Below are 55,947 nucleotides of genomic sequence, written 5' to 3'. Positions count from 1 at the left end.
GCCGAGCCGCCGCGGGAAGGCATCATGCGTGGCCTGCCGCCGCGCGTGCTGCTGGACCGGGCCCTGATGCGCCGTTCGCTACTGGTCCTGGGCGTCACCGAGGCAACGCTGTCGATGGCGACCTTCACCGCCGTCCTGGTGCATGGTGGATGGCGGTGGGGGGAGCAGCCGTCCGCGCACCTGCTCGCCGTGGCATCGGGTTCAGCCTTCGCAGCCATCGCGATCGGACAGATGGCCAACGCCTTCGCCTGCCGGAGCACCACCCGCCCCGTCTGGAGGCTGCGACCGGCGGACAATCCGCTCGTGGTGGCTGCAGTCGTCGCGGAGATCGTGCTGCTGGTCGCGTTCGTGGGCGTCCCATGGCTGGCCGACCTGTTGGGCGGCTCCTGGCCGAGCGGACTCGGCTGGGCCGGCGCTCTGGCGACAGGCGCGGGAGTGGTGCTGGTCGACGGCCTGGTCAAGACGAGGCGGAACGCAACGGCCGCCAGGGACCAACGGCGCGCCGGACCGGGTCCGTCGCCTCTGACCCCCGGCGCCGGTTGCGCGCACGATTCAGGAAAGTACGCCGAGAACTGAGGAGCGCCGTGATGAACACCCTGGTCGTCTACGAGTCGATGTGGGGCAACACCAAGACCGTGGCCGAGGCCGTGGCCGCCGGAATCGGGTCCGACGCCCGAGCCGTCCCCGTGACCGAGGCACCGGTGCCGGTGCCCGGCGGCGTCGACCTCCTCGTGGTCGGCGGGCCGACTCACGCCTTCTCGCTGACTCGCCCCTCGACGCGGCGCGACGCCATCGCGAAGGGAGCGCCAGCGGGTCCCACGGAGCCAGGTGTCCGCGAATGGCTCGCCCAGCTGGAGGCATCAGACCACCTCGACGTGGCGACCTTCGACACGCGTGTCGGATCGGTCCGCCACCTGCCCGGCTCCGCGGCCAAGGCGGCCGGTAAGGAGGTGCGTCGCCACCACCTCGGACGTCTGGTCGCCACCAGCAGCTTCTACGTCGACGACATGGCCGGCCCGCTGCTGCCGGGCGAGGTCGAGCGAGCTCGACTGTGGGGCGAGGAGCTGGCTGACCGCCATCTCGCCCGCACGAGGGGCGCCTGACCGCTGCTTGCCGCCGCCACCGTGCGGGGTGACGATGGCCCTGACAAGGAGGCGAGATGGCCGAGTCCCCCGCGTGCAGTCCGAGCCGGAGATGACCGTGAACCGCTACGGCCGGACGAGCGACGAGCGCTACACCCCCAAGGGACGACTTCGGTCGTCCGTCTACGAGGCCGAGATGGAGCGGCTGCAGGAGCAGCTGGTGCTCCTCCAGTACTGGATCCAGTCCCAGGGCCTGAAGGTCCTCGTGATCTTCGAGGGCCGTGGCTCGGCGGGGAAGGGCGGGGTGATCAAGCGGATCACCGAGCGCACCAGCCCCCGCACCGTGCGCATCGTGGCGCTGCCGAAACCGACCGACCGTGAGAGCACCCAGTGGTACTTCCAGCGCTACGTCGAGCACCTGCCTGCCGCGGGCGAGATGGTCCTGTTCGACCGCAGCTGGTACAACCGCTCCAACGTCGAGTGGGTGATGGGCTTCTGCACCGAGGAGGAGCACCAGGAGTTCCTCCGCAGCTGCCCCGAGTTCGAGCGGATGCTGGTCCGCTCCGGGATCGTCGTCCTCAAGTACTGGTTCTCGGTCAGCGCGGAGGAACAGCAACGGCGCTTCGAGGCGCGCAACGCCGAGCCTGTCAAGCGGTGGAAGCTGTCCGACATGGACCTCGCGGAGCGTGAGCTCTACGTCCGTTACTCGATGGCCAAGGACACCACCTTCCAGTACACCGACATCAAGCAGGCCCCCTGGTACGTCGTTCCGTCCGACGACAAGAGAGCGGCCAGGCTCAACTGCATCAGCCACCTGCTCGCCCAGTTCGACTACGAGGACGTCGCGCCTCCACCCGTGGAGCTCCCGGAGGTGAGGGACATCCCCTACGTCCGCCCCCCGATGCACGAGCAGACGTTCGTTCCGCAGCTGTACTGACCGGCTCGCTTGCCCCCGGGGCATTGGTCCTGCTCGGAAGGGTCTTTCGCACCTGCCGGGGCCCGTAGGCACCGGGGTTGGCTGGGGAGTGAAGGAATCGTCCCCGATGAGGAGTGAGCTAGATGCGTGCAGCAGTCGTCCCGGCGCTCGGTGAGCCGCTGGAGATCCGTGAGGTCCCCGTCCCTGAGCCCGGCCCCGGACAGGTCCTGGTCAAGATCGAGGCCAGCGGCCTCTGTCACACCGACATCCACGCCGCCCGCGGCGACTGGCCGGTCAAGCCCAAGATCCCGCTCATCCCAGGACACGAAGGCGTCGGCAAGGTCGTGTCCGTCGGCGACGACGTGGAACCTGCCCTCATCGGCACCCGCGTCGCGCTGCCGTGGCTGGGCCACGCCTGCGGGAGCTGCCGCTACTGCGTGGGCGGCTGGGAGACCTACTGCACCGCTCCGGCCTACACCGGCTACACCATCGACGGGTCCTACGCCGAGTACGCGGTCGGGTACGCCAGCCACGCGGTACCGGTGCCCGACGGTGTCTCGTCCCTCGACGCCGCGCCCCTGACGTGCGCCGGCGTGACGACGTACAAGGCACTCAAGGTGGCCAAGCCGCAGCCGAACGAGACCGCGATGATCGTCGGGATCGGCGGTCTGGGCCACCTGGCCCTGCAGTACGCCCGCATCTTCGGCACCACCACGGTCGCCGTCGACGTCGAGGACGCGAAGCTCGAGCTCGCCAAGGAGCTCGGCGCCGACCACGTCGTCGACGCCCGTGGTGACCAGGCCGCCGCCCTCGCCGCCATCGGTGGCGTCGACATCGCCGTGGTGACCGTGCCGTCGCCGGCCGCGATGCGGGCAGCCCATGCGGCGCTGAACCCCAACGGCCGCCTGGTCCTTGTCGGACTGCCTGCCGACAACCGCCTCGAGCTGCCGGTCTTCGAGACGGTCCTCAAGGGCATCTCGGTCATCGGGTCGCTGGTCGGCACCCGCAACGACCTCGCCGACTGCTTCGCCCTGCACGCCCAGGGGCACACCCGGGTCATCACCGAGACGCGTCGCCTCGAGGACGTCAACGAGTGCTTCGAGGAGGTCCTCGCCGGACAGGTGCCGGCACGGTTGGTGTTCGACTTCGGCAGCTGAGGCGAGCCGATCCTCGATCTGGTGAAATGAGTCCCATGGCCGACGGCACGATCCGGGTCTACCTCCTCGACGACCACGACGTCGTACGAGAAGGGCTGAGGTTCCTGCTCGAGCAGCAGCGAGACATCGAGGTCGTCGGGGAGTCCCCGAGCGCCGTGGAGGCCATGGCGCGCATCCCGGCGTTGAAGCCCGACGTCGCCGTCCTCGATGCCCGACTTCCCGACGGGTCGGGCATCGAGGTCTGCCGGACGATCCGAGCCGTCGATCCCTCGATCAATGCCCTGATCCTGACGTCCTACGACGACGACGAGGCGCTGTTCGCCGCGATCATGGCGGGCGCCTCCGGCTACGTACTGAAGGAGATCCGCAGCTCGGACCTTGTGTCCGCGGTCCGCCTCGTCGCTCAGGGCAAGTCGCTCATCGACCCGGCGATGACCGCCAAGGTCCTCCAGCGCATCCGAAGCGGCCCCACCACGCCTCCTGAGCTCGCGTCGCTCACGGAACAGGAACGGGTGCTGTTGGGGCACATCGCCGAGGGACTCACCAACCGGCAGATCGCTGAGCAGATGTTCCTCGCCGAGAAGACGGTCAAGAACTACGTCTCCAGCATCCTGGGCAAGCTCGGCCTCGAGCGCCGCACCCAGGCCGCCGTGCTGGCCTCCAAGCTCCTGGGCGAACACCCGGGTTGAGACCACGCCCCTACGAGCCGTGACTTACGGACGCACACGCATCCAAAGGTCCCCGGCACGGGTGTCCGTTCGGCCCTGACCTCGGAGTCGTCGCGGAGGAACGCTCGAAGTGAAGGGAGTGATCATCCATGAGCACCACAACGACACCCGTCGTCTACCCCGTCCACGTCGACGCCGAGCTCGACCCCACACTGAGTCGCGGCCTCTGGCTCGTCAAGTGGATCCTCGCCATTCCGCACTACGTCGTGCTCGCGTTCCTCTGGCTCGCGTTCGCCGTCACCAGCATCGTCGCGTTCTTCAGCATCCTGTTCACCGCGCACTATCCGAGGGCGCTGTTCGACTTCAACGTCGGGGTGATGCGGTGGACCTGGCGCGTGGCCTACTACGCCTACGGCGCCCTGGGCACCGACAGGTATCCCCCGTTCACTCTCGCCGACGTTCCGGACTACCCGGCCCACCTCGAGGTCGACTACCCGGAGCGTCTCTCCCGCGGACTGGTGCTGGTGAAGTGGTGGCTGCTGGCTATCCCTCACTACCTGATCGTGGGCCTGTTCCTCGGAGGCCTTGGCTACGGAGTCCGTGGGGCGGACGAGGAGCCGCTGCTGAGCATCAGCCTCATCGGGGCGCTCGTCCTGGTCGCTGGCATGGTGCTGCTTTTCACCGGGCGCTACCCGCGACCGGTCTTCGACCTCGTCCTCGGTCTCAACCGCTGGGTGCTCCGCGTCGCCGGCTACGTCGCCCTCATGACGGACCGCTATCCGCCATTCAGCCTCGACCAGGGCGGCCACGAGCGTCCCGCCAGTGACGCCGCGCTGCGGAGTGGCGGTCCTCCTGATGCTCCTCAGGGCAGCACCGCGTCGACCGCGACCTCACCGCCGCCTGCGGGTGCCACCGCTCCCCCGCCCTCCTCCGGGACGTCGGGCAGCGGTTGGACCGGCGGCCGGATCGTCATGCTGGTCCTCGGCTCACTCCTTGCGTTCACCGCGCTGGGGATCGCAGGAGGTGGCGCAACGCTGGTCGCCGCTGACCAGATGGCCCGTGACTCGGACGGCTTCTTGACGAGCCCGACGGAACGGCTCGCCACGAGCGGATTCGCGATCACGTCCGAGGACATCCACCTGCGTGTCGACGGAACGCTCGACCTGGTCCCGGACGACGTGATCGGGGACGTGCGACTGTCCGCCGATGCAGCCGCTGGCACCGAGCTCTTCGTCGGCATCGCACCGACCGCCGAGGCGGCCGCCTACCTCGACGACGTCCGGCACGACACCCTGACCGAGGTCCGCGATGGAGACCCGCTCTACCAGTCGACCGCCGGTGCGGCCCCAGCGACGCCGCCGACCGAGCAGGAGTTCTGGGTGGCTGGGGCGACCGGGATGGAGCCGGAGCTGACCTGGCGCCTGCAGGAAGGCGACTGGACCGCAGTCATCATGAATGCCGACGGCTCCGCCGTGGTTGCCGCGGACGTGTCGGCCGGCGCGGAGGTCCCGGCCCTTCAGACCGCGATCGCAGCGCTGTTCCTCACTGCTGGTCTGCTGCTGGTCCTCGGCGCCGTCCTGATCGCCGTACCGATCCGCTCCGCCGGCAGGAGGGCATCCGTCGGAGCCCCGGACCGCTAGGACCACCGACACCCGGTTCGGCGAGCCCGGCCGACGGGACCTTGGTCCCGTCGGCCGGTGACCGGCGGCCCTGCCGGCGCGGCGGCAATCACGCGACTGTGGTGGTGACCCCGACAACCACACCACCGAAGGAGTGATGACGATGAGCGTCATCCAGCGACACCGCCACGAGACGGACACCACCGCCGCAGTTCTCGCGGCGGACACCGAGAGCCCCGACCGGAGCCCCTGGTTCGCCCGGGCCCTGGCCACCTTGCGGATCGCCTTCGGCATCACCTTCCTGTGGGCGTTCCTCGACAAGACCTTCGCCCTCGGCTTCCACACCGGCTACGACCAGGAGGGCAACCTCGACCGGTTCGGAGACGCGGCGTGGATCAACGGCGCCAGCCCCACCGAAGGCTTCCTCACCTTCGGTGTCCCGGCCGACAACCCCTTCAAGGGCTTCTTCAACGGCCTCGCCGGCAGCACCGTCGTCGACTGGCTGTTCATGCTCGGCCTCCTCGGCATCGGCCTCACCCTGCTCCTCGGGGTGGGCATGCGGATCGGCACCGCCGCAGGTGCTGCGATGTACGCCTTCATGTACGCCGCCGTCCTGCCGCTCGAGAACAACCCCGTCGTCGACGACCACCTCGTCGGCATCATCGTGATGGCGGTCCTCGCCCTCGGCGCGGCCGGCACCACCTGGGGGCTGGGTCACTGGTGGAACCGCACCGAGGTGGTCGAGAACCACCCCGTCCTGCGGTGACAACAGCGCCCCCAGTCACAGAAGGAAGGCCCGACGCCAGGGATGGCTCGGGCCTTCCCGCGTCTCCGGGCACAGCAGAGCAGGCGGGCGTCGGGACCTACGTCCTCACGGCCCATGACCGTCGCCCCTGCCGCCTCGGCTTGGGCCGCGCGACGCTGGGAGTGCACAACAGGAGGCAGCGTGAGCACCACCATCGAACGACACCAGCACGCCACGGTCACGCTTGATCGCACCAGGAGAGCACGCTGCTTCGTCGGCGGCTTCTACCTCGTGATGGGCGGCATCAATGCCGGCATCGTGGCAGCGGACCCTCAGACCTACGAGACCTTCGCCAATGGCTCGTTCTGGTCCTTCGTGACCCGGGCCTGGCACGACGTGGTGATGGCCCAGCCCTACTTCTGGTTCCTCGCGTTGGCGGCCGGAGAGATCGTCCTGGGCCTACTGCTCCTTCGCGGAGGCGGTGCGGCTCGGGCCGGTTGGATCGGGGTGATCACGTTCCACGTGCTCCTGATGAGCTTCGGATTCGGCTTCTGGCTGTGGTGCCTCCCCGCACTCGCGTTCCTCGTTCCCGCGGCGCGAGCCGACTGGCCCGCGCTCACGAGACCGGGCGGAGCTGCCGTGCGCCGACCATCCCTGCACCGGACCCGACCCGCACCCATGCCGGACACAGGGACGCGGCGCACCTCAGCGATGCTCTGGTCCACCCTCGTCCTGGCCACGGGCGTGTTGGCATCGTCGCTCTACGGCCTGCTGGCCGAGACGCCGTACCGCTCGCTGCCGGAGGCGACGGTCCTTGGCGCGCGGGCCCAGGACGCCTGCAGCATCGTCGTCGCGGTTCTGCTCGTCGTGCTCGCCGTGCGTCCCACACCCGGGACCACCGCTGGCCTGCTGCGCCTGGGCCTGCTCGGCTACCTGGCCTACAGCTACCTCATCTACGTCTCGGGCGTGCCGATGAACCGGATGTTCCTCGTCTACGTCGTCATCGTGGCCGTGGCCGGCGCCAGCTTCATCGCGGGCGTCGTCGACGTGCTCCAGCGTCCTGCCGCCAGCCGCGCTGCACCGCGACTGTGGTCCGGGACGGGTTGGTTCCTCATCGTCACCGCCGTGGTGTTCGCCGGGCTCTGGCTCTCCGTCCTGCTGCCGGTGGCACTCGGCGGTGGAGCCCCCGAGACGGAGGGTGTCGGCGGGACGCCGTACCCGGTGTTCTGGCTCGACCTCGCGATCGCCCTGCCTGCCATCGCTGCGGTGGGAACGACGCTCGTCCTGCGACGGCCCGTGGGGCCACCGCTGGCGGTGGTGGCGCTCGTCAAGATCATCACCCTCTTCACGGCCCTCTGGGCCGGTCCGGTCGTCGCGCTGGCCACTGACCAGGACGTCCACCTGGGGCCGGACGCCGGTCCCAGCCTCGTGCTCCTGGTCGTCAGCAGCTGGCTCGCGGTGCGGTGGCTGCAGTCCTTCCGCCCTGAGAAGGACCCGGCGGCCGAGGCCTAAAGACCCTGCCGTGACCTGCCTCGGAGGCCGTACCGTCGGTCCATGGACGAGCCGATCACCCGACTGAGCACCCATCAGTGCTGGGACTTCCTGCGCCGCCACGAGCTGGGGCGGTTGGCCTACCACCTGGCCGACGAGGTGCACATCGTCCCGATCAACTACGCCGTCGACCACGACCCGGTCACCGGGCGTCGGTCGTTGCTCTTCCGCAGCGCCGAGGGATCGAAGCTGCTCGGGGTCGTGATGAACGCCGATGTCGCCTTCGAGGTCGACGAGCTCGAGGGCGAGCACGCTACGAGCGTCATCCTGCGTGGGCGCGCTCGCCGGCTGGAGGAGGACGAGGCGCACCGCGCCGAGAACGTCCCCCTCCGCCCCTGGGTGGCGACACCGAAGTGGAACGTGGTGGAGATCGACGTGACCGAGATCAGCGGACGCGGGTTCGACCTGTCGCGCCCGTGGCGCCATCTGATCATCGACGAGTCCTAGCAGGGCGTGTCGGGACGCGGGACCAAGGTCCCTCTCGCGCGGTCAGTTCGGCCGTACCCACCCGGTCACCGCACGGTGAGCATGGAGGCATGAACATCCACGTGCAACCCGGCAGCATCGTCTGCGGCGTCGACGGCTCCGCCGACTCCGCCCGCGCCCTCCACTGGGCCGCAGCGCAAGCTTCACTGGAACGGCGACCGCTCGCAGTCGTGACGGCTGCAGGGCTCGACCGGGTCGGCTCACTGTCCTGGGCCGGCGCCGGCGGGACCCTCGTGGTCCCGACTGACGAGCTCGTCGGACGCGTCACGGCCGTTGCCGAGTCCGCCGCCGCCTCCGTCAGGCTGCAGCGCCCGGAGCTCGAGGTCGTCGCCCATGCGGCTCCTGGGGATGCTCGTGACGTGCTGACCCGGCTGTCCGAAAGCGCACAGCTCGTCGTCCTGGGCTCACGCGGTCGAGGCGCGCTGCGCAGCAGGCTCCTCGGGTCCGTGAGCGCCTCCGTGAGCCGGCACGCCCACTGCCCGGTCGTGGTCTGCCGCCCGGAGCTCGCAGGAAAGGTGCGCCGGGGCGTGCTCGTCGGCGTCGACGGCACCCCGGAAGGGCACCCGGTCCTGGACTTCGCCTTCCGGGCCGCATCGGAGCGCGAGCTCCGTCTCACGGTGCTGCACTCGTTCCGCGACGTCCTGGCCGCAGTCGACGGGCCACACCTCATCGGCCGCACCGAGGAGGGCCTCGACGAGGAGCGCCTCCTCGTGGGCGAGTCCCTCGCCGGGTTCACCGAGAAGTACCCGGACGTCCACGTCACGACGCAGCTCGCCCGAGGCTTCCCCTACCAGTGCCTCGCCGCCGACTCCGAACGCTGGCACCTCATCGTGGTCGGCCGCCACCCGACAGACTCGCTCTCCCGTCTGCTGACCCCCACCGTCGCCACGGCCGTCGTCGAGAAGGCGCGCACCACGGTCGCTGTCGTCCCCGTCCCGGCGCCGACTCGCTGACGTCCAGCTGCGAGCCAAGAGACCGGTCATCTCGGTGGCATTTGGCCCTGTTGGATCAGGTGCGGTTGCCGTGTCCTGAAGGTGGAGACGAACAGGCTCCAGAATCCGACTGGAAAGGAAGTGGTCACCGTGACCACTGCGATCGCGGTCTCGGGACTGGTGAAGGACTTCGGGTCCCGGACGCGGGCCCTCGACCACTTGGACCTGCGGGTCGAGGCGGGCGAGGTGCACGGCTTCCTGGGGCCGAACGGCGCCGGGAAGACAACCACCATCCGCGTCCTGCTCGGGATGCTGCGCGCCGACGGCGGTCACGTCGAACTGCTAGGCGGTGACCCGTGGCGCGACGCGGTGGCGTTGCACCGTCGACTGGCCTACGTGCCTGGTGAGGTGAACCTGTGGCCCAACCTCACGGGTGGTGAGGTGATCGACCTGCTGGGCGAGCTGCGGGGAACCCTCGACGCGTCCCGCCGGGAGGAGCTGGTCGAGCGCTTCCAGCTCGACCCGACCAAGAAGATCCGCGCCTACTCCAAGGGCAACCGGCAGAAGGTCGCCCTGGTGGCGGCGTTCTCCTCCGAGGTGGAGCTCTACCTGCTGGACGAGCCGACCTCCGGTCTCGACCCGCTGATGGAAGCGGTGTTCCAAGACGTCGTCCAAGAACTCCGCGCCGACGGCCGCAGCATCCTGCTCTCCAGCCACATCTTGTCCGAGGTCGAGGCGTTGTGCGACCGCGTCACCATCATCCGGGCGGGTCGGGCGGCCGAGAGCGGCACGTTCGACGACCTGCGCCATCTCACCCGGACGTCGGTGGTGGTCGACACCACGAGGCCGCTGGAGCCGGTGACACGCTGGCCCGGGGTGCACGACGCCCGTGTGCACGGCGGCCACGCGGAGTTCAGCGTCGACCCTGGCGAGCTGAACCGCGTGCTCGGGCACCTGGTCGACCTCGAGGTGCGGTCCATGGTCACCTCGCCGCCCACACTGGAGGAGCTGTTCCTGCGCCACTACGACGAGGACATCGCCGGGCGTGGGGCGGGTGCCGTTGCCGAGGTGGTGAGGGCGCGATGAGCGGCTTCACCGGGACGATGCGGCTGGTCCGCCTGGCCCTGCGGCGCGACCGGATCACCCTGCCCGCCTGGACCCTCGGCATGGCTGCCTTCCTGGCTGCCACCACCGCCATGTTCGAGGACAGCTACACCAAGCATCCCGAGCTTCTGGCGCCGGACACCCAGATCGTCGTCGAGAACCCGGGGATGCGGGTGCTGGGCCTCGTGACAGGCCCGACGGTCGGGGGCTACACGATGCATCGAGACGGACTCACGCTAGCGGTGCTCGCCGCCCTCATGAGTGTCTTCGCCGTCGTTCGCCACACCCGCCAGTCCGAGGAGCTCGGTCGTGAGGAGATGTTGGGCGCCGGCGTCGTCGGTCGCTACGCCTCGATAGGCGCGGCTGTCATCGTCGCGCTCGCGGCGAACCTCGTCCTGGCCGGACTGCTCGGGCTCGGCATGATCGTCGCGGGACAGCCGGTCACGGGATCGCTGGTAGCCGGCATCTCGATCGCGCTGGTGGGGGTGGCGTTCACCGGCGTCGCGGCTGTGACCTCGCAGCTGGCGTCGACCACTCGCGGGGCCACGGGTCTCGCCGCTGCAGCTCTCGGCGCCTCGTTCCTGCTCGCGGCCACGGGCAACATGCTCGGCACTGTCGACTCCGCTGCCCTTCGGGTGACCAGCGCATGGCCGGCCTGGCTCTCGCCGATCGGGTGGAGCCAGCAGATGCGGCCGTTTGCCGACAACCTGTGGTGGCCTGCGGGTCTCTCCGCGCTCGCGCTCGGACTGTTGACCTCGGGGGCGGTCCTCCTCGCCGGCAGGCGCGACGTCGGCAGGGGCATGTGGCCCGAGCGCAGAGGTGCCGCCCGTGCGCGGCCGAGCCTGCTGAGCCCTTCCGGTCTCGTCTGGCGGCTGCAGCGCGGCGCGCTGCTCGGCTGGGCAATCGGGCTGGTCGGCTTCGGCCTGGTCTTCGGTGCGCTCAGCGAACAGATCGGCGGCCTCGAGGGAGCGGCGACTGAGTGGTATGCCGCCTTCGGCGGTGATGCGGACCTGCTCGGGGCCTACTGGGCGTCGATGATGCAGGTGGCCGGTCTGGCTGTGGCCGCCTATGTCGTGACCCTCCTGCTTCGGCTGCACCATGATGAGGCTCAAGGGACGCTGGAGCCTGTGCTCGGAACCGCTGTCTCCCGTCTTCGTTGGCTCTCGGCGTACGCCGTCAACGCCCTCGTCGGCGCCGCGTTGCTGGTCCTGCTCTTCGCGGTGGCCATGGTCATCGCCGGTGGAATGGTCCTGGGAGACACTCCTTCGCTGCTCCGTGACCTCGTCGGCGCTGCGCTCGTCCAGCTCCCTGCTATCGCGGTCCTCGGCGCCGCGGTCCTCGCGCTCGTCATGCTGTTGCCGAGGTGGTCGGTGGGGCTGTCCTGGGTGCTGGTGGTGTTCGCCATCTTCGTGGGTCCGATGTTCGGCCCGTCGCTCGGCCTGCCGTCGTGGCTGATGGACCTCTCACCGTTCTCGCACGTGCCCAACGCACCCGCCGTCTCCATCAGCCCGGGTCCGGTGGTTGCCCTGGTGGCGGTCTGCGCCGCGCTCGCCGGTGTCGCAACCCTGGCCATGCGCCGCAGAGATCTCGCCCTGCCTGCCTGAAAGGTCGGGACCTTCGTCCCATGCACTGGGGACCGCGGTCCCTGCCGGGCAGCGCTATGCACCAGCGAGAGTGGAGGTAGCAAGAAACCACCACCACCCGGAGGAGGGATGACGATGACCGCCATCCAGCACAACCGCCGCGGGACCGACGCGACCGACGCGTCGGGCGCCGCGGGGATCGACCACCACGACCGCGGCCCCTGGTTCGACCGGGCCCTGGCCACCCTGCGGATCGCCTTCGGCATCACCTTCCTGTGGGCCTTCCTCGACAAGACGTTCGCGCTCGGCTTCCACACCGGCTACGACCAGGAGGGCAACCTGGACCGGTTCGGAGACGCCGCGTGGATCAACGGCGGCAGCCCCACTGAGGGCTTCCTGATGTTCGGAGTGCCAGCCGACAACCCCTTCAAGGGCTTCTTCAACGGCATGGCCGACTCCGTGCTCATCGAGTGGGTCTTCATGCTCGGCCTGCTCGGCATCGGCGTCACCCTCCTGCTCGGAGTGGGCATGCGCATCGGCGCCGCGGCCGGCGCCCTGATGTACGCCTTCATGTACGCCGCCGTGCTACCGCTCGAGAACAACCCCGTTGTCGACGACCACCTCGTCGGAGTGGTGGTGATGGCGGTCCTGGCCCTCGGTGCCGCAGGCGCCACGTGGGGGTTCGGCCGCCAGTGGAGCAAGGTGGACGTGGTCAAGAAGTACCCCGTCCTGAAGTGACTCCACGCCCCGTCCGGGAACGGTGGCCCGGACGGACAGGGGCCGCTCAGCAACCACACCGGTTGCGGGGCGGCCCCTTCGTCGTGGTCGAGGCACGTGAGGACGTGTGCCACGATGCCCGGGTGAGGGCAATCGAGCTTCGCGACATCGTCAAGACCTTCGGCGAGGTGCGGGCGCTGGACGGGCTGTACCTCACGGTCGAGCCCGGTGAGGTCCATGGCTTCCTCGGCCCCAACGGTGCCGGCAAGTCCACCGCCATCCGGGTGCTGCTGGGTCTCCTCAAGGCCGACTCCGGCAGCGCGACCATGCTTGGCGGCGACCCGTGGCGCGACGCGGCTGAGCTGCATCGACGCGTCGCTTACGTCCCCGGTGACGTCGCTCTGTGGCCGAACCTCACCGGCGGTGAGGTCATCGACGTGCTCGGCCGGATGCGCGGCGGCCTGGACGAGGGGCGACGCGCCGAGATGCTCGACCGTTTCGAGCTCGATCCGCGCAAGAAGGCGCGGACCTACTCGAAGGGCAACCGGCAGAAGGTGGCCCTCGTCGCCGCCCTGTCGGCGCGGGCCGACCTCTATCTCCTCGACGAGCCCACCTCCGGCCTCGACCCGCTCATGGAGGCGGAGTTCCAGAGGGCCGTGCTCGAGCTGAAGTCCGCGGGTGCCACCGTCCTGCTCAGCTCCCACATCCTGGCCGAGGCCGAGGCGCTGGCCGATCGCATCAGCATCATCCGGGCCGGCCGGGTGGTCCAGAGCGGCACGCTCGCCGAGCTGCGGCACCTGACGCGTACGACCGTCATCGCCGACACGGCGACGCCCGCCACTGGCATCGGTGAGGTCGACGGGGTGCACAACCCCCAGTTCCTCGACGGGCGCGTCACCTTCGACGTCGACTCCGACCACCTGGACGCGGCGGTCCGGGCGCTCGCGGCGTTCGGTGTGCGTTCGCTGGCAGCCCACCCGCCGACGCTCGAGGAGCTCTTCCTGCGTCAGTACGGCGAGGACGTGACCACATGAGCTCACCGCTCACCGGCACTCGTCACCTGCTCCGCCTCGTCCTGCGCCGTGACCGGTTTCGCCTGCCACTCTGGGTCGTCGGCCTCGGCGGGATGATCACGGCCAGCGCGCTGGCGGTCCCGCCGATCTACGACTCGCCGGAGAAGATCGCCGGCTACGCCAGTGCGGTGGGCACCAGCCCCGTCAGCTACCTGATGTCCGGTCGCCAAGCCGCGATCGACACCATCGGGGGCATCGTCGCCAACGAGATCTCGCAGGTCGCCCAGCTGGGCATCTGCCTCATGGTGATGTTCCTCGTGGTCCGGCACACCCGGGCTGAGGAGGAGTCCGGCCGGGCGGAGCTGGTCCGCTCCGCCGTGGTGGGCCGTCACGCGGCCACGCTGGCCGGCCTGCTCTACGGAGTCGGTGCCGCCGTGCTCATCGGAGCGATCACGACCACCTCGATGCTGGCAACCGGGCTGGATGGCGCCGGGAGCGTGACGTACGGGGTCGGGCTCACGCTCCTGGGCCTCTGCTATGTCGCGATCAGCCTCGTCGCGGCACAGCTGTCAGTGTCTGCACGTGGAGCGCTGGGCCTTGCCGGCGCCATGATCGCCATCGGCTACGTCGTCCGGGGCGTGGGAGCGATGCAGGACTCTGCGCTCGTGTGGGCCTCGCCCTTCGGATGGGCACAGAGGATGGATGCCTTCGGGGAGGAGCAGTGGTGGCCTGCACTGCTGCTGGTGACGGTCACCGCGGCACTGCTGGCGCTGGCCGCCTGGCTCACCGTCCACCGCGACTTCGGCGGCGGACTGCTGCAGAGCCGTCCGGGGCAGCCTCGGGCGTCGCGCTTCCTGGGCACGCCCATCGGGCTGACCCTGCGCATGCAGCGCGGACTGCTCATCGGCTGGGCGATCGGCCTGACCGCCCTCGGGCTCCTCTACGGAGCGGTGATCCCCACGATCCCCGACCTGGTCGCCTCGAACCCCGACATCGCCCGGGCCATCGGCGTCTCGGCTGACGCCGAACAAGCCCTCATCGACGCCTTCCTCCGCTACATCTTCGTGTTCATGGCCGTGATCCTGACCGCCTTCGCCGTGACGTCCGTGCTCAGGTTGCACGGCGAGGAGGAGTCCGGTCGCACGGAGGCGATCCTGGCCACGAGGGTCACACGGACCTCGTGGGTACGAGCAGCGGTCGTGGTCACTGGTCTCGGCACGCTGCTGTTGTCCTTGCTCATGGGCCTGGGCCTCGCCGCCGGCTACGGACTCGGCATGGGCGAGTGGGACCGGGTCGCCGAGCAGGTCGGTGGCCAGCTCAGCTACGTGCCTGGCGTCCTGGTGGTGGCCGCTCTCGCCGTGGCGATCGTCGGGCTGTGGCCGCGCCGGTCCGCGTTCGCGTGGATCGCCGTCGCCTTCGTGTTCTTCCAGGTCATGCTGGGCGAGACCCTACGGCTGCCTGACTTGGTGGACGGTGTCTCGCCGTTCTGGCACTTGTCAGAGGTTCCGGTCGAGCCGCTCGAGGCGCTGCCGGCGCTGACTGAGCTAGGGATCGTCACTGTCTTGGTGATGCTTGGACTCTGGGGCTACCGGCGCCGCGACCTCGGCCGGAGCTGATTGCCGCCTCGATGCCAGGATGCGACACTCGGCCTGGTGTCGCTCTACTTCTGGCTGGCGAGCAATCCTGCGTCTGTTGGCTGTGAGCAAAGGAGTGCGGGCAGCCCCGCCACGCTTGTACAAAGGGCCAGGAGTGTGCGCCCCCACCGCTGACGACCGCAATGGGTGGAGTCGTCCGGCTAACAGCAGCTCGCCGTGTGACCCGACCCGTACGCGCGCCCGTAACCGCTGCTTGGGCCATACGGACTCGTCTAGCGGGCCGATCGGCTCTGCCGCCGGAGTGAGTCAGCCGGTGAGATGGAGCTGAAGGCTGAAGTTCCCTCGGCGTGCCTGTCGGCACGAAAGTCAGGAACGGTACGGCCGGGTGACTGCCCGGCCCAAGCCTGTGTCAGGAGCGTCCGCAATGAGCACGCACACCATTCCTCCGGTGTCACCGCAACTGGAACAGTCGTCGCGGGATGCCGTTGCTGCGCGCGTGCTTGATGGAGAAGGGAGCAGAGTTCCCCCGCTCTTGCGTTGGAAGATGCCGGACAATCGCCCGGCCTGGGGCCTAGCCCTACTCGTCACGGTTGGCTACGGGTTGTTCGCCGGCTGGTGGACTCCGCGCGGTCCGCTTTCCGCGTTCGAGGGGCTCTCAGCGATGGGTCTCGGGCTCCTGGCGGGATGCGTCGCCGGTCTCCTCCTCCGGACCCGATGGGCCATGGTGGTGGCTCCACTCACTTTTGCCATAGCTTTCGAGCTGGCCCGGCTGGGCGTCTCGGGACCGACGGTGGACGGCATCCACCTGACCAGCACCTACGGCATCATGGCGTTCGCAGTCGGCCGCGGCGTCCACGCCCTGCTTGCCTTGTTGCCGATGGTGCTGGGAGCCGCCTTGGGTGCGGCCCTTTCGCGGCGTCAGCTGTCGACCGGTCGCCGTTCGCGGGGCTTCCTGAGGGCGCTGGGCCTGTGGCTGCGTCGCAGTGTCGCTGTGGGCACCGGGCTGGTGCTCGTGGCTCTGGCTGCTTTCATCGCTCGACCGGCGACCACTGACCCGATCGTCGACGCCAACGGCCATACGATCGCCGGCAGCATCGCAGAACTGACTCTGGTCGATGTCGGCGGTCGAGACCTCGCGTTGATGATCCGCGGACGCAGCACCCAGAACCCCGTGCTGCTGTTCTTGGCCGGCGGACCCGGCGGCAGCGAGCTCGGCGCGATGCGGCGCCACAGCCAAGCACTCGAGGACGACTTCGTGGTCGTCACGTTCGACCAGCGGGGCACCGGGAAGTCCTACGCCCAGCTCGACCCCACCGACACGATGACCCTGGACGGGGCCGTGGCCGACGCCGTCGCGGTCACCAACTACCTGCGCGACCGGTTCGACAAGGAGAAGATCTACATCGTCGGCCAGTCCTGGGGAACCACCCTCGGAGTTCTGGCGGTGCAGCAGCACCCTGAGCTGTACCGCGCCTACGTCGGCGTCGGCCAGATGGTGAGCCAGGCCGCCACCGACAAGATCATCTACGAGGACACGCTCGCGTGGGCACGCGAGGAGGGCGACACCGACCTCGTCGACACGCTGGAGGCGAACGGCCCTCCGCCGTACACCGACGTCCTGCACTACGAGGCGGCCCTGTCTCACCTGATGGAGGTCCACCCCTACGACCACAGCGCCAACAGCGAAGGCTCGGGAGAGATGAGCGAGAACCTCCTGGTCGAGGAGTACACGCTGCTCGAGCAGGTGCACATCTTGGGTGCGACGCTTGACGTGTTCGAGGCGCTGTACCCGCAGCTGCAGGACATCGACTTCCGCACCCAGGCCACCCGCTTGGAGGTACCGGTGTACCTGGCCCAAGGGCGCCACGAGGCGCCGGGCCGGCAGGTGCTGGCCGAGGAGTGGTTCAAGCAGCTCCGCGCGCCTTCGAAGGACCTGACCTATTTCGACACCTCCGGGCACCGCCCCTTGTGGCAACAGCCCACCGAGTTCCACGACCTGATGGCAGCTGTCCTGGCCGACACCGCACCGATCCGCTGATCTCCACACAGAAAGGGAACACACCATGCTTCCGCTTGAGATCGAACACGTGACGAAACGCTATGGCCATGAGGTGGTCGTCGACGACCTCAGCTTCCCCGTCGCCCCAGGGCGCGTCACCGGCTTCCTCGGACCCAACGGCGCCGGTAAGTCCACCACGATGAAGATCCTGCTGGACCTGGCCTCTGCCGACGCCGGTCATGCCACCATCGCGGGCACCCGCTACCGCGACCTGACGGACCCCGCACGAACCGTCGGGGTGGTGCTCGAGCCCAACGCGTTCCACCCCGGACGCAGCGGTCGCAACCACCTGCAAGTCCTCGCCGACGGCTCCGGAATTCCCCGTACCCGCATCGAGGAGCTGCTCGAGACAGTGCAACTGTCCCACGCCGCGGACCGCCACGTCGGCGGCTACTCCCTCGGGATGCGCCAACGACTTGGCATCGCGGCCGCCCTGCTCGGCGACCCGCCTGTGCTGGTTCTCGACGAACCCGGCAACGGCCTCGACCCCCAGGGCATCCGCTGGCTCCGCGACCTGCTGCGGGCACGTGCCGCCGCAGGCGGCACGGTCTTCGTGTCCAGCCACCTGCTCGCAGAGGTCGAGCACCTGGCCGACGAGGTGGTCGTGATCAGCAAAGGACGGCTCGTCGCTACCGGCGCACTCGCCACCCTGCAGAAGGCCGGCACGTCAGTGCGCACCCCCCAGGGCAGGCGGCTGACCGAGCTGCTCCAAGCGGCCGGCGCCACCGTCCACAACGGGCCCGAGGGCGAGCTCGTCGTCCGCGGCCTCAGGACCACCGACATCGGAGACCGAGCCTGCGCCGCAGGCATCGTCCTGCACGAACTGACCCCCCGGGCCGGCTCGCTCGAAGAACTGTTCCTGGACTGGACGAGCAACGACAACAGCCACCCCCCTACTGAGGTGGCCGAAACCGAAAGGCAGGCAGTACCGCTATGACGTGGCTACGACTCGTCCGGGCTGAGATCCGCAAGCTCACCACCACCAAGTTGCCACTCGGCTTCCTCGCCGTGCTGGTCCTCATCGCCGGCATCGACGCCGCGGTCGTCATGTTCGGCACCGACATGGACGGCAGCAAGGCGTTCATCGCGACCGCTGCGGACCAGCAGTCGCTGATGGCATTCGCCTTCAATGCCATGTTGGGCACCGGGCTGTTCGGCGCGATCGCCGTGGCTCGCGAGTACGGACACAACACCGTCGTCCCCACCTACCTGACGTGCCCGAGGCGGATGCGCGCGGGTCTCGCCCAGCTGACAGCTGTCTTGCTCGGCGGTGCACTTCTCGGGCTGATCGGTCAGGGGTTCATCATCGCGGGCGTCGCTCTCGCTCTGCCCAGCACCGAGTACGGCTTCCTGGTGACAGCCGGTGGCGTCACCCAGATCCTCGCCGCCACGACGTTTGCCGGAGCCATTGGCGCTGTCCTCGGCGCCGGGCTCGGAGCCGTGATCCGCAACCTCGGTGGCGCGGTGACAGCAGTCGTCCTAGCGCTCTTCATGATCCCGCCCCTCGTCGTGCAGCTGTTCAGCGACGCAGCGTCGTGGATCCCTCCCACACTCGGCGCAGTCATCTCCGGAGTCAGCACCGACGTCAACACATGGGCCGCGCTCACGGCGTTGCTCACCTGGGGCGTCCTACCCGCTGCGGCCGGTCTGCTGCTGGTCCAGCGACGCGACGTCGTGTAGCCAAGAACTGGACATTCGAGCTGTACGCGTCACCGGCCGCGAGCGCATGAAGGAGCGGACACAACGGCCACAGAGACACTGGGCACGGCTGACGTGGGCTTCACGCTGCGTACGTCACCCACCTCACGCCGAAGAGCTCAGAACGCACGCGTGCTGCCATCGACCTTCGCCTTGGAGGATCTGTAAGAGCGCAGCTCCCCCGGCCGCCTTCAGCTGACTAAGCTGGGGACGCCCCGTCGCGGCCTTTTCATGTGGACGGTATGCGGCCGGCGCCGCTGGGGCGTGGACCCCATGGAGGTCTTCACGCCAGCGAGAGGAAGAGCTTCTCCATCTTCTTGACGTCGACCGAGTCGACCCCGTCGCCATCGGCCAGGCACTGCTGCAGACCGCTCGCGACGATGGCGAACCCGGCCCTGTCCAGGGCCTTGGAGACTGCCGCGAGCTGCGTGACGACGTCCTCGCAGTCGCGGCCTTCCTCGAGGAGGCGCAGCACGCCGGCCAGCTGGCCCTGGGCCCGCTTGATGCGGTTGATGACCGGGGTCATCTGGGTGGGGTCGAGCTCCATCAGTTTGCTCCTTGGGTGGAGTCGAGTGCATTCAGGGCGGCAGTGAGCCGCGCTTTGGCGTCGGCGGCGACGGAGTGCAGCGCGTCGTTGTCGGCCAGTCCCATCATCGCGTCGGGGTCGAAGGCCTCGACGATGGCGGTCGTCTCGTCGAGGGCCCGCACGACCACGTTGCATGGCAGCACCGCGGCGATGGACGGGTCGACGCTGAGCGCCTCGTAGGCCAGGGCGGGCCGACAGGCGCCGAGGATGATCTGAGGGGCGACGTCGACGTCGAGCTTGGTCTTCAAGGTGGCCATGAGGTCGATCTCGGTGAGGATGCCGAAACCTTGGTCAGCCAGTGCGGCGCGGGTCGCGTCGACGGCGTCGTCGTACGGCAGCGTGAGTGTCGCGGTGAGAGTGAACCCGGCCATCAGGCGCTCTGCCTCTGCTCGGCAAGGGCCGCCTCGACGTCGAGATCGCGGATGGCGTTGATGACCTGCTCCAGCGCGGCGGCCGGCAGGGCGCCGGGCTGGGAGAACACCAGCGTGCCGCCCTTGAACGCCATCAGGGTGGGAATGGAGGTGATCTGCGCCGAGGCGGCGAGCGCCTGCTCGGCCTCGGTGTCGACCTTGCCGAACACGATGTCCGGGTGCTCGGTCGACGCGTTCTCGTAGACGGGGGCGAACATGCGGCACGGACCGCACCAAGACGCCCAGAAGTCGACGAAGACGATGTCGTTGCTGGTCACGGTGCGCTCGAAGTCCTCGGCGCTCAGGTTGATGGTGGCCATCGGGCCTCTCCTTCTCGTCGTGGTCCCCGACAGGGGTGTACCGGACTAACGACGATACCCCCCACCGTATTCCGCAGCGGCGCCTGCCGCGGGTTGAGCCCTGGTTGGGAATACCCCCGGGGGTGTGTACGGTGAGGGATGTCGACGATACCCCACCGGGTATTCATTCGGGCTGACGGAAGGACTCCAGAACTGATGAGCAGCCGCACCTCCGAGATCGACTTTGCGCGATGACGGACCTGCTCGTCGCTAGCGGGTACGACGCGTACTCGGTGACCGGTGGCACGGCCGCCTGGTCCCGCTCCGGGCGGTTGCTCGAGACCGTGGCCCCGACAGCCGCCGACCAGCCCAGCAGCCGTAGCCACAGAGACCTATTCCGCAAGGAGACGAACATGGGCCAATACACCGATCTGTCGATCATCCCCATCGAGACTCCCACGCTCGGCGACCGCACCTACCTCGTGCACGACGGCGAGGTCGCCTTCGTGATCGACCCGCAGCGCGACATCGACCGCGTTCTTGCCCTTCTCTACGAGCACGGCGTGCGGCTCACGCACGTCTTCGAGACCCACATTCACAACGACTACATCACCGGCGGCCTCGCGCTCTCGCAGTGCACCGGTGCCCATTACCTCGTCAATGGCGAGGACGACGTGTCCTTCATCCGTACCCCCGTCACGGATGGGCAGGCCGTCGAGGTGGGTGGACGGATGCGCCTCACCGCGCTGGCAACCCCCGGCCACACGTTCACCCACCTCTCCTACGCACTGACCGACGGGGACGACCAGGTTGCTGTCTTCTCCGGCGGCTCCCTGCTGTACGGCGCCACCGGCCGTCCCGACCTTCTGGGGCACGAGCACACCCACGACCTGGTTCGTCATCAGCACGCGTCGGCCCACCAACTGGCCGAGCTGCTGCCCGACGAGGCGAAGGTCTACCCGACGCACGGCTTCGGGTCCTTCTGCTCGGCCACCCAGTCCGACGTCACGTCGTCCACTATCGGGCAGGAGAAGCAGTCCAACCCGGTCCTTACGCAGGACGAGCAAACCTATGTCGAGGAGCTGCTGGCCGGCCTGGGCCCGTGGCCGGCGTACTACATCCACATGGCCCCGGCCAATGCCGAAGGCCCCTCCGAGCCCGATCTCTCCCTGCCGTCGATCGCAGACGCCTCCGAGCTACGCCGGCGCATCGAGGCTGGTGAGTGGGTCGTGGACCTTCGCAACCGCACCGCCTTCGCGGCAGGCCACGTCCCTGGCACGCTCAACTTCGGGCTCGACGGAGGCTTCGCAACCTACCTGGGCTGGCTCATCACCTGGGGCACGCCCGTCACGCTCCTCGGCGAAACGGCAGAGGACGTGGCCGAGGCCCAGCGCGAGCTGGTCCGCATCGGCATCGACCGCCCCGCTGCGCACGCGACCGGCGGCCCGGAGGACTGGAGCGACCGCGCGCTGAGCTCCTTCCCGACCGGCACGTTCGCCGACCTCGCCCACGTGCGCCACCACCGCGAGGTGGTCGTCGTGGACGTGCGACGGGCGGACGAGCACGACTCCTCTCGCATAGAGGGCGCGGTCAACATCCCGATCCATGAGCTGTGGCACCGACTCACTGAGGTGCCCGCGGGCGAGGTGTGGGTGCACTGCGCGAGCGGCTACCGGGCCTCGGTCGCCGCGTCCATGCTCGACGCGGCCGGCCGGACCCTGGTCGCCATCGACGACTCCTTCGAGAACGCGGAGAAGGTCGGGCTGCACCTCGTGGGACCTGAGGCGTGACTCTCGCCCTCGCCCTCGTCGCAGGCGCGCTCATCGGCCTCAGCCTGGGCGCGCTCGGCGGCGGCGGCTCCATCCTGGCCATCCCCGTGCTGCTCGGACTCGGTCAGACACCCACCCAAGCCACGACTGGGTCGCTGGTCATCGTCGGCGTCACCTCGCTCGCCGGTGCCGTCACCGCGTACCGGTCCGGGAACGTCCTGCTCGCGCGGGGCCTCACCTTCGGCGCCGTGGCAACCGGTGGCGCCGTGGCTGGCGCCCGCGCATCGGCGGCCGTTCCCGAACCGATGCTGATGGCCGCGTTCGCGGTGCTGATGCTCGTGGTCGCCGGCCTGATGGCAGCCCGACAGTGGCGCAGCCGCGGAGGCGCACCAGCGGGCGTCCATGCGGTCCGACCCCAGCTCGACGACCCGATCATCACGTTCAGCCCCGCGTTCATGTGCCAGTGCCCGCGCGCACTCAAGATTCTCGTCACTGCGACCGCCGTCGGCCTCCTCACGGGCTTCCTTGGCGTCGGCGGCGGATTCCTCGTGGTGCCCGCACTCGTTCTCGCTCTCGCGCTGCCGATGGGATACGCGGGCGGAACGTCGCTGGTCGTCATCACCGTCACGAGCACCGCGGCTCTGCTCACTCGCGCGGGCACCGGGCTGAGCGCCGACTGGTGGCTCGTCGCCGCCCTCACCCTCACCGCTGTCGCCGGATCCATCGCGGGTGCCCGGCTCGCGGTACGCACCGACACCCGGCGCCTCTCCGTCGCGTTCACCGGCGTGGTGGTGGCTGTCGCGACCTACACCGCCGCGCGCGCCATCCCAGCCCTCGTCTGACCAGCCCTCGCTGACTGCCCCCATCGACCCGTCACCCCCGCCGCGTCGCCCCTCCACCCGACACACCACACTCAGAATGGAGCACCTCATGTGCCGAGCAACCCGATGCAAGACCTGCGGCAAGACCACCTGGGCCGGCTGCGGCCAGCACGTCAGCCAGGTCAGGGCGGGTGTGCCCGCAAAGGACTGGTGCAACGGCCAGCACACGCCGGCCCAGAAGGCGGCTGCCAGCTCGGGCGGTGGCTTCCTGTCGCGGCTCTTCGGCCGCTGACAGGACCCCGGTGACCCCAAGTAGGAGGTGCCCGCCGGTGAATCCGATGAGTGTGCTCCCGTCTGTTCGTTCCGAGATCGGCATCGAGGCGATGAAGGCGTTCTGAACCGCAGCTCTGATCGTCGTCGCCAGGACAGCGAGGGAGGCGGCGAGGTCCTCGGCCGTATGACACGGCCAGGGTCTGCAGCGGCATCTCGTGCCTGTCCTGCGCAACAGCGAGGTCCTCGTCGCCTCGCCACCGATTTAACCGCACCTGCATTCCCTGATCAATCGCCAGTTCCCGGTCCCGGAGCTGGCACCGATGGAGAGGGGACATGCGCGCACTCAGACGGTGCGGATCCACGTGGCGACACCTTGGTCCAGGGCGAGGATCGCGTCGGTCACGGCCGCAGCATCGGGGTCGTGGGTGGCGAAGACGATCGCGGCCCCGCCTGCGGCCTCCTCCCTCAGCAACCCCATCATGCGCTCCCTGTTGCCCGCGTCCAGGTCACTGGTCGACTCGTCGGCGAGCAGCACGGCGGGGCGCAGGGCCAACGCCCTGGCCAGCGCCACCCGCTGCTGCTGTCCGCCCGAGAGCTGGTCCACCAGGTGACGACCGAACTCGTCCAGGCCGACGCGGGCGAGCTGCTCGTCGACGCGCTGCGAGGCTTCACGGGCGGGGACCCCGAGCGCGAGCATCGGGACGAGGATGCTCTCCTCTGCGGACAGACCGGCGGGCAGACCGTTGCCCTGCGGCACCAGCACGACGCCGGCCCGAGCAGCGCTGTCCCGGTCATCCACCGGGGAGTCGTCGACGCGCACCGTGCCCGTCACCGACGCGACCGCGGGGCGCAGCGCGCGGGCCAGCGCCCACAGAAGTGACGACTTGCCGGCACCCGTGGGGCCGGTCACCGAGACCATCCGCCCCTCCGGCACCTCCAGGTCCAGCGGGTGCACGGCCACCACCTGGTCGTAGGCGACGCCCAGCCCCACGGCTTCCAGCGTGCTCATCCCTCCTCCGCCCGCAGCTCGAAGTGGTCGCCGACCTCGTGGACGCGCACCAGCGTTCCCGGTGGCAGCCGGTCCCGGACGTGGCCGAGCAGTGGCAGGAACCCGTCCGCGGTCACCACCGCGTACTCCTCGCCGCTGCGCCCCTCACCACCGATCCGACCGTCCCGGATGGTGACCGTACGAGGCAGCACGCGCGCGACGTCCGGGTCGTGGGTGACCAGGACGACGGTGGTGCCGTAGGTGCGGTTGACGTGGGCGAGCGCCGCCAGCACCTGGTCGCGGGCAGCGTGGTCGAGCTGGCTCGTGGGCTCGTCGCACAGGAGCAGGCCCGGACGGGTGGACACCGCCACGGCGACCGCGGCCAGCTGCAGCTCGCCGGGGGTGAGCTCGGCCAGCGGCCGGTCGGCGTGCTCTGCGAGCCCCAGGTCGTCGAGGATCTGCGTCGGATCCGCGAGTGACCGGCCCGCGCGACGCGCCTTGTGCTGGGCGAAGCGTACGTTGCCGTCCGGCGTGGCATGGGGTATCAGGTTGCGGTCTGCGCCCTGCAGCATCAGGCCGACCTCGGTCGCCCGCAGGCTGTCGAGGGCGCGCGGCTGGGCGGCGGAGAGCTCGGTCTCGCCGACGAAGACCTTGCCGGCGCTGGGCCGGAGGATCCCCGCCACCAGGCTCATGAGCGTCGACTTGCCCGATCCGGACGGCCCCAGCAGGCCGACCACCTCTCCCGCAGCGACGTCCAGGTCGACGCCCGAGAGCGCCGCCACGTCGTGTCCCTCGACGTGGTAGATGTGCACCAGGCCGCGGGTCCGGATCGCGAGTCCGTGCATCAGCTGCTCTCCCTCGCACGTTCCAGGTCGGCGCGGCGGGCCACGGCGAGGCCGGCCAGCGCGGCAACGGACGGCAGGACCACCAGACACACCGCGGCGACCCAGATCACTGCGGGCCACGAGGTCGCCACGTCGATGACGGGGGTGTCCGGCGGCGAGGGCAGGAACGAGACGTCCGGCATCGCCAGCAGTGCGCCCGCCAGCCCGGCGGCGACACCTCCGACGATGCCGACCAGGACGGCCGGAGGCTGGGCCCAGACCGCCAGCCGTCGGGTCGTACGCGGTCCTGCTCCGTTGAGTCGCAAGATGGCGAGGTTCCGGGCACGCGAACGCCATCCGATGATGGCGAGCACCAGGAGGACGAGCAGCGCCAGGAGCATCACGGCCGGTGCGACCGCTGCCCCGAGCGCGAGGCTCCAGCTGGCGACAGTGTCCTCGTAGCTCTGCCGGATCGTGGCGTAGCGGCGTACGTCGGTGACGGCGAGGCCGCGCTCACCCAGTGCCGCGACCACGGCCTCGACGAGCTCGGGGTCGTCGACGAGCCACACCTCGGTGCGGGTGTCGAAGGTGATGTCCTGGCCTCGCGTCACCGCGTCGAGGTCGACCAAGGCAGCCCGACGGGGCATGGCCGGCAGGAGGACGACCCGGCCGACAGCCTCGGCCGGGCGGTCAGTGCCGTCGACGCCCGTCACCACCAGGCCGAGCGGGTCCTCTGGCTTGGTGGGCAGCAGCGCCGGAACCGTTCGGGGCACCCAGGACGGCCTCAGCTCGACGGGATAGAGGCCGCTCACCGCGAGCTGGAGGTGCAGCACCCCGCTCGTCCCGCTGTCGAGCGGAAGGATCAGGGTGCTCTCCTCCTCGGTGGGGTTCCAGTCCTCGGCCGAGGTCCCCCACTCGACCGGCTTCCCGTCCGCCCGCAGGTCGGTGAGCTCGAGGTCGCCCCCGATCACGACCCCTTGGGCGGTCGTGAGCTGCACGGCGGCCAACCGGCAGCCGCCGGCGCACTCGGCACTCGTGCCGACCAAGGTCCGACTCGCTCCGGGCGGAGGCAGCGGACCAAGGGCGATCGTGCGTCTGGCCCCGGTGCTCGGCGTGACCACCAGTGCCAGGTTCACCTCCACGTCGCTGCCGAAGACGTCCGCCGCGGTCAGCTCGTCACCCGACGTCACGTCGAGCGAGAAACGGGCACCCCGCAGCACCACGGGCTCGCGGTCAGGGGGTGCGATGGCCCGCCACTGGGCTGGCGTCGGTGCTCCGCGGGGGAAGAACGCGATCCTGCTGAACTCGGCGGGCTCGACGGCAAGGGTGTCGCGGGCGAGGAGGACCGGCGTCGCTCGGCGACCGGTCGGGTCCGCGACGCCCAGTGCTGCGCGAACCGTGTCCAGGTCGCGCCCCGCCACTCCGAGCACCACCGGTGCTCCGGCGTCGTGCTCGCTCGCGTTGACGCGGTTGCGCTCGCCGATGACGAGCGCGTCGATCGAGAACACCGCCAGCGCGCTCGCCACGGTGATCACGGCGACCACCGCGCGAGTCTCCCTCCGGCGTCCCGTCTCGAGCAGGCTCACCCCGCTGACCAGCCGACCCCTTCGCAGCAGCCGGCGTCCCGTGGCGCTCGCCACCGGAACGGTCACGTGGGCCAGCAGCAGGCCGGCCAGCAGAGCCAGGAGCGCCGGTCCGGCCAATGCGAGGGGTCCTTGCAGACTTCCGCTGACGAATGCCAGGACGCCGGTCGCCGCACAGGCCACCACGAAGGCATCGGGTGCACCGAGCGCCCACCGGCGCGACGGAACCGGCCCGCTCCTGATCACCTCGTGCACCGGCTCGCGCGCCGTGCGCACGGCTGCCGCGAGCGCCGTCAGCACGAGAGCCAACACGGCGATGAGCACGGTGGTCGCGAATCCTGGAGCCACCTCGAACGGTGTGTCTCCGGGCAGCACGGCCGCGGCGACTGCCCCTCCCGCCAGCGCGACGGCGGCACCGGGCACCACCCCCACGACGAGGGCGGGGAGCAGCTCGAGCAGCAGGAGGGCGGCCGCGCCGGCCGGCCCGCGACCTCGGAGGCGCGCGACGGCCACCTCCCCGCGCCGCTGCGCGGTCGCCGCCGAGAGCACGAGCCAGAGGACGTAGATCGCGAGCACTGCCATCGGCGCCACGAGCAAGGGCACCGTCCGGTGGGCCTGGCGGACCTGCGACCGCACGTCGTCAGCCAGCTCGTCGAGTCCCGAGTCGACCTGGAGGTCCTCGGCCATGGTCCGCAGGTCGCGCGCCATCGTGCGCTGCTCGTCCCCCAGCGCGATCACCTCCTCGACGCCGGCCGTGGCGGCGAGGAGGGGTGCACCCGCCTGCGAGGTCTCTCTCGTCAGGATCGGGGCGTCGGCGAAGGTCTCCTCGGTCGTCAGCCACGCGTCGTGGTTGGCCGAGGGTTCAAGGCCGGGGAAGACGTTCGAGATGCCGACCAACCTGGTGCCCTGCCACCACTCTTCGTCACGCGGCGCGTAGGTGCCCACCACCTCGAGTCGCACACCGGGCTCCCCCTCGATGCCAGGGTTGACCGTCCGGGTCGAGCCGATGTCGAGACCGAAGTTCTCGACATCGGCTTCGCTGACGAGGATCTCCCCCGCGCCGGCCGGACACCTGCCGCTCAGCACGCGAACGTGCTCGCAGGCGTCTTCTCGCCAGACGAGCAGACCAGCCGGCGGGACGTCGCCACGCGCCGGGGTGACAGTGGCGGTCCGCCCCAGCACAGCCGGAGCCAGGCGCACGTCGACGGCGTCGGGGAACAACGCCTCCAGCGCCCGGGGGTCCCGCGCCTCCAACGCGCTGCCGGCGAAGACCTTGCTCTCGGAGAGGACCGTCACGGTCCTCTCGGCGGGGGTCGCCTGCGCCAGCAACGTGTCGACGAGCGCCTGCTGCATGACCCGGTCGTAGACCGGCGCGAATGCCGTGCACGCGGTGACCAGTGCCGAGATCGCGACCAGCGCAAGGGCCTGTCCCCGCCGATGACCCCACGCCGCACCCCATGCGTGGCGAACAGGCGACCACCGCGCAGCGCGGGGGACCCCCTTCGCCTCATGCTGACATCCTGTCGCTCCGACGCGGGTCGCGCCATGCGCGACCCGCCAGAGGCGTGCGACCATCGGAGCCGTCCTCGCCGCAGTCGGCCGGCTTCGCTTGACTCGTTCGAACGCCTGTTCGATCATGGGGAGATGTCGTCCAGCCGCTCCGTCGCCGCGCTCCACCCGGGGCGCTCCGTCGTCGAGCAGCTGCGCGAGCGGATGGCCGCCATGGAGCACCGGCCCGCCGGCCAGCCCGTCCCGACCCTCTCCGGGATGGCCGACCTGGTGCCCCTTCGCGCCGGCGCGACGTACGCCGTCGACTCCGCCTCACTGGCGCTCGCCCTCGCCGCGGGAGCCTCCCGCGCCGGGGAGTGGGTCGGCTTCGCGGGATGCGCCGACTTCGGGGTGGAGGCCGCTGCGGAGCTGGGGATCGAGCTGTCGCGCACGGTGCTGGTGCCCGACCCCGGCGAGCACTGGCTGGAGGTGACGGCGGCGTTGGTCGACGTGCTGCGGGTGGTGGTCCTGCGCGCGCCTGCCTCCGTCGACGAGCGGACGGCGGGGATCCTCGACTCGCGACTGCGGACGCGCTCCTCCGTGCTGGTGGTCCATGGCCCCTGGCCTCGGGTCGACGCGAGGGTGAGCGTCGAGGAGTCCGCCTGGAGCGGCCTGACGTCGGGCACCGGGCAGCTGCGGGAGCGCCGGGCGCGTGTCGTCGTGCACCGAGGAGCCCGCCCGCCGCAGCGTGCTGACCTGACCTGGCCCGGAGTCCACCTGGTCGAGCCACCTGTCGACCGGCCGGTGCGCGAGATCCGGCGGGCGTCGGGGTGAGGGTCCCGTGAGAGTCATGGTGGTGTGGTGCCCCGACTGGTCAGTCGTCGCCGCGCTCGACGAGGCGGAGAGATCGCCGCGTTCCCCCGCCGCGGTCCTGGCCGCCAACGTCGTCGAGGTGTGCAACGGCCCCGCCCGGTCCGAGGGCGTGCGTCGGGGGCAGCGCCGCCGCGACGCCCAGGCCCGGTGCCCCGAGCTCGTGCTGCTTCCCGCCAACCCCGACCGCGACGCCCGTGCCTTCGATCCGGTCCTTGCCATCGTCGAGGACCTTCGCCCCGGGGTGGCAGCCCTGCGCCCCGGCCTGCTCGCCGTACGCGCGCCCGGCAGCTGGTACGGCACGGAGACCGAGGCCGCCGCGACGGCCTGCCAGGCCCTGGTCGACGGCGGCGTCTGGGACGTCCGGGTCGGCATCGCCGACGACCTCTTCACCGCCGAGCAGGCCGCTCGCACCGCCGACGTGCAGTCCTGGGTGGTCGTCCCCGCGGGCGGATCCGCGTCGTTCCTGCGCGGCCTGCCCGTGCAGGTGCTGCAGGACGACGGGCCGCGGGGTCGGGAGCTGGTCAGCCTGCTGCAGCGGCTCGGCCTCCGCACGCTGGGCGACCTGGCCGACCTGCCGGGTGAGGCCGTCGAGCACCGCCTTGGCACCTACGGCGCCGCGGTCCGGCGACGGACCCGGGGCGAGGATCGCGCGCTCTTCGCGGCACGCACGCCGCCCCCCGAGCTCGACGCGGAGGTTGCCTTCGAGCCACCCCTCGACTCCGTCGAGGCCATCACCTTCAGTGTGCGCACGACTGCCGAGCGGTTTGTCTCCCGGCTGGCCCACCACCAGCTCGTCGCCACCGCGGTGCGGGTCGAGGCCGAGTCCGACGGCGTCGTCTGCTCGTCGCGCGCCTGGCTGCACCCGCGACACTTCGGCGCCCGCGACCTGGTCGACCGGGTGCACTGGCAGCTGCAGTCGGCCGGTTCCACGAGCGGGGTCGGTGGCTCGCTGCGGGCCCGCAAGCAGTCCGGCTCTGTACGCGCCCCGATCGACCGGATCAGGTTCGTGCCCGAGACGGTCGAGCCCGCAGCCGCCCACGGCGAGGCGCTGTGGGGCGCCGCGTCCGACGACCTCGTCGAGCGGGGCGTGGCCCGGGTGCAGGGCATGGTCGGTTTCGACGCCGTGCGGCGGCCGGTGCTGCAGGGTGGTCGCAGCCCATCGGCCCGCCAGGCGTTGGTGCCGTGGGGTGAGCGAGCGGTCGACCTGCGCCCGGCCGACAGGCCGTGGCCGGGCAGCGTGCCGGGGCCGGCACCGGTCCGGGTGTTCGCGAGTCCCCCGGCCGCCGAGGTCGTGGACGACGCGGGCCGGGAGGTGCGCGTCACCGACCGTGGCGTCGTGAGCGGAGAGCCGCGGCGCTTCCGGGTCACTGGAGAGATCGCAGGGCGGGTCGGGGGCGCCGCCGACGGGCCGGGCCTCCCCTGGCAGCCGGTGACCGCGTGGGCCGGGCCGTGGCCCACCGACGAGGGCTGGTGGTCGGGTGGGGCGGGGCCGACCGCCCGCTTCCAGGTCGTCGGCGCCGACGGACGCGCCTGGCTCCTGGTGCGCGCCCCGGAGGGCTGGTCCCTGGAGGCCGGCTATGACTGAGATCGAGAGACCTCCCCACCGACCTGCAGGTGGCGCTCGGTGCTTCGAGGGCACCGGGAGACCTCGCCACCGACCTGCGGGTGTCGCTCGGTGCCCGCGATCGTCTGGACGGACGAGCACGGTCGTGGAGCGAGGAACGAGCGAAGCGTCCGCGCGCAGGGAGGAAGACGATCGCTTCGAGGGCACCGAGCACGCGCCAAAGCGAGGAACGAGCGGAGGCGCACAGTAAATGGGATGGAACAACCCCGCCATGCCGTGGAAGGAGCTCGAGCGCCGGCTGAGCGGCCTGCCGGGCGCCGACGACGCACCGGTGTCGCGGCGCAAGCGCGCCCCCACGTCGCCGCGGTCGATCGAGCGCCCCGCCGCGGTCACGCCCTACGCCGAGCTGCACTGCCACAGCCACTTCAGCTTCCTCGACGGCGCCAGCTCGCCTGCCGAGCTCGTCGAGGAGGCCGTACGCCTTGGCCTCCACGCGCTCGCGATCACCGACCACGACGGCTTCTACGGCGCTCCGATGCTGGCCGAGGTGGCGGCGGCGTACGACCTGCCCACCGTCTTCGGCGCCGAGCTGTCCCTGGGTCTCCCCGGACCGCAGAACGGTGTGCCGGACCCCGAAGGCAGCCACCTGTTGGTGCTGGCGCGAGGGGTCGGCGGCTACCACCGGCTCGCCGCGGCGATGACCGACGCCCATCTGCGCGGCGACGAGAAGGGGCGCCCGCTCTACGACCTCGACGAGCTGGGCGAGCGAGGGCGCGGCCACTGGGTGGTGCTGACGGGGTGCCGCAAGAGCGCCGTCCAGCAGGCGCTGGCGCGAGGGGGCGAGTCCGCGGCGGCCGAGGCGCTCGACCGACTGACGTCGCTGTTCGGCCTCGAGCACGTCCTCGTCGAGCTCTCGCCGCGCCCCGGTGCCGACACGACCAACGCGTCGCTCGCCCGGTTGGCCGCCGTCCACGGGGTCGACCTCGTCGCGGCGGGCAACGTCCACCACGCCACGCCGCAGCGCCACCGGCTGGCCTCAGCGATGGCGGCCGTGCGCGCGAGGCGCAGCCTGGCCGAGATGGACGGCTGGCTCGACCTGTCGGGCTCGGCCCACCTGCGCAGCGGCGCCGAGACGGCCGCCGCACTGGCCGCACACCCCGGCGCGGTCGCCCGCAGCGTCACGCTCGCCGACGAGCTGGCGTTCGACCTGCGCAAGGCGTCGCCCGCACTGCCCAAGCGGCAGATCCCCGAAGGACACACCGCCGACTCGTGGCTGCGGGTGCTCGCGGAGCGTGGCTTCGCCGAGCGCTATGCGGGCGTCCCCCACGAGCGCGATGCCCGCGAGCGCCTCGAGCACGAGCTGCGGGTCATCGCCGAGAAGGACTTCGCCGGCTACTTCGTCATCGTCCACGACATCGTCGCCTTCGCGCGCGGGCAGGGCATCCTCTGCCAGGGCCGCGGATCCGCGGCGAGCTCCGCGGTCTGTTACGCCCTGGGCATCACTGCTGTCGACGCCGTCTTCTACCGGCTGCCGTTCGAGCGGTTCATCTCCGCCCACCGCGACGAGGAGCCCGACATCGACGTCGACTTCGACTCCGACCGGCGCGAAGAGGTCATCCAGTGGGTCTACGACACCTACGGGCGCCGCAACGCCGCCCAGGTGGCCAACGTCATCACCTACCGCCCCCGGATGGCGGTGCGCGACGCCGCCAAGGCGCTCGGCTTCTCCCCCGGGCAGCAGGACGCCTGGTCCAAGCAGATCGACGGCTGGTCGTCCGTGGTGGCCGGTGATGCCGGCGACCCCGCCGCCCACGACGTACCCGCGTCGGTGGTGGCGCTCGCCGAGGAGCTGATGGGGGCGCCCCGCCACCTCGGCATCCACTCGGGCGGGATGGTCCTCACCGAGCGGCCGATCGGCGAGGTCTGCCCCATCGAGCGGGCCCGGATGGACCGGCGCACGGTCCTGCAGTGGGACAAGGACGCCTGCGAGACGATGGGCCTGGTCAAGTTCGACCTGCTGGGCCTGGGAATGCTCGGCGCGCTCGACCACATGATGCGGCTGGTCGCCGACCACCTGGGAGAGCGGTGGGACCTCGCGACGATGCCCAAGGAGGAGCCCGCGGTCTACGACATGCTGTGCCGGGCCGACTCGATCGGGGTGTTCCAGGTGGAGAGCCGGGCCCAGATCGGCACCCTGCCCCGGTTGCGACCGCGCGAGTTCTACGACCTCGCCATCGAGATCGCCCTGATCCGCCCCGGTCCCATCCAGGGCGGCGCCGTGCACCCCTACGTGCGCCGGGCCACCGGGCAGGAGCCCGTCACCTACGACCACCCCGAGCTGGTGCCCGTGCTCGAGCGCACCAAGGGCGTGCCCCTGTTCCAGGAGCAGCTGATGGCGATGGCCGTGACCCTCGGCGACTGCAGCCACGACGACGCCGACCTGCTGCGCCGAGCCATGGGGTCCAAGCGTGGGGTCGAGCGCATCGAGTCGGTCAAGCAGACCCTCTACGCCGGCATGCGGCGACGCGGCATCACCGGCGACCTGGCCGACTCGATCTACGTCAAGATCCTCTCCTTCGCCAACTTCGGCTTCGCCGAGTCGCACGCCTTGTCCTTCGCGCTGCTGGTCTACGCCTCCTCCTGGTTCAAGCTGCACTACCCGGCGGCGTTCCTGGCCGGCCTGCTGCGCAACCAGCCGATGGGGTTCTACTCACCGCAGTCGTTGGTCGGGGACGCCCGGCGCCACGGTGTCGACGTACGCCGTCCCGATGTCGCGCGGTCCGGGGCGCAGGCCGACCTCGAGCCAGTCGTCACCGGCCCGGTCGCGCCGACGGGACTCGACGCGTGCTGCCAGCCCCGATTCGCCCGCACCGAGTGGGTGCCGGGCACCCGCGACCCGGTCCCGGCCCACCGGCGCGACGGGATGCTCGCCGTCCGGCTCGGGCTCGACTCGGTGCGGGGCATCGGCCAGGAAGTGGCGCGCCGGATCGTCGCCGCCCGCGACGAGCAGCCCTTCAGCGACGTCACCGACCTGTCCCGGCGCGCCGACCTGAACGCCACGCAGCTCGAGGCGCTCGCCACCGCCGGCGCCTTCGACGCGTGGGGGATGGACCGCCGCGAGGCCCTCTGGGCGGCCGGCTTCGCCGAGGGAGCCGAGCACCTGCCCGGCACCACGCCTGCCCCCGCCGCGCCCCCCCTGCCCGGGATGAGCGAGCCGGAGATCACCCTGGCCGACCTCTGGGCCACGGGCATCTCGCCCGAGCGACACCCGATCGAGCACCTGCGCGACGAGCTGCGCCGCGCCGGCGTCCGCTCGGTCGCCGAGCTCTCCACCACCGAGCCCGGCCGCCGCGTCCACGTCGGCGGGCTCGTCACCCACCGGCAGCGGCCCGGGACCGCGATGGGCGTCACCTTCCTCAACCTCGAGGACGAGACGGGCATGCTCAACGTCGTGTGCTCCGTCGGGGTGATGCGGGCACATCGGCAGGCCGCCCGCAACCGCGTCGCCGTGGTCATCCGAGGGCGCCTCGAGCGCAATGAGGGCGTCACCAACCTCATCGCCGACCGGGTGGAGGGCATCGACGTCGTCGTGCCGGGCGCCGGCGCGGTGCTGCAGGCGCGGGCGTCGTCGCGCGACTTCCGGTGAGGTGACGCGGGGCTATGCGGTCCTGGCGGCGCTGAGCCGCTCGTCCACGGTTGTCAGCCAGGTGGCGTACGTCTCGGCGACGAGCGCTCGTGCCGGATCGCGCAGCTCGGGAAAGGCGCCCACCGGACCGACCCGCCCGGCCGCCTCCTCCGCCTCCGTCACGAGCTCGCTGGGAGGGGTGTCGAGGGAGCGATGGACGACGTCCGACGAAGCGTCCGGGCCGAGCTGGTCGTAGGCGTCGGTGATCAGTCGGTCCAGCTCATCTGCTGCCCCGACCGGGACCCGACGCTGTGCTGCTCGCACGAAGAGGTCGTACTCCGTCTTCGACCGGGTGACGGGGAACTCGTCGCGCCACCGCGGACCGACCAGCACGACCGGCCGGCCGAGGGCGAGGCAGAAGGCCACCTCGGACTTGGTGCCGTCACCTCCGTCCAGCGCGATCGCGACATCGCAGAGGCGGGCGTTGACGTAGTTGCGGCGGTCGCCGACGGCCAGACCGAGGACGATCTTGGTCTCCTCGTCCTCGACGTCGACCAGGACCCGCGTGTGCCTGCGCCCCAGCACCCCGATCCGTGCAGCCACCACGCCGTCGTCACGCCGGGCCGCCTCCGCGCCGTCGAGGCCGCTCTCGGTGACGGCCCGGCCCGTGACCCTTCGGCCGCCACCGGTGAGGAGGATGCAGTTGCGGCGGGCAATCTCGGCGCCCAGCGCCTCAGCGACGTCGGTGTGGTCGCTGCTGCCGAAGAGGGCGATGACGGGAACCGTCCTGGCACTCATCTCGGGTTCCTCCTCCCCCGCAGAATAGGACCGGCGGGGCGCGAGCCGCCACGCCGACTGGCGTCGGTCACCCGTCTGGAGGGCTGGCGTCATCGGATGCAGAGCTCGCCGCGCAACGGGAGGTCGGCGCTCGACGGGCCGACGAGAACCGTGACGACGCCCGGATCGACGAGCCTGCGATAGTGCCGGTCGGTGTAGGCCGTCCGCCGCGCCGGCAGCTGGAAGGCCACGCGTGATCCCTCGCCCGGGTCGAGGGTGACCCGGGCGTAGCCGGCGAGCTGGAGGACCGGCCGGGCGACTCGGGCCACTGGGTGGCTGACGTACAGCTGGGCGACCTCGGTGCCGGCGCAGTTCCCGGTGTTGCGCACCAGGCAGGAGATCTCGGTCTCCGAGTCCGGATCGACCTGGGTCCGGCTCAGCCGGAGGTCGGAGTAGGCGAAGGTCGTGTACGAGAGCCCGTGGCCGAACGGGTAGAGCGGCCGGCCGTCAAGTGAGCTGACGCCGAGGTCGGGTTCGCCGAGCAGCGCGTGGAGGTAGGTGTGGGGCTGCCCGCCCGCGCGCGCAGGCACCTGCACGGGCAGCTTGCCGGAAGGAACCGTGCGTCCGGTCAGGACGCCGGCGAGCGCCGGACCGCCTTCCTCTCCCGGGAAGAAGGCCTGGACGACGGCGACCGCACGGTCGGCGAAGTCTCCGAGTGCGTAGGGGCGGCCAGAGACGACGAGCAGCACGGTGGGGGTTCCGGTGTCCAGCACGGCGGTGACGAGCTCCGCCTGGACGCCCGGGAGCCGGAGGTCCTCGACGTCGCAGCCCTCCCCTGAGGTGCCCCGCCCGAACAGTCCTGCCTGATCGCCCACCACGACGATCGCGAGATCGGCGACGGCCGCGGCGGCCACCGCCCTGGGGATCGCGGACCGATCGTCCGTCGAGATCGAGCACCCCCCAACGTGGCTGATCACGGCCTCGGGAAGGTCGGAGCGCAGGGCTTCCAGCACGGACGGGACCGGCACTCCGAGGCCGAGGTCTGGATGGTCCGGCAGGACGTGGTTGGGGTAGGAGTAGCAGCCGAGGAACGCCCTCGGGTCGTCGGCGCACGGCCCGAGGAGGGCGATCCTGCGCAGGTCCGGCCGAATGGGGAGCGCGCCCTCGGGGTTGGCCAGCAGGACCACCGACGCCTCGGCGATCCTGCGGGCAAGCGCGCGATGGTCCGGAGGGTCGAGGTCGACCCGCGTGGTGGGCGGCCGGGGCGACCAGTCGGCGTCCAGGAGGCCGAGCTGCAGCTTCTGGTGCAGGACGCGCCGTACGGCCCGATCCACCAGGTCCTCGTCCACCCGGCCGTCGGCGATGAGCCCGGCCAGCTCGTCACCGAAGCAGCGGGTGTCGGGCAGCTCGACGTCGATGCCGGCCGCGAGCGCCGCTGCGGCGGCTTCGCCCGGGGTGGCGGCGACGCGGTGCATGGTCTCCAGGAAGCTCACCGACCAGTAGTCCGACACCACGGTGCCCGTGAAGCCCCAGTCGTTGCGGAGGACGTCGGTGAGCAGCCACGGGTCCGCCGCGGACGGAACCCCGTCGACGTCCGAGTAGGAGTTCATGACCGACCCGGCGCCAGCGGCGCGCACGGCCATCTCGAAAGGTGGCAGGACGACGTCGGCAAGCTCACTCAGGCCCATCGACACCGGGCCATGGTTGCGACCGCTGCGGGAGGCCGAGTAGCCAGCGAAGTGCTTGAGAGTGGCGATCACCCCCGCCGACTGCAACCCGCGTACGTACGCGCTTCCGAGCGTGCCGACGAGGTAGGGGTCCTCCCCCATGGTCTCCTCGACCCGTCCCCACCGGTGGTCACGCACCACATCGAGCACGGGGGCGAGCCCCTGGTGGACGCCGACGCTCCGCAGGCTCGTTCCGATCGCCGCCGCCATCTCCTCGACCAGCCCGGGATCGTACGTCGCCGCCCAGGCCAGCGGAGTGGGGAAGACAGTGGCGCCCAGGGTCGTGAACCCGGTCAGGCACTCTTCGTGCGCGAGGGCGGGCACGCCGAGGCGAGTGCTGTCCTTCAGGTTCTGCTGCAGCTCGGCAAGTCGCTCCATGCCTTCCTCGGGCGTGACCGGTCGAGTGCCGAACACCCGGGTGAGATGTCCGATGCCGTGCCTGGCTCCGACCTCGAACGGCTGGCTGTAGCCGAAGACGTCCTCCATGGGTGCCACGTTGCCGCCGGTACCACCTTCTCGGTCCCAGACGCCGCCGAGCTGGGCGAGCTTCTCCGCGAGGGTCATCGCCGCGACGAGGGACTCCACCCGCTGTTCGGGAGTCAGGGACGAGTCCATCCAGGGTCGGTGCTCCGGGCGCGGCGGAGAGGCGTCGGTGATCACCTGGGGGTCACGTGTGTTCGCAGGGACGACCGAGCGAGTCCTCAGCCCTTCAGTCCGGTCATGGCGATGCCGTCGAGGATCTTGCGCTGGAAGATGAGGAAGATCGCGATCACCGGCATGACGGCCACGACCGCGCCGGCCATCACCAGGTGCGGCTGCGCGACCCGGCCGGACACCAGCGCCTGCAGAGCCAAGGGCAGCGTGTACTTGTCCTGGTCGGACAGGATCACCAGGGGCCAGAGCAGGTCGTTCCAGTGGTAGATGAAGCTGGTGATCGTGACCACCGCGAGTGCTGGCTTGGCCAGCGGCAGGGCGACCGACCAGAAGATGCGCATGCGCGAGGCGCCGTCAAGCATCGCGGCCTCCTCGAGCTCCTTCGGAATGGTCAGGAAGAACTGGCGCAGCAAGAAGATGTCGAAGGCCGCGATGAGGTTGGGCACGATGATGCCGCTGAGGCTGTCGCCCATGCCGAGCTCCTGGGTGATGAACACCTTGGGGATCAGCAACGCGACGCCGGGCACCATCATCGTGGCGAGGATGACCATGAACAGGATGTCGCGGCCCGGGAACTCGATGCGTGCGAACGCGTAGGCGGCCAGGGCGTCGAGCAGCAGCTTCCCGGGCACGAGGACGAAGACCACAATGACGCTGTTGATCATGGCGGTGGTGAACCCGCCGAGCCCCAGTACCTCACGGAAGTTGTCGAGGGTTCCTGCCCAGGCGCCGGTCTGCGAGTCGAGCGGCAGCAGGCTGGGTGTGCGGGTGAAGACGTCCTGCGGCTCCTTGAACGACGTGGCGACCATCCAGATGAACGGCGTCAGGGCGGCAAGCGCTCCCAACGTGAGCACGACGTAGGCCACCACTTGCAGGGCGGCCGGCGCGCCGTTGCGGCGGTTGCGCGGAGCGTCACTGCGTGAGGCACGCCGTCTACGCGCCCCCGTCGGTGGCTTGGTGGCGGTGGGCAGCTCGTCCAGAACGATGGTGTCGGTGTTTTGCATGCTGATCAGTCCTCGAAGTCGCGGGGCATGAGACGGAACTGGACCGCCGTGATCAGCAGGATCGCGACGAAGAGGAGGAACGACATCGCGCTGGCGGCGCCCATCGACCCGTTGCGGAAGCCTGCGAGGTAGAGGTGCAGGACGTAGGTCAGTCCGGAACCCTCAGGCCCTGGGCTGCCGCTGAACAGCACGTAGACGAGGCCGAAGACCTGCAGCGCCGAGATCAACCCGGTGACCGTCAGGAAGAACGTGGTGGGCCGCAGCAGCGGCAGCGTGATCCGCCAGAGTCTCTGCGCAGCCCCGGCACCGTCCACCTCGGATGCCTCGTAGTAGACGCTCGGGATCCCCTTCAGCCCGGCCAGGAAGATCAGCATGCAGGTGCCCGACTGCCACGCGGCGATCAGTGCCAGGGCAGGCACCACCGTTGAAGGCGTGCCGAGCCAGTCCTTGCCTTCGAGTCCGATGACGCCGAGGGCCTGATTCACCAGGCCGAACTGGGGGTCGTAGAGCCACAGCCACACCGCGCCCACGGCCGCCTCGGCGGTGACCACGGGCAGGTAGAAGGCCAACCGGTAGAAGGACTCTCCTCGCCGGACGGTGTCGATCAGGTAGGCCGTCACGAAGCCGGTCAGGAGGGAAGCAGGCACCGAGAGCACGACGTACAACGCGGTGACCTGGACGGACTTCCAGAAGTCCGGATAGACGTCGCCGTTGAACAAGACCTCCTGGTAGTTCGCGAGACCCACCCAGCGCGCCGGCGAAATCATGTCCCACTCGGTGAAGCTGAAGTAGAGCGCAGCCCCGGCCGGCACCAGCATGAAGATCAGCGTGTGCAGCATCGCCGGAGCGACGAACAGGTATGCGGTCAGGGTGTCACCCTCGCGTCGGGCACCCTGGGAGGTGCCCGACGCGGGCGTCTGGGCGGTGGTGGTCATGACCAGCCCAGCAGCTTGGCTGCCCGCTCGGCCGCTTCGTCGAGGGCATCGGCCGGGGGGGTGTCACCGTCGACGGCGGCCTCGATGGCGCGGGCGATGTACTCGTCGTTGATCTGGATCCAGTCGGCCACCGCTGGCCGAGCATGCGCGGTCTCGAGCTGCTGGAGGACCACCTGGATCTGGGGGTCGTCGGCCAGGGTCGATGCCTCCGCCGCGGCGATGTTGGTGGGGAAGTTGCCGGTGATGTCGGCGAATTCCGCGTTGTGGGTCTCGTCGGAGAGGAACTGCAGCCACTTGAACGCGGCATCCTCGTTGTCAGCTCCCGAGAACACCACACCGTTGTCGCCGCCGATGGTGCTCGCCTCGGTCTCCTTCATCGGCATCAGTGCGACGTCGAACTTCAGCTGGGGGAACTGCTCGCGAATCCCGACGATGTCCCACGGGCCAGAGAACATCATGGCGGCGAGGCCCTTCTGGAAGGGCAGGTCGGAGTTGGTGATCTCTCGAGGAGAGGACTCCAGGAGGGTGTGCCACAGGTCGAGCGCCTCCTCGGCGGGCACGTCGGCGAAGGTCACCTTCTTGTTCTTCTCGTCGAGCATGGTGCCGCCGGCGGAGGCGACGAAGCCGGGGTACATCCAGGCGCCGAAGCCGTCGCCCTTCGGGACTGCGACACCAGCAACGTCGGGGTTCTCGTTGTTGACGTCTTCCGAGACGGCGACCAGCTCGTCCCAGGTCTTCGGCGGAGTGGAGACCAGGTCGGTGTTGTAGAAGAGCACCACCGTGGTCTGCTGCAGGGGGACGCCGTACAGCTTGCCATCGACCATGTTGGTCTGAAGGGCGCCTTCGTAGAAGTCTGCGTCGTCGATGGTGCCGGCCGGGACCTCGACGATCTGGTCAGCGTCTGCGAACCTGGCCATCTGCGGCTGGTCGAGGTAGCCGGCGTCGGGTCCGCGGTCACCGGCCATCGCCGAGGCCAGCTTGGTGTTGTAGTCGGCCTTGGGGATCTCGACGAGCTTGATGCTGATGCCGGAGTTGGCATCCTCGAACTCGTCGACGAGCGCCTGGACCTTCTGGGCCTGCTCCGGGGTGGGCTGGTAGTACCAGAACTCGACGGTGTTCGCGTCCGCCGCCTCGCCACCCCCGCCGCAGGCGGCCAGCGTGAGGGTCAGGGTGGCGGCCGCCAGCGCGGCGAGGCTCTTGTGCAGCAACTTCATGATGACTCCAGGTGTTGGGTGGGGGTGATGGGTGGGTGGTCAGCGGCCGTGGCGGTCGGTGTACGCACGCACGTCGGCGACGCTCCACCAGCTGTCGGGTGCGGCCTCGGTCAAGGTGATGCGGACGTAGCGGATCGGAGCGCCAGGAAGGTCCACGGTGGTGAACTGACCATGACCTGCGGCAGACGGCACGACCGTCGTCCACGTGGTCGCGTCCTGGCTGGTCGCGACGGTGTATCGGCGCGGGTGGTCGCCGAGGCCGATGCCGGTGTCGAAGACGACCTGTCGGGCCCGCAGGGGCCTGCCGAAGTCGACCTGGAGGTACTGGCCGGGGGTCTGGCCGGTGCCGGTGCTGAAGCGGGTGGTGGCGTCGTCGTCGACGGCGTTGGCCGCGACGTCTCCAGAACAGCACAGGTTCGTGGGACCGGAGGGGTCCGCGGTGGCGCTCCAGCCGGCCGGGGCGACCTGCCTGAGCGCCGGCGAACCGCCGGGGTCGCCCGCCCAGGTGAAGGTGGCCAGGGCGCCGCCGGGCAGGGTGTAGGTGAAGGACTGGTCGCCCTGCCGGACGGCGAACGTCTGCGGGTTGTCGTTCTCGTTGTGCGCGACCAGGACCGTCGAGCCGTCCGGGTTGCGGAAGGCGACGTCCATGACCTGCCCGTTCCAGCCGGTGGTGCCGAAGGACGTGCTCGCGATCCGCACGGCGCCGGGCTCGACGAACCGGGCGAGGTGGCCGAGGGTGTAGTACTCGGCGTTGTTGGTGACGCTGCCGTCGCTACCGATCGTGACCACGCCGGTGCAGGTGTCGCAGCCGCCCACGTGCGGCCCACCCGAGGGGTCGAGGGCGAGGTTCCAGTTGATGACGGTCTCGGCCCAGTTGCGGGTCGAGCCGATGATCAGGTTGCGCGAGTGCCACTTGAGGGTGTCGGAGTAGGTGTTGTCCGGGTTCGAGGACTGGCTCCCGGAGCACTCGGTGAAGTAGATGGCCTGATCGGGAAACTGCCGGTGGAGCCGGGTCATCGCGCTCGGGTCCCCGTAGTAGCAGTGGTAGGCCACTCCGTCGATCCATCGCGCGGCCGGCGATTCGAGCACGTTCTCGACGTAGCGGTCCACGTCGCCGGCCTGGTCGGGCGGAGTCGCGGCGATGTCGTCGGGGTGCATGGCCCAGTTGTGGTCGTAGGCCAGGATCTTCGTGCTCAGGCCCGCCTTGCGGAGCATCGGACCGAGCCTCTCGATCACCTTCTCCTGCTGCCAGGACGGCATGTCCGTGCCGGGGTACCCGAAAGGCTTGCGGTTCTGGGGCTCGTTCTGCACGGCCAGCGCGTCGACGGGCACCCCGTTGGCCGCGTACGACTGCACGAACCTGACGAGGTAGAGCGCGTAGGCGCGGTAGATCCGGTCCTGGTCGATCAGCTGGCCGCCCACGAGAGAGCCGCTGGTCTTCATCCACGCAGGCGGGCTCCACGGGCTCGCCATCACCTTGAGCCGGGGGTTGAGGGCCTTCGCGCGGCGCAGGAGCGGAAGGATCTGAGCCTTGTCATGGGCGATCGAGAAGCGGCGCTGCTCGAAGTCGGTCCCGCCCGCGGGAAGGTCGTTGTAGGTGTAGTGCGCGGTCGCGACGAAGTCCGAGCCGCCGATCGGCTGGCGCAGGTAGCTCAGTCCGTTGCCGGTCTCGGGATCGAAGAGCGAGCGCATCGTGGCCTCACGCGCTGCCGGTGACAGGTTGTAGAGCAGTGCGGCGGAGGAGTCGGTGATCGAGGCGCCGAACCCCTGCATCGTCTGGTAGGTCCGCGTCGGGTCCACGACGACGGTCGGCACGGTGGGCTCGTCGCTGCCGAAGGCGACCGTGCCGGCGCTGCTGAGCTGGTGGGCGCCGTCGGGCGTCGACAGCCAGACCTTGGCGGTGGTCCCCGTGGTCGGTGCCGCCTCAGCGGCGCCGATGCCGGCGGCACTGGTCGCGCTCATGGCGATCGCTGCGGTCAGTCCGCCGACGGTGACAGTGGCCAACAGGCGGGCGAGAGGGTGAGGTGTACGCATCAGGGAACTCCGTGGGGGTAGGGGGTGACGCCCTCGCCGTGGGACGCGAGTGGGGAGGCGCGTCCGAGGCGCGTCGAACAAGGCGCCCGGGCGAGGACGCCGGGACGCTGCAACCTGCGCTTGGTCAGTTCTGGTCGGGCCGGTGGGTGGAGCCGCGGATGACGAGACGGGTCGCAAGGGTGCGCGAGGTCTCGGCTTCAGGTGATTTGCGGACGTGCTCGAGGAGCAGGCTTGCTGCCGTCTCCCCCATCTCGCGCAACGGTTGATGAACCGTGGTCAGCGCCGGATCGGTGTACGCAGCGAGCTCGACGTCGTCGAAGCCGACGACGGCGACATCATGGGGAACGCGCAGACCGGCCTCTCGGAGAGCCACGAGTGCACCGGCGGCCGACTGGTCGTTGTGTGCGAAGACCGAGTCGAACTGCATCCCGGCCGCTATCACGCGGCGTACCTGCTCGCGCCCGCCGTCGAAGGTGAACCCGCCGATGACGACATCGTCCGCACCGAGGGTGACGCCGGCCTCAGCACAGACTTCTTCGAAGCCGGCGAGACGCTCCTCGACGCATCCGTAGTTGAGCGGGCCGGCAACGACGAGCGGCCGACGGCGCCCCAGCTCGAGCAGGTGCCGGGCGGCGTCGGCACCACCGGCCCGATTGGTGGTCGCCACGTGGGGGAACTGCGGTCGGTGAGCGTGGTCGTCGATCAGGACCACGGGAAGACCCGCCGCATGAAGCTCGGTCAGGTAGTCCACGCTGCCCTCGGGCGTGATCACGAGCAGGCCGTCGAACGACTTGGCCGCCACCTGCACCCCCAGCCTGCGAAGGGCCTCCTCGCCGTGGTCGAAGGTGAGAAGTCGCATCCCGAAGCCCTCGCCTTCGAGAACCTGGACCGCACCTTCGAGGACCGCGCCGATCCAGGGCCAGGTGAGCGAGGGCACGAGCATTCCGATGAGCTGGGTGCTACCCCGGGCGAGGCCGACGGCGCCAGCGCTCGGAACGTAGCCGAGGTCGGCGATCGCCTGCCGGACCTTGCGGATCGTCGCCTCGTGGAGCTCGCCCTTGTTGTTGAGGACTCGCGACACGGTCGTCTTGCTGACGCCCGCACGGGAAGCCACGTCGGCGATGGTGGTCGACATGGTCGCCTCCTTTGTCCTCGTTGCTCTCGGCTCGGAGACCTGTAAACTTTGGCTCCGGAACCGGTTCCGGAACCGGTTGCACGAGTGAAGCAGGTCACATTGTCAATCGTCAAGAGGGCACTTGGCACGCCCCGTCCCCATCAAGGGTCTTGGGCATTACGCGCAGATGGAGGGGCAGTGGAGCGAGCATCGGTGGTCTATCTGGACGCAGAGCGCCCGGTCGAGGAGCGGGTGGAGGATCTCCTGGCCCGGATGACCGTGCCCGAGAAGGTGGGGCAGATGCTGCAGCTGGACGCCCGCCAGGACCTCGGCGACGTGGTGTCGGCCAGGCTCGCGGGCTCGATCCTGCATGCCTCGCCCCCGCGCATGATCGAGGCGATCGAGCTGGCCCGTTCCACCAGGCTGGGGATCCCGCTGCTGACCGCTGACGACTGCATCCATGGCCACTCGTTCTGGCCCGGAGCGACGATCTTCCCCACCCAGCTGGGCATGGCCTGCACCTGGGATCCGGAGCTGCTCCAGCGGGGCGCCCGAGCCGCGGCGGTCGAGATCGCCGCCACCGGTGTCCACTGGACGTTGTCCCCCGTGCTCTGCATCACCCGCGACCTGCGGTGGGGCCGCGTCAACGAGACCTTCGGGGAAGACCCGTTCCTGATCGGTGAGCTCGGTGCGGCGATGATCCGTGGCTACCAGGGAGAAGGCCTGAGTGACCCGACTGCCGTGCTCGCCTGTGCGAAGCACTTCGCTGGCTACTCCGAGACCCAGGGAGGCCGGGATGCCAGTGAGGCCGACCTCAGTCGGCGCAAGCTGCGCTCGTGGTTCTTCCCACCGTTCGAACGGGCGGTCGAGGCCGGAGTTCAGACGTTCATGCTCGGCTATCAGTCGATGGACGGCGTGCCAATCACCGCAAACAGGTGGCTGCTCAACGACGTGCTCAAGGACGAGTGGGGCTTCACCGGCACGCTTGTGACCGACTGGGACAACGTCGGTCGAATGGTCTGGGAACAACAGGTTTGTGCCGATCTTGCCGAGGCAGCCGCGATGGCGATCCGCGCCGGCAACGACCTGGTGATGACGACGCCGACCTTCTTCGAGGGCGCCCAGGAGGCAGTCACCCGAGGGTTGGTGGAGGAGAAGGAGCTCGACGACGCCGTACGCCGGATCCTGCGGTTGAAGTTCCAGCTCGGGCTCTTCGAGGATCCACGCGCTCCGAGCGCCGGGCGACAGGCAGCCGTGATCGGCTGCCTGGACCACGCCGACCTCAACCTCGAGACGGCCCGGCGCTCGCTCGTGCTGCTGCGCAACGACGGTCTGCTGCCGCTCGAGGGCGGCCTGACTCGAAACGGCCAGGGGGTGGCGGAGGGACGCGGCGCCCCCCGCACCATTGCCGTGATCGGGGCGAATGCCGACGACCCGCAAGCCATGCTGGGCGACTGGGCCGGAGCATCCGGGCAGGTTGACTGGATGCCTGAGGGGCATCCGCGCGAGACGATCGAGACCGTGCTCGACGGGTTTTGCGCGGTGGCGCCCGCGGACTGGTCCGTCGTCCACGCTCGCGGCTGCGAGATCGAGGTCCTGGTGCCGGACCCGGCAGGGCCGCTGCTTCCCGACGGCCAGCCGCGCCCCCCGGTCTTCAGCCCCGCGCCCGTCGACGAGGAGCTGCTTGGCGAGGCGACAACAGCGGCGGCCGCCGCCGACTACGCGGTCGTCGTCGTCGGCGACACCGTCGCCCTGAGCGGCGAGAGCCGCTCCACCGCCACCCTCGATCTGCAGGGCGGCCAGATCGCGCTGCTCGACGCAGTCGCCGCCACTGGCACCCCGATGATCGTGGTCCTGGTCCAGTCGAAGCCGAGCACCCTGCCTGACTCCGCCCTGAACGCCGCCGCCCTGATCGAGGCGTTCAATCCCGGGATGCGCGGCGGCCGTGCGGTGGCTGAGCTCGTGCTCGGTCTCATCGAGCCGTCGGGCCGGCTGCCACTCTCCTTCGCCAGGCATGTCGGTCAGCAGCCGGTCTACTACAACCAGGTGCGCGGCCAGCACGGCGATCGCTACGCCGACCTCACACAGGAGCCACTGTTCGCCTTCGGCGAAGGCCTCAGCTACACCACAGTGACCTACTCCGACCTCACGGTGGCAGAGCCGGACGTCTCCCCCGCCGGCGTCGTCACGGCCACGGTGCGACTGACCAACACCGGCACCCGGCCTTCTCGGGAGACGGTCCAGGCCTACGTCAGCGACCTCACGACGAGCGTCACATGGGCCGAGCAGGAGCTGAAGGGGTTCACCCAGGTCGACCTGGCTGCGGGCGAGACGATCGACGTCGAGGTCGAGATCCCGGCGTCACGGTGCTCCCTCGTCACATCGGATGGCCGTCGGGTGGTCGAGCCCGGAGAGTTCGAGCTGCGCGTCGGTCCGAGCTCACGCAGCGCACACCAGCAGGTCGCCCGCTTCCGCATCCGAGCGGTGGGTCAGTAGCGCACGCCGAGATCGATCGCGACCGAGGCGGTGCCGGGGTCGTCGGCGTCGGCGACGGCCAGCACTCGCGCTTCGCCGACGCCCGCCTCGACCAGCATCAGACCCTCCACCTTCGAGACCGCGTCCCGGATCCGCGGGAGCTCGACCACGGGGCCGACGACACCGTCGCGGACCAACGCCAGCGCCGAGGCGACGACGGGCCCGTCGTCTCGAGGGTTGGGGCTGTCCTCCGCGGCCGCGCTGACGAGGACGGCGCCGTCGGGCAGGGCGATGGCGTCGGTGATCGCCAGCCCGACGTCGTCCACGGCCCCCAGGTGGTAGGTCACCGGGTTGGTGACCGGTACGTCCTCGGGCGCAGCCCTGCCCAAGGCGGCGTCCAACGCAGCGGCCAGCGGGAGGTCCACGCTCCGCGAGGGCCAGCCTGCCGAGGGCATGCCGCGGTGGTACCAGCGAAGGGCCGTTCCCAGGACGCAGGCGCCCTCCAAGTTGAGCAGGTCGAGCGGGACGTCCAGCACCCCAGCGACGACGTCGTACAGCGGCGCGAGATCCGCCACCCGGTGGTCCGTCCCCTCGTCGCGCTGGTTCACCAGCGACCACCTCATCCGCTCGGGTGACGAGCCGGACCCGAGCAGCAGCACTCCCCTGGCGCCGTCCGTGGTCACCTCACAGGCCGCCTCCAGGTCCGGCTTGAGGTGCTTGGTGCCGGAGGCCTCGTCGAAGGTCTCCCTCCCCTGTCGGGCAGGGACCAGCCGCACCGGTGTCGCACGTCCCTCGCGGAACCAGGCGGCGTGCGTGGCGTCGTCCTGCGCGACCAGGAAGCCGTCACCGAATGGCGCCACGCCCGACGCGGCGCGTACGGGTGTCCCGTCCCCGAAGCGGAGCTCCCGGACGCCATCCAGGGCGATCCTCATCGCCCCAGCCTTGCATCCCCGGTCCTGCGGACCCGCCTAGACCGGTTGCCAGATCAGTGATGACAACCCCAGTCAGGAGCCGGACCATGGAAGATCCATCCCTTCCGACCCATCTGGAGCTCCCGATGCAGGTCCACTCGATCACCCCCGACGTGACACTGCTCAGCGACTGTGCCGAAGTTCCGGGACTCGGCTTCCTGCCCGTCAACACGTTCGTCCTGCACGCCCAGCAGCCGGTCGTCGTCGACACCGGCCTCAGCAACCTGGACAAGGACTTCGTCGGTGACCTGTCCACTGTCATCGACCCCGCCGACGTCCGGTGGATCTGGTTGACCCACCCCGACCGGGACCACACGGGCGGCCTCTTCCAGCTCCTCGCGGCTGCTCCGCAGGCACGGCTGGTCACGACGTTCATCGGCGCCGGCATCATGTCCACCCAGTGGGAGGTCCCCCTCGACCGGGTGTACTTCCTCAACCCCGGCCAGTCCCTCGACATCGGTGATCGCACCCTCACCGCCCATCGGCCGCCGCTCTTCGACAATCCCGCGACGGTCGGTTTCCAGGAGAGCAAGGGCGGAGCCTTCTTCTCCTCGGACTGTTTCGGAGGGCCGATGCCGACTGCGGACCTGGCGCAGGGGGCCGACGTGCGCGACGCGCCGGACCTGGAGTCGGCGATGATGCTCTGGGCCGCCATCGACAGCCCCTGGGCACGTCTCGTCGACCCGGTGAAGTTCCACGCCACGATCGACCCGATCCGCCGCCTGGACCCCTCGGCGATCCTCAGCTCCCACCTGCCCCCGGCCCAGGGTCTGAACGACGTGCTCTTCGACCACGTCGCTGCCGCGCCGAACGGACCCGAGTTCGTCGGTCCCGACCAACAGGCGCTCCAGGCGCTGCTCGCGAGCTTCGAGCCGGCCTAGCCGAGTGACACCTGGCGGCGTCGCAGCCAGGACGCTCGGCGTACCGTCGAAGGGTGATCCCGGCACAGTCCCCCACCCTCACGCTCGGCAACCGCTTCGCCCACGAGCTCGCCGACCTCGCCGTCCCGTGGACGGCCGAGGAGGTGCCGGAGCCGCGGTTGCTGGTCATCAACGAGCCTCTGGCCCACGAGCTGGGGCTCGACGCCGTCTGGCTGCGTGGCCGCGAGGGTCTCGGCCTGCTGACCGGCACCGTCGTGCCGGAGGGGGCGACGCCGGTCGCGCAGGCGTACGCCGGCCACCAGTTCGGCGGCTACTCGCCGCAGCTCGGCGACGGGCGCGCGCTGCTCATGGGAGAGCTGCCCGACGGCTCGGGGCGGCTGCGCGACCTGCACCTCAAGGGCTCCGGTCGGACGCCGTTCGCCCGCGGTGGCGACGGCCTGGCCGCGGTGGGGCCGATGCTCCGCGAGTACGTGGTCAGCGAGGCCATGCACGCCCTCGGCATCCCCACGACCCGCTCGCTGGCCGTGGTCGCGACGGGGCGAGGTGTGCGCCGGGAGACCGTGCAGCCCGGTGCCGTGCTGGCGCGAGTGGCGAGCAGCCACCTGCGCGTCGGGACGTTCCAGTACGCGCGCTCCACCGGCGACGCCGAGCTGCTGCGCCGGCTCGCGGACCACGCGATCGCCCGGCACCACCCCGAGGCAGCGGACGCAGAGCAGCCGTACGTCGGCCTGTTCGAGGCCGTGGTGGCTGTCCAGGCGTCGCTGGTGGCGCAGTGGATGCTCGTCGGGTTCGTGCACGGAGTGATGAACACCGACAACATGACCATCTCCGGCGAGACCATCGACTACGGCCCGTGTGCGTTCCTGGAGGCGTTCGACCCGTCCACGGCCTACAGCTCCATCGACACCGGCGGACGCTACGCCTACGGCAACCAACCGGTCGTGGCGGAGTGGAACCTCGCCCGCCTCGCCGAAGCACTACTGCCCCTGCTCGCCGACGCGGAGGAGGACGCAGTGGAGGTCGCCACGCAGTCGCTGGGGGCGTTCCGGGTCGAGTACTCGGCCGCCTGGTCGGCCGGCATGCGGGCCAAGCTGGGCCTCCCCGACGGCCTCGACGACGCGGTGACGTCGCGGCTCGTCGGTGACCTCGTCACCCTGATGCAGGACAACCGCGTCGACCACACCTCCTTCTTCCGCAGCCTCGGCGCGGCGGCACGTGGGGATGCCGAGCCGGCGCGCGGGCTGTTCCTCGACCTGGCCGCGTTCGATGCCTGGGCAGAGCGCTGGCTGACGCTGGCTCCGGACGCCGGGTCGATGGACGCCACCAACCCCGCCTACATCCCGCGCAACCACCTCGTCGAGGAGTGCCTCACCGCCGCGACTGTCGGCGACCTGGGGCCGCTCGACGGCCTGTTGCACGCGCTGTCGGCGCCGTACGAGGAGCGTCCAGGCCTCGACCGCTACGCCTCGCCGGCCCCCGAGTCCTTCGGCACCTATCGGACGTTCTGCGGCACCTAGCGAGGGCGCGGCCGCGGCGGACCAGCCCCCCGCCGCGACCCATGTCTGGCATCGTGCACCGGCGTCGCCTATACTGAGAATGATTCTCGTTCTTAGGAGGCGCAGTGAAGCAAGGGATCCATCCCGCATACGGACTGGTGGCGTTCCGCGACCGATCGACCGGCCGGCTCTCCCTCACCCGGTCGACCCTGGTCGGCCACGACATCGACACGTCCGTCGAGATCGACGGCACGGAGTACCCCGTCGTCGACGTCGACATCTCGAGCGACAGCCACCCGTTCTGGACCGGCACCGCCCGCACCCTCGACAGTGAGGGACGGGTCGAGAGGTTCCAGCGCCGCTACGGGAGCTCGCGATGAGGACCCCGCTCGTCGTCGTGACCGGCGTGGACCCGGTGTCGATGGACACCACGCTCCTGAGCCTGGCCTGGGACCTGCCACGGGCAGTCTCGGTGCGCCACCGGATCGACCCGCACTCACAGGTGCTCACCCGGACGGTCAGTGACGTCACGGGCATCGTGGAGCAGGAGGAGACCCAGCTCGAGCACGCATGCGTCAGCTGCGCGCTCCGCGAGGACATCCTGCCCACTCTCGAGCGACTGGCCCGCGACGACCGGTGGAGCAGCATCGTCTCCGGGCTGCCCACCGCCACCGAGGCGGGCCAGCTCGCACACGCCCTGGCCACGAACAGCCGACTTGCGCGGCACCTCAAGCTGAGCAACGTCATCGCCACGGTGGGAGCCGCCGACGTAGCGCGAGACCTGCTGAGCGACGACCTGCTGCGCGAGCGCGGCGTGCACTCCAACCCCCACGACGACCGCGGTGTCGGCGAGGTCGCGTGCGCCCAGGTCGAGTTCGCGGACGTCGTCGTCGTCGACACCGATCCGGGCGTGGAGGCCATCGACCTCCTGCACGCCCTGGCGCGTCCCGGGGCACCGGTCGTCACCGGCGCGGACCGTCTCGACGGCGCCCAGCTCACAGCCGATCGGCACCACAACAGCCTCGCCACCGCCTGGTGCTCCCCCGAGTTCGACGGCGAGCTCCCTCCACTGGGCGCGAGCCACGCGTGGCGGCTGGACCTGCGCTCGCCGCGCCCCTTCCACCCCGAGAGGTTGCTGGACCAGATCGAGCGGCTCGGCTCGGGCGCCCATCGCGCGCGCGGCTGCTTCTGGGTGCCCACTCGTCCCGGGGACATGCTGGAGTGGTCCGGCGCCGGGGGCCAGCTGAGCATCGGCGGATACAGCCCCTGGGGGCGTCGTACGCCGGTGACCCGACTCGTCGTCACTGGCCTCGGAACACCTCCGGGCGACCTGACGGCCGCATTCGAGGAGGTCCTCCTCACGCCCCAGGAGGCGCTCCACCAACAGCCGTGGGACGTCCTCGAAGACGGTCTCGAGCCCTGGCTCGGCGACATCCGCGACGTGGCCTGACCACGTCCGAACCCTGCCTCGAACCCCTGCCCCCGGAAGGAGCACCCGTGGCCGTCCCCAAGCGCCGCACCTCACGCAGCAACACCCGCCATCGCAGGTCCCAGTGGAAGGCGACACCGGTCGACCTGGTCCCCGTCACGATCGACGGCAGGACCTATCGCGTTCCCCGACCACTGCTGCGCGGCATCGCGCGAGGCTACGTCGATCCTGCGCCGTGGAGCACTCGATGAGCGCAGCCCGAGCGAGGTGCCACCCACCCCACTACCCAGCCGCAACCCAGGAGGACCGATGAAGGTACGCAACTCCATCCGCTCGGTGAAGAACCAGCCCGGATCCCAGGTCGTCCGCCGTCGCGGCCGCATCTACGTCATCAACAAGCGGAACCCTCGGCTGAAGACCCGCCAGGGCTGAACACCGAGGGCAGGAGGAATCCCATGTCACGCATCTGCCAGGTCAGCGGCGCCAAGCCGGGCTTCGGCCACCACGTCTCCCACTCCCACCGTCGCACCAAGCGGCGCTTCGACGTCAACATCCAGTCCAAGCGCTACTGGGTGCCGTCCCTCGACCGCGCGGTGACGCTCACCGTCAGCGCCCGCGGGATCAAGACCATCGACCAGCGCGGCATCGACGCCGTCGTCGCCGGGATCCTCGCTCGAGGGGACAAGCTCTGATGGCCGCGGGCGGCAGCCACGTCCGACCCAAGGTGAAGCTGCGTTCCACCGCAGGCACCGGCTACACCTACATCACCCAGAAGAACCGCCGCAACGACCCCGATCGGCTGCTGCTGCGCAAGTACGACCCGCGCGTGCGCCGGCACGTCGAGTTCCGGGAGGAGCGCTGATGGCCAAGAAGTCGAAGATCGTCGCCAACGAGCGACGCAAGAAGGTGGTGGCTCGCTACGCCGAGCGACGGGCGGCGCTCAAGGAGGCGATCCGCACAGCCACCTCTCCCGACGAACGTGACGACGCGGTCCGGGCACTCAACCGCCTGCCTCGTGACGCCAGTCCGGTGCGGGTGCGCAACCGCGACCAGGTCGACGGCCGTCCCCGTGGGTACGTCAGGAAGGCCGGGCTGTCGCGCATCAACCTGCGCACGCTGGCGCACAAGGGCGAGCTGCCGGGCATCACCAAGTCCTCCTGGTGACTGCCCGGCCGCCGCCCCGATGCGCGCTCAGCCGTTGAGGGCCTGCTTGAGCGCGGATGCCGGCTTGAAGCCCGCACTTCTGGACGCGGAGATGTCCATCGACTCGCCGGTCTGCGGGTTGCGGCCGGTCCGAGCGGCACGCTCGCGGACCTCGAAGGTGCCGAAACCGGCCAGCGACACCTTGTCCCCGCCGGCCAGCGCCTTCGAGATCTCGCCCACGACGGCATCTACGACGGCCTCGGTCTCGGACTTGGCCAGCCCGGTGCTGTCGGCAACGGTCTCGACGAGCTCACGCTTGTTCATCTGTTCTCCCATGGTGTCCGATTGATAACGAGTCTCATTCTATACATGGCGCGAGGTGCGTCCGCCATGTCGGCGCGGTGCTGACGGTTCGAGAGATTCGACAGCCCGGCGCCCGCTCCTGAGAGTAGGACGCACTGCCCAACGCTCCGGACACAGGACGGCCCAGGGGGCGCGGCAGGCGTCGTCGGCGTTCCGGCAATGACCTCGGCTAGGCTCCGGATGATCCGCGGACGAGTGCGGACCGGCGAGCTGCAGACGGCACAGGAGGTGGACAGTGAGCGCGATGGCTGAGCGGTCGACGCCTCCCCAGAGGTCGACCCGCCAGCGCCGGGCGCTGACGGCCCTGCTCGGCGAGACGGACGACTTCCACAGCGCGCAGGAGCTCCACGAGATCCTGCGCTCTCGTGGCGAGACCATGGGTATGGCGACGGTCTACCGCCTCCTCAACGCCATGGCCGACGCGGGCGACCTCGACGTGCTCAACCACTCGGGCGAGGCGATCTACCGTCGCTGCAGCACCGAGCACCACCACCACCTCGTGTGCCGCCAGTGCGGCCGGACCGTCGAGGTGTCCGGCCCGGCGGTCGAGCGGTGGACCCAGTCGATCGCCGGCGAGCACGGCTTCTCCGACGTCAGTCACACACTCGAGCTGTTCGGGCTGTGCCCTGCGTGCCAGGGCAGCTGAGCCGGAGCGAACGGCGCGCGTGAGACGCACCGGCCAGTCGTAGCAAATCCTTAACGACACCGATTATCGTCACCCCGGTGACCTCGGAGACATGGTGGCGGGCATGACCCGGACAGCGCGCCAAGAGCCCGTCGTGGCCCCGGAGCGCGAACGCCCACCACGTGCGGCCCCCGTGCAGGTGTACGTCGTCTTCGCCGTGCTGGCCGCGCTGGTGGCCTCGCAGCAGTGGCTGGTGGACCGCCTGGACCACCCTGCGGTGGCGACCTGGAGCACGATCTTCGTGGCCATCGTCGTGCAGTCGATCCCGTTCCTGGTCGGCGGCGTCCTCCTGGCGGCGATCATCTCGACGCTGCTGTCCGAGCGAGCGCTGCGCCGCCTGGTTCCGGCCAACCCCGCGCTGGGCGTGCCGGTGGCCGGTCTTGCCGGCGTGGCCCTGCCGGGCTGCGAGTGCGCCTCCGTGCCCGTGGCGAGCAGCCTGATGCGGCGCGGCGTCGCCCCCTCGGTCGCCCTGACGTTCCTCCTCGCTGCCCCCGCGGTGAACCCCGTCGTGCTCGTGTCGACCGCGGTCGCGTTCCCCGGGCGCCCCGAGGTGGTCCTGGCCCGGTTCCTCGCCTCGCTGGTCACCGCCGTGGCGGTGGGGTGGCTGTGGCTGCGTTTCGCGGGCCGCGTTCCCCTGCTGCACCGCCAGCGTGCGCACGACCACACCGAAGGGACGGCGCACGCCTTCGTCGACAGCGTGCGCCACGACTTCATCCACGCGGCCGGCTTCCTCGTGCTCGGCGCGATGATCGCCGCCGCGATCAACACCTTCGTCCCGCGAGAGATCATCGAGAGCGTGGCCGGCAACGCCGTCCTCGCCGTGCTGACTCTGGCCGTGTTCGCCTTCGTCGTCGCCCTCTGCTCAGAGGCCGACGCCTTCGTCGCGGCCAGCCTCAGCGCCTTCTCCGACACCGCGAAGCTCGTCTTCATGGTGGTCGGTCCGGCCATGGACGTGAAGCTCGCCTCGATGGAGTCCGGTCAGTTCGGCGGGGCCTTCGCGCTCCGCTTCGTCCCACTCGTCCTGATGGTGGCGGTGCTGTCCGCCTGTGGCGTGGGATGGTGGCTCCTGTGACCCGAGCGACCCAGACCCTGCTGCTCACGGTGACCGGCGCCGTGCTGGTCCGCATGGCGATGGGCGACACCTACCTCCGCTACGTCAACTCGTGGATGCGCTGGCCGCTGCTCGCATGCGGCGCCCTCCTGGTGCTGCTGGCCGTCGTGGACATGTGGCGCGACGAGCCGAAGGCGGACGGGCAGCCCGACCACGCACCGGACGGTGAGCCGGAGTCGTCCCACGTGCCCCGGGCGGCGTGGCTGCTGTTCGTCCCCTCGCTGGTCTTCTTCCTGATCGCACCTCCGGCGCTGGGCGCGCACTTCGCCGAGCGGGCCCAGACCGCGGTCGTCCCGGCCGAGCCGAGCACCGAGGTCGTGCTCCCGGAGCTCCCCACGACCGATCCCGTGCCGTTGCTCCTCGAGGACGTGATCATCCGGGCAGCGTACGACGGGGACACGCTGGCCGACCGCAGGCTGGAGATCACCGGGTTCGTCAGCCGGGACGCCTCTGGCGACTGGTTCGTGACCCAGTTCGGCATGAACTGCTGTGCCGCGGACGCGACCGTCATGAAGGTCCTGGCCACCGGGGCCGAGGCTCCGGCCGACGACCAGTGGGTCAAGGTGGTGGGACGCTACGTCGCCGACACCGGGGTCGGCGGCGGGACTCCGCCGGAGGTGACCGTGGAGGACGTCCAGCTCATCGACGCCCCCACCAACCAGTACCGCTGACCGCGAGGTCGGGACTCACGGCGGGCAGTACTGCCCCATGTACGACGCGAACGCGGCATCGCCTCCGGCGACGGGCTCGCCGGGGGCGCCGACCTCCTCGGGGGCGAGCTCGAGGCCGATGGAGTCGTAGACACCGCTGATGAGGGTGTAGTAGCCGCTGCGAGCCGGCAGCGACATGGCGTCCGGGACACCGGTCGCGACGAGCGCGTCGGCCGACGCCCGCAGCCGGTCCACCGACGTGTCACCCCCGTTGCTGACGAACTGTCCCTGGCTCTCGGCGAGACGGCGGAACTCAGCGCAGAACTCCTCGTCCGTGGCGCTGGCCGGCGGGGGGACCGACAAGGCCGGGGAGGGGGTGGGGGTGGACGCAGGCGGTGCCGTCGTGGCATCGGTGCCGGCGGCGGTCACCGGCCCGTCGTCGACCGGTCGCAGGACGAACACCGCTGCTGCGACCGCCAGCACGGCGACGACGCCGGCGGCCCTGGAGACCAGCCGGGCGCGCGAGCGGTCCGTCGATGTCGGCAAGGGCAGTGCCTCTCGTTCCCGGGATGTCCGGCGACATGCTCGCACAGGGCGGGATGCGACGATCCATCGTCTCCGCGATCCGACCGCCGGCCCCTGGGAAGCCCGAGGTCATGCGCTGCGGGACCCCTTCTCCCCCGCCGCGACGAGTGCAGCGAGTCCGGTGGTCACCGGGACGGCGGCGACGAGGCCCAGTGTCGCCACGGCGCTGCGCACGATCTCCTGCGCGATCACCTGGTCGGTCACCACGTCCCTGAGCGTGTCGCCGGCCGTGACGACGAGGATGAGCAGCGGCAGCGACGACCCGGCGTACGCCAGGACGACAGTGTTCACGACGGAGGCGATGTGAGCGCGGCCGACCCGGCTCCCGGCCCGATAGAGCTCTCCCGCCCTTGAGAGCGGGTTGGCGCGCGCCAGCTCGGTCACCGTGACCGCCTGCGTCACGGTGACGTCGTCCAGCACGCCGAGCGAGCCGATGACGATGCCCGCGAGAAGCAGGCCCTGCGTGTTCACCTGCTGCGTCGTGCCGACGGCTGCGGACAGGTCGTCCGTGACGCCGGTCAGGTGCAGTGCGGCCACGGACGCCGCCGAGAGGAGTCCCGTCAGGGTGAGGCTGATCAGCGTGCCAAGCACCGCCACCGTCGTCGCGGCCCCGAAGCCGTGAGTGAGGTAGAGCACCGTCAGCATGATGGCCGCGGAGCCGACGATCGCCA

General features: G+C 70.3%; 54 protein-coding genes (2 of these 54 only partly in view). 37 read left to right on the top strand and 17 right to left on the bottom strand.

Going from position 1 to position 55,947, the window contains the following annotated elements; genetic code table 11:
• The 18 genes from J3P44_RS05925 to J3P44_RS05840 form a co-directional block, all read left to right on the top strand.
• On the top strand, positions 1 to 576 hold the 3' portion of the coding sequence (locus J3P44_RS05925) for a cation-translocating P-type ATPase (RefSeq protein WP_255889330.1). 2,097 nt of this gene lie to the left of the window's left edge; only the last 576 of its 2,673 coding nucleotides appear in the window; its start codon lies off the left edge, out of view; the stop codon is at positions 574 to 576.
• 11 nt (positions 577 to 587) lie between these two features.
• Entirely contained in the window at positions 588 to 1,103 is a 516-nt protein-coding gene (locus J3P44_RS05920; protein WP_255889329.1) for a flavodoxin family protein, read from the top strand.
• Positions 1,104 to 1,176: 73 nt separating this feature from the next.
• Positions 1,177 to 2,019, top strand: coding sequence for a polyphosphate kinase 2 (ppk2, locus tag J3P44_RS05915; protein WP_255889328.1), 843 nt, complete (start codon positions 1,177 to 1,179; stop codon positions 2,017 to 2,019).
• Between the two features lie 122 nt (positions 2,020 to 2,141).
• Positions 2,142 to 3,155 carry a zinc-dependent alcohol dehydrogenase gene (locus tag J3P44_RS05910; protein WP_255889327.1) on the top strand — a complete coding sequence of 338 codons (1,014 nt, stop codon included), beginning with the start codon at positions 2,142 to 2,144 and terminating at the stop codon, positions 3,153 to 3,155.
• 35 nt (positions 3,156 to 3,190) lie between these two features.
• On the top strand, positions 3,191 to 3,844 hold the full coding sequence (locus J3P44_RS05905; RefSeq protein WP_255889326.1) for a response regulator: 654 nt from the start codon (positions 3,191 to 3,193) through the stop codon (positions 3,842 to 3,844).
• A 128-nt stretch (positions 3,845 to 3,972) separates the two neighbouring features.
• Positions 3,973 to 5,463 carry a DUF4389 domain-containing protein gene (locus J3P44_RS05900; protein ID WP_255889325.1) on the top strand — a complete coding sequence of 497 codons (1,491 nt, stop codon included), beginning with the start codon at positions 3,973 to 3,975 and terminating at the stop codon, positions 5,461 to 5,463.
• Between the two features lie 142 nt (positions 5,464 to 5,605).
• On the top strand, positions 5,606 to 6,208 hold the full coding sequence (locus J3P44_RS05895; protein ID WP_255889324.1) for a hypothetical protein: 603 nt from the start codon (positions 5,606 to 5,608) through the stop codon (positions 6,206 to 6,208).
• Positions 6,209 to 6,388: 180 nt separating this feature from the next.
• Positions 6,389 to 7,699 (top strand): hypothetical protein, encoded by a 1,311-nt coding sequence (locus J3P44_RS05890; protein WP_255889323.1) that lies wholly within the window; start codon positions 6,389 to 6,391, stop codon positions 7,697 to 7,699.
• Between the two features lie 42 nt (positions 7,700 to 7,741).
• Entirely contained in the window at positions 7,742 to 8,185 is a 444-nt protein-coding gene (locus J3P44_RS05885; RefSeq protein ID WP_255889322.1) for a pyridoxamine 5'-phosphate oxidase family protein, read from the top strand.
• An 89-nt stretch (positions 8,186 to 8,274) separates the two neighbouring features.
• Entirely contained in the window at positions 8,275 to 9,177 is a 903-nt protein-coding gene (locus J3P44_RS05880; protein ID WP_255889321.1) for a universal stress protein, read from the top strand.
• Positions 9,178 to 9,306: 129 nt separating this feature from the next.
• Entirely contained in the window at positions 9,307 to 10,242 is a 936-nt protein-coding gene (locus J3P44_RS05875) for an ABC transporter ATP-binding protein (RefSeq protein WP_255889320.1), read from the top strand.
• Positions 10,239 to 11,864, top strand: a complete 1,626-nt coding sequence (locus tag J3P44_RS05870) for an ABC transporter permease (protein WP_255889319.1) — start codon at positions 10,239 to 10,241, stop codon at positions 11,862 to 11,864. Before J3P44_RS05875 ends, J3P44_RS05870 begins: the two co-directional genes overlap by 4 nt.
• Before the next feature lie 114 nt (positions 11,865 to 11,978).
• Positions 11,979 to 12,581, top strand: coding sequence for a hypothetical protein (locus J3P44_RS05865; RefSeq protein ID WP_255889318.1), 603 nt, complete (start codon positions 11,979 to 11,981; stop codon positions 12,579 to 12,581).
• A 122-nt stretch (positions 12,582 to 12,703) separates the two neighbouring features.
• Complete coding sequence (locus J3P44_RS05860) at positions 12,704 to 13,594, top strand: ABC transporter ATP-binding protein (RefSeq protein WP_255889317.1); 891 nt, start codon at positions 12,704 to 12,706, stop codon at positions 13,592 to 13,594.
• Entirely contained in the window at positions 13,591 to 15,189 is a 1,599-nt protein-coding gene (locus J3P44_RS05855) for an ABC transporter permease (protein ID WP_255889316.1), read from the top strand. Before J3P44_RS05860 ends, J3P44_RS05855 begins: the two co-directional genes overlap by 4 nt.
• Positions 15,190 to 15,829: 640 nt before the next feature.
• Positions 15,830 to 17,206 carry an alpha/beta fold hydrolase gene (locus J3P44_RS05850; protein ID WP_255889315.1) on the top strand — a complete coding sequence of 459 codons (1,377 nt, stop codon included), beginning with the start codon at positions 15,830 to 15,832 and terminating at the stop codon, positions 17,204 to 17,206.
• Between the two features lie 49 nt (positions 17,207 to 17,255).
• Entirely contained in the window at positions 17,256 to 18,164 is a 909-nt protein-coding gene (locus J3P44_RS05845) for an ABC transporter ATP-binding protein (protein ID WP_255889314.1), read from the top strand.
• Positions 18,161 to 18,907 carry a hypothetical protein gene (locus J3P44_RS05840; protein WP_255889313.1) on the top strand — a complete coding sequence of 249 codons (747 nt, stop codon included), beginning with the start codon at positions 18,161 to 18,163 and terminating at the stop codon, positions 18,905 to 18,907. Before J3P44_RS05845 ends, J3P44_RS05840 begins: the two co-directional genes overlap by 4 nt.
• A gap of 301 nt (positions 18,908 to 19,208) precedes the next feature.
• Here J3P44_RS05840 and J3P44_RS05835 read toward each other — a convergent pair whose 3' ends face one another.
• Genes J3P44_RS05835 through trxA form a run of 3 tightly spaced genes read right to left on the bottom strand, consistent with a single transcriptional unit; the run spans position 19,209 to position 20,241 of the window.
• Positions 19,209 to 19,472: a metal-sensitive transcriptional regulator gene (locus J3P44_RS05835; protein WP_255889312.1), complete on the bottom strand. Its 264-nt coding sequence runs from the start codon at positions 19,470 to 19,472 to the stop codon at positions 19,209 to 19,211.
• Positions 19,472 to 19,882 carry a DUF302 domain-containing protein gene (locus tag J3P44_RS05830; protein ID WP_255889311.1) on the bottom strand — a complete coding sequence of 137 codons (411 nt, stop codon included), beginning with the start codon at positions 19,880 to 19,882 and terminating at the stop codon, positions 19,472 to 19,474. The genes J3P44_RS05835 and J3P44_RS05830 overlap by 1 nt, the downstream gene beginning before the upstream one ends.
• Positions 19,882 to 20,241, bottom strand: coding sequence for a thioredoxin (trxA, locus tag J3P44_RS05825; RefSeq protein WP_255889310.1), 360 nt, complete (start codon positions 20,239 to 20,241; stop codon positions 19,882 to 19,884). Before trxA ends, J3P44_RS05830 begins: the two co-directional genes overlap by 1 nt.
• 230 nt (positions 20,242 to 20,471) lie before the next feature.
• On the opposite strand from trxA, the gene J3P44_RS05820 reads away from it, so the two are divergent.
• The 3 genes from J3P44_RS05820 to J3P44_RS05810 all read left to right on the top strand — a co-directional run bounded on the left by J3P44_RS05820 (position 20,472) and on the right by J3P44_RS05810 (position 23,102).
• Complete coding sequence (locus J3P44_RS05820) at positions 20,472 to 22,010, top strand: MBL fold metallo-hydrolase (protein WP_255889309.1); 1,539 nt, start codon at positions 20,472 to 20,474, stop codon at positions 22,008 to 22,010.
• Positions 22,007 to 22,831 carry a sulfite exporter TauE/SafE family protein gene (locus J3P44_RS05815; RefSeq protein ID WP_255889308.1) on the top strand — a complete coding sequence of 275 codons (825 nt, stop codon included), beginning with the start codon at positions 22,007 to 22,009 and terminating at the stop codon, positions 22,829 to 22,831. Before J3P44_RS05820 ends, J3P44_RS05815 begins: the two co-directional genes overlap by 4 nt.
• A gap of 88 nt (positions 22,832 to 22,919) precedes the next feature.
• Positions 22,920 to 23,102, top strand: coding sequence for a DUF8730 family Cys-rich protein (locus J3P44_RS05810; RefSeq protein WP_255889307.1), 183 nt, complete (start codon positions 22,920 to 22,922; stop codon positions 23,100 to 23,102).
• A 324-nt stretch (positions 23,103 to 23,426) separates the two neighbouring features.
• On the opposite strand, the gene J3P44_RS05805 is transcribed toward J3P44_RS05810, so the two are convergent.
• The 3 genes from J3P44_RS05805 to J3P44_RS05795 are packed head-to-tail and all read right to left on the bottom strand — an operon-like array spanning position 23,427 to position 27,831.
• A complete protein-coding gene (locus tag J3P44_RS05805) occupies positions 23,427 to 24,092 on the bottom strand; it encodes an ABC transporter ATP-binding protein (RefSeq protein ID WP_255889306.1) in 666 nt (221 codons plus the stop codon).
• Complete coding sequence (locus J3P44_RS05800) at positions 24,089 to 24,916, bottom strand: ABC transporter ATP-binding protein (protein ID WP_255889305.1); 828 nt, start codon at positions 24,914 to 24,916, stop codon at positions 24,089 to 24,091. Before J3P44_RS05800 ends, J3P44_RS05805 begins: the two co-directional genes overlap by 4 nt.
• Complete coding sequence (locus tag J3P44_RS05795) at positions 24,916 to 27,831, bottom strand: FtsX-like permease family protein (protein ID WP_255889304.1); 2,916 nt, start codon at positions 27,829 to 27,831, stop codon at positions 24,916 to 24,918. Before J3P44_RS05795 ends, J3P44_RS05800 begins: the two co-directional genes overlap by 1 nt.
• A gap of 291 nt (positions 27,832 to 28,122) precedes the next feature.
• Between J3P44_RS05795 and imuA' the strand changes: the two genes are divergently transcribed.
• The 3 genes from imuA' (at position 28,123) to J3P44_RS05780 (ending at position 34,049) form a co-directional block, all read left to right on the top strand.
• Positions 28,123 to 28,800, top strand: a complete 678-nt coding sequence (gene imuA' / locus J3P44_RS05790) for a DnaE2-dependent mutagenesis accessory factor ImuA' (RefSeq protein WP_255889303.1) — start codon at positions 28,123 to 28,125, stop codon at positions 28,798 to 28,800.
• Between the two features lie 16 nt (positions 28,801 to 28,816).
• Positions 28,817 to 30,424 carry a Y-family DNA polymerase gene (locus tag J3P44_RS05785; RefSeq protein ID WP_255890004.1) on the top strand — a complete coding sequence of 536 codons (1,608 nt, stop codon included), beginning with the start codon at positions 28,817 to 28,819 and terminating at the stop codon, positions 30,422 to 30,424.
• A 229-nt stretch (positions 30,425 to 30,653) separates the two neighbouring features.
• Positions 30,654 to 34,049, top strand: coding sequence for an error-prone DNA polymerase (locus tag J3P44_RS05780; protein ID WP_255889302.1), 3,396 nt, complete (start codon positions 30,654 to 30,656; stop codon positions 34,047 to 34,049).
• 12 nt (positions 34,050 to 34,061) lie between these two features.
• Here J3P44_RS05780 and J3P44_RS05775 read toward each other — a convergent pair whose 3' ends face one another.
• From J3P44_RS05775 to J3P44_RS05745, 7 genes are all read right to left on the bottom strand, one after another.
• Positions 34,062 to 34,826 (bottom strand): SLOG cluster 4 domain-containing protein, encoded by a 765-nt coding sequence (locus tag J3P44_RS05775; protein ID WP_255889301.1) that lies wholly within the window; start codon positions 34,824 to 34,826, stop codon positions 34,062 to 34,064.
• Between the two features lie 89 nt (positions 34,827 to 34,915).
• Positions 34,916 to 37,147, bottom strand: coding sequence for a beta-xylosidase/alpha-l-arabinosidase (locus J3P44_RS05770; protein WP_255889300.1), 2,232 nt, complete (start codon positions 37,145 to 37,147; stop codon positions 34,916 to 34,918).
• 86 nt (positions 37,148 to 37,233) lie between these two features.
• Positions 37,234 to 38,190: a carbohydrate ABC transporter permease gene (locus J3P44_RS05765; RefSeq protein WP_255889299.1), complete on the bottom strand. Its 957-nt coding sequence runs from the start codon at positions 38,188 to 38,190 to the stop codon at positions 37,234 to 37,236.
• Between the two features lie 5 nt (positions 38,191 to 38,195).
• Positions 38,196 to 39,125, bottom strand: a complete 930-nt coding sequence (locus tag J3P44_RS05760; RefSeq protein WP_255889298.1) for a carbohydrate ABC transporter permease — start codon at positions 39,123 to 39,125, stop codon at positions 38,196 to 38,198.
• Positions 39,122 to 40,339 carry an ABC transporter substrate-binding protein gene (locus J3P44_RS05755; protein ID WP_255889297.1) on the bottom strand — a complete coding sequence of 406 codons (1,218 nt, stop codon included), beginning with the start codon at positions 40,337 to 40,339 and terminating at the stop codon, positions 39,122 to 39,124. The genes J3P44_RS05760 and J3P44_RS05755 overlap by 4 nt, the downstream gene beginning before the upstream one ends.
• A 39-nt stretch (positions 40,340 to 40,378) precedes the next feature.
• A complete protein-coding gene (locus J3P44_RS05750) occupies positions 40,379 to 42,373 on the bottom strand; it encodes a glycoside hydrolase family 30 beta sandwich domain-containing protein (RefSeq protein WP_255889296.1) in 1,995 nt (664 codons plus the stop codon).
• A 124-nt stretch (positions 42,374 to 42,497) separates the two neighbouring features.
• Entirely contained in the window at positions 42,498 to 43,508 is a 1,011-nt protein-coding gene (locus J3P44_RS05745; protein ID WP_255889295.1) for a LacI family DNA-binding transcriptional regulator, read from the bottom strand.
• Between the two features lie 177 nt (positions 43,509 to 43,685).
• Here J3P44_RS05745 and J3P44_RS05740 point away from each other — a divergent pair, with 177 nt between their 5' ends.
• Positions 43,686 to 45,983: an exo-beta-d-1,3/1,6-glucosidase gene (locus J3P44_RS05740; protein WP_255889294.1), complete on the top strand. Its 2,298-nt coding sequence runs from the start codon at positions 43,686 to 43,688 to the stop codon at positions 45,981 to 45,983.
• Here J3P44_RS05740 and J3P44_RS05735 read toward each other — a convergent pair.
• Positions 45,977 to 46,894 (bottom strand): DUF6910 family protein, encoded by a 918-nt coding sequence (locus tag J3P44_RS05735; protein ID WP_255889293.1) that lies wholly within the window; start codon positions 46,892 to 46,894, stop codon positions 45,977 to 45,979. The two genes, J3P44_RS05740 and J3P44_RS05735, sit on opposite strands and share 7 nt — an antisense overlap.
• Positions 46,895 to 46,980: 86 nt before the next feature.
• Between J3P44_RS05735 and J3P44_RS05730 the strand changes: the two genes are divergently transcribed.
• From J3P44_RS05730 to rpsN, 9 genes are all read left to right on the top strand, one after another.
• Positions 46,981 to 47,814 (top strand): MBL fold metallo-hydrolase, encoded by an 834-nt coding sequence (locus J3P44_RS05730; RefSeq protein WP_255889292.1) that lies wholly within the window; start codon positions 46,981 to 46,983, stop codon positions 47,812 to 47,814.
• Between the two features lie 53 nt (positions 47,815 to 47,867).
• The gene (locus J3P44_RS05725; protein ID WP_255889291.1) at positions 47,868 to 49,331 is read left to right on the top strand and encodes a protein adenylyltransferase SelO; all 1,464 of its coding nucleotides are present in this window, start codon (positions 47,868 to 47,870) and stop codon (positions 49,329 to 49,331) included.
• A gap of 104 nt (positions 49,332 to 49,435) precedes the next feature.
• Entirely contained in the window at positions 49,436 to 49,690 is a 255-nt protein-coding gene (locus J3P44_RS05720) for a type B 50S ribosomal protein L31 (protein WP_255889290.1), read from the top strand.
• Positions 49,687 to 50,760, top strand: coding sequence for a CobW family GTP-binding protein (locus J3P44_RS05715; RefSeq protein WP_255889289.1), 1,074 nt, complete (start codon positions 49,687 to 49,689; stop codon positions 50,758 to 50,760). Before J3P44_RS05720 ends, J3P44_RS05715 begins: the two co-directional genes overlap by 4 nt.
• A 47-nt stretch (positions 50,761 to 50,807) precedes the next feature.
• Positions 50,808 to 50,990, top strand: coding sequence for a 50S ribosomal protein L32 (gene rpmF, locus J3P44_RS05710; protein ID WP_255889288.1), 183 nt, complete (start codon positions 50,808 to 50,810; stop codon positions 50,988 to 50,990).
• 58 nt (positions 50,991 to 51,048) lie between these two features.
• On the top strand, positions 51,049 to 51,171 hold the full coding sequence (ykgO, locus tag J3P44_RS05705) for a type B 50S ribosomal protein L36 (RefSeq protein ID WP_179529725.1): 123 nt from the start codon (positions 51,049 to 51,051) through the stop codon (positions 51,169 to 51,171).
• Between the two features lie 23 nt (positions 51,172 to 51,194).
• Complete coding sequence (gene rpmB / locus J3P44_RS05700; protein ID WP_255889287.1) at positions 51,195 to 51,431, top strand: 50S ribosomal protein L28; 237 nt, start codon at positions 51,195 to 51,197, stop codon at positions 51,429 to 51,431.
• Positions 51,431 to 51,601: a 50S ribosomal protein L33 gene (gene rpmG / locus J3P44_RS05695; protein ID WP_255889286.1), complete on the top strand. Its 171-nt coding sequence runs from the start codon at positions 51,431 to 51,433 to the stop codon at positions 51,599 to 51,601. Before rpmB ends, rpmG begins: the two co-directional genes overlap by 1 nt.
• The gene (gene rpsN / locus J3P44_RS05690; protein WP_255889285.1) at positions 51,601 to 51,903 is read left to right on the top strand and encodes a 30S ribosomal protein S14; all 303 of its coding nucleotides are present in this window, start codon (positions 51,601 to 51,603) and stop codon (positions 51,901 to 51,903) included. Before rpmG ends, rpsN begins: the two co-directional genes overlap by 1 nt.
• 27 nt (positions 51,904 to 51,930) lie before the next feature.
• Here the strand turns inward: rpsN and J3P44_RS05685 are convergent, their stop codons facing one another.
• Complete coding sequence (locus J3P44_RS05685) at positions 51,931 to 52,206, bottom strand: HU family DNA-binding protein (protein ID WP_255889284.1); 276 nt, start codon at positions 52,204 to 52,206, stop codon at positions 51,931 to 51,933.
• Positions 52,207 to 52,489: 283 nt separating this feature from the next.
• On the opposite strand from J3P44_RS05685, the gene J3P44_RS05680 reads away from it, so the two are divergent.
• The 3 genes from J3P44_RS05680 (at position 52,490) to J3P44_RS05670 (ending at position 54,712) form a co-directional block, all read left to right on the top strand.
• Complete coding sequence (locus J3P44_RS05680) at positions 52,490 to 52,891, top strand: Fur family transcriptional regulator (RefSeq protein WP_255889283.1); 402 nt, start codon at positions 52,490 to 52,492, stop codon at positions 52,889 to 52,891.
• A 103-nt stretch (positions 52,892 to 52,994) separates the two neighbouring features.
• The gene (locus J3P44_RS05675; protein WP_255889282.1) at positions 52,995 to 54,002 is read left to right on the top strand and encodes a permease; all 1,008 of its coding nucleotides are present in this window, start codon (positions 52,995 to 52,997) and stop codon (positions 54,000 to 54,002) included.
• Positions 53,999 to 54,712: a TIGR03943 family putative permease subunit gene (locus tag J3P44_RS05670; protein ID WP_255889281.1), complete on the top strand. Its 714-nt coding sequence runs from the start codon at positions 53,999 to 54,001 to the stop codon at positions 54,710 to 54,712. Before J3P44_RS05675 ends, J3P44_RS05670 begins: the two co-directional genes overlap by 4 nt.
• A gap of 15 nt (positions 54,713 to 54,727) precedes the next feature.
• Here J3P44_RS05670 and J3P44_RS05665 read toward each other — a convergent pair whose 3' ends face one another.
• Complete coding sequence (locus J3P44_RS05665; RefSeq protein WP_255889280.1) at positions 54,728 to 55,237, bottom strand: hypothetical protein; 510 nt, start codon at positions 55,235 to 55,237, stop codon at positions 54,728 to 54,730.
• 108 nt (positions 55,238 to 55,345) lie between these two features.
• Positions 55,346 to 55,947, bottom strand: partial view of a YibE/F family protein gene (locus tag J3P44_RS05660; protein WP_255889279.1) — the 3' portion only. Its footprint extends 559 nt past the window's final position; the window shows 602 of its 1,161 coding nt (coding positions 560–1,161); its start codon lies beyond the right edge, outside the window; its stop codon occupies positions 55,346 to 55,348.

Origin of the sequence: Nocardioides astragali (assembly GCF_024436375.1) — a bacterium.
GTDB lineage: Bacteria > Actinomycetota > Actinomycetes > Propionibacteriales > Nocardioidaceae > Nocardioides > Nocardioides astragali.
Note: the sequence above shows the minus strand (reverse complement) of the source record. Positions and strands in the feature narration are given on the sequence as shown.

What these genes read in the sequence shown, in the direction of transcription:
- J3P44_RS05735 (WP_255889293.1), bottom strand. Translation starts at nt 46,894, where the DNA reads ATGAGGATCGCCCTGGATGGCGTCCGGGAGCTCCGCTTCGGGGACGGG.
- J3P44_RS05920 (WP_255889329.1), top strand. Translation starts at nt 588, where the DNA reads ATGAACACCCTGGTCGTCTACGAGTCGATGTGGGGCAACACCAAGACC.
- J3P44_RS05770 (WP_255889300.1), bottom strand. Translation starts at nt 37,147, where the DNA reads ATGGACTCGTCCCTGACTCCCGAACAGCGGGTGGAGTCCCTCGTCGCG.
- J3P44_RS05675 (WP_255889282.1), top strand. Translation starts at nt 52,995, where the DNA reads ATGACCCGGACAGCGCGCCAAGAGCCCGTCGTGGCCCCGGAGCGCGAA.
- J3P44_RS05885 (WP_255889322.1), top strand. Translation starts at nt 7,742, where the DNA reads ATGGACGAGCCGATCACCCGACTGAGCACCCATCAGTGCTGGGACTTC.
- J3P44_RS05800 (WP_255889305.1), bottom strand. Translation starts at nt 24,916, where the DNA reads ATGCACGGACTCGCGATCCGGACCCGCGGCCTGGTGCACATCTACCAC.
- J3P44_RS05685 (WP_255889284.1), bottom strand. Translation starts at nt 52,206, where the DNA reads ATGAACAAGCGTGAGCTCGTCGAGACCGTTGCCGACAGCACCGGGCTG.
- J3P44_RS05850 (WP_255889315.1), top strand. Translation starts at nt 15,830, where the DNA reads ATGGGTCTCGGGCTCCTGGCGGGATGCGTCGCCGGTCTCCTCCTCCGG.
- J3P44_RS05755 (WP_255889297.1), bottom strand. Translation starts at nt 40,339, where the DNA reads ATGAAGTTGCTGCACAAGAGCCTCGCCGCGCTGGCGGCCGCCACCCTG.
- J3P44_RS05765 (WP_255889299.1), bottom strand. Translation starts at nt 38,190, where the DNA reads ATGCAAAACACCGACACCATCGTTCTGGACGAGCTGCCCACCGCCACC.
- rpmB (WP_255889287.1), top strand. Translation starts at nt 51,195, where the DNA reads ATGTCACGCATCTGCCAGGTCAGCGGCGCCAAGCCGGGCTTCGGCCAC.
- J3P44_RS05820 (WP_255889309.1), top strand. Translation starts at nt 20,472, where the DNA reads ATGACGGACCTGCTCGTCGCTAGCGGGTACGACGCGTACTCGGTGACC.
- J3P44_RS05775 (WP_255889301.1), bottom strand. Translation starts at nt 34,826, where the DNA reads ATGAGTGCCAGGACGGTTCCCGTCATCGCCCTCTTCGGCAGCAGCGAC.
- J3P44_RS05750 (WP_255889296.1), bottom strand. Translation starts at nt 42,373, where the DNA reads ATGCGTACACCTCACCCTCTCGCCCGCCTGTTGGCCACTGTCACCGTC.
- J3P44_RS05730 (WP_255889292.1), top strand. Translation starts at nt 46,981, where the DNA reads ATGGAAGATCCATCCCTTCCGACCCATCTGGAGCTCCCGATGCAGGTC.
- J3P44_RS05715 (WP_255889289.1), top strand. Translation starts at nt 49,687, where the DNA reads ATGAGGACCCCGCTCGTCGTCGTGACCGGCGTGGACCCGGTGTCGATG.
- J3P44_RS05745 (WP_255889295.1), bottom strand. Translation starts at nt 43,508, where the DNA reads ATGTCGACCACCATCGCCGACGTGGCTTCCCGTGCGGGCGTCAGCAAG.
- J3P44_RS05780 (WP_255889302.1), top strand. Translation starts at nt 30,654, where the DNA reads ATGGGATGGAACAACCCCGCCATGCCGTGGAAGGAGCTCGAGCGCCGG.
- J3P44_RS05835 (WP_255889312.1), bottom strand. Translation starts at nt 19,472, where the DNA reads ATGGAGCTCGACCCCACCCAGATGACCCCGGTCATCAACCGCATCAAG.
- J3P44_RS05810 (WP_255889307.1), top strand. Translation starts at nt 22,920, where the DNA reads ATGTGCCGAGCAACCCGATGCAAGACCTGCGGCAAGACCACCTGGGCC.
- J3P44_RS05760 (WP_255889298.1), bottom strand. Translation starts at nt 39,125, where the DNA reads ATGACCACCACCGCCCAGACGCCCGCGTCGGGCACCTCCCAGGGTGCC.
- J3P44_RS05880 (WP_255889321.1), top strand. Translation starts at nt 8,275, where the DNA reads ATGAACATCCACGTGCAACCCGGCAGCATCGTCTGCGGCGTCGACGGC.
- J3P44_RS05865 (WP_255889318.1), top strand. Translation starts at nt 11,979, where the DNA reads ATGACCGCCATCCAGCACAACCGCCGCGGGACCGACGCGACCGACGCG.
- J3P44_RS05905 (WP_255889326.1), top strand. Translation starts at nt 3,191, where the DNA reads ATGGCCGACGGCACGATCCGGGTCTACCTCCTCGACGACCACGACGTC.
- J3P44_RS05900 (WP_255889325.1), top strand. Translation starts at nt 3,973, where the DNA reads ATGAGCACCACAACGACACCCGTCGTCTACCCCGTCCACGTCGACGCC.
- J3P44_RS05805 (WP_255889306.1), bottom strand. Translation starts at nt 24,092, where the DNA reads ATGAGCACGCTGGAAGCCGTGGGGCTGGGCGTCGCCTACGACCAGGTG.
- imuA' (WP_255889303.1), top strand. Translation starts at nt 28,123, where the DNA reads ATGTCGTCCAGCCGCTCCGTCGCCGCGCTCCACCCGGGGCGCTCCGTC.
- ykgO (WP_179529725.1), top strand. Translation starts at nt 51,049, where the DNA reads ATGAAGGTACGCAACTCCATCCGCTCGGTGAAGAACCAGCCCGGATCC.
- rpmG (WP_255889286.1), top strand. Translation starts at nt 51,431, where the DNA reads ATGGCCGCGGGCGGCAGCCACGTCCGACCCAAGGTGAAGCTGCGTTCC.
- rpsN (WP_255889285.1), top strand. Translation starts at nt 51,601, where the DNA reads ATGGCCAAGAAGTCGAAGATCGTCGCCAACGAGCGACGCAAGAAGGTG.
- J3P44_RS05870 (WP_255889319.1), top strand. Translation starts at nt 10,239, where the DNA reads ATGAGCGGCTTCACCGGGACGATGCGGCTGGTCCGCCTGGCCCTGCGG.
- J3P44_RS05910 (WP_255889327.1), top strand. Translation starts at nt 2,142, where the DNA reads ATGCGTGCAGCAGTCGTCCCGGCGCTCGGTGAGCCGCTGGAGATCCGT.
- J3P44_RS05680 (WP_255889283.1), top strand. Translation starts at nt 52,490, where the DNA reads ATGGCTGAGCGGTCGACGCCTCCCCAGAGGTCGACCCGCCAGCGCCGG.
- J3P44_RS05785 (WP_255890004.1), top strand. Translation starts at nt 28,817, where the DNA reads ATGGTGGTGTGGTGCCCCGACTGGTCAGTCGTCGCCGCGCTCGACGAG.
- J3P44_RS05840 (WP_255889313.1), top strand. Translation starts at nt 18,161, where the DNA reads ATGACGTGGCTACGACTCGTCCGGGCTGAGATCCGCAAGCTCACCACC.
- trxA (WP_255889310.1), bottom strand. Translation starts at nt 20,241, where the DNA reads ATGGCCACCATCAACCTGAGCGCCGAGGACTTCGAGCGCACCGTGACC.
- J3P44_RS05895 (WP_255889324.1), top strand. Translation starts at nt 5,606, where the DNA reads ATGAGCGTCATCCAGCGACACCGCCACGAGACGGACACCACCGCCGCA.
- J3P44_RS05855 (WP_255889316.1), top strand. Translation starts at nt 13,591, where the DNA reads ATGAGCTCACCGCTCACCGGCACTCGTCACCTGCTCCGCCTCGTCCTG.
- J3P44_RS05795 (WP_255889304.1), bottom strand. Translation starts at nt 27,831, where the DNA reads ATGCAGCAGGCGCTCGTCGACACGTTGCTGGCGCAGGCGACCCCCGCC.
- J3P44_RS05830 (WP_255889311.1), bottom strand. Translation starts at nt 19,882, where the DNA reads ATGGCCGGGTTCACTCTCACCGCGACACTCACGCTGCCGTACGACGAC.